General features: G+C 54.8%; 52 protein-coding genes (1 of these 52 running past the window's edge). 41 read left to right on the forward strand and 11 right to left on the reverse strand.

What is annotated here, in order from left to right:
• Positions 1–734, reverse strand: a 734-nt coding sequence (locus Q8R39_01325) for a zinc-ribbon domain-containing protein (GenBank protein MDP3735049.1), incomplete at its 3' end; no start/stop codon positions are given.
• Between the two features lie 1,968 nt (positions 735–2,702).
• Between Q8R39_01325 and Q8R39_01330 the strand changes: the two genes are divergently transcribed.
• The 10 genes from Q8R39_01330 to Q8R39_01375 all read left to right on the forward strand — a co-directional run bounded on the left by Q8R39_01330 (position 2,703) and on the right by Q8R39_01375 (position 12,067).
• Positions 2,703–5,882: a methyltransferase domain-containing protein gene (locus Q8R39_01330; GenBank protein MDP3735050.1), complete on the forward strand. Its 3,180-nt coding sequence runs from the start codon at positions 2,703–2,705 to the stop codon at positions 5,880–5,882.
• An 87-nt stretch (positions 5,883–5,969) separates the two neighbouring features.
• Positions 5,970–6,380 carry a hypothetical protein gene (locus Q8R39_01335; protein ID MDP3735051.1) on the forward strand — a complete coding sequence of 137 codons (411 nt, stop codon included), beginning with the start codon at positions 5,970–5,972 and terminating at the stop codon, positions 6,378–6,380.
• A gap of 85 nt (positions 6,381–6,465) precedes the next feature.
• Positions 6,466–6,669, forward strand: coding sequence for an AtpZ/AtpI family protein (locus Q8R39_01340; GenBank protein MDP3735052.1), 204 nt, complete (start codon positions 6,466–6,468; stop codon positions 6,667–6,669).
• A 48-nt stretch (positions 6,670–6,717) separates the two neighbouring features.
• Positions 6,718–7,476, forward strand: a complete 759-nt coding sequence (locus Q8R39_01345; GenBank protein MDP3735053.1) for a FoF1 ATP synthase subunit a — start codon at positions 6,718–6,720, stop codon at positions 7,474–7,476.
• Between the two features lie 57 nt (positions 7,477–7,533).
• Entirely contained in the window at positions 7,534–7,779 is a 246-nt protein-coding gene (atpE, locus tag Q8R39_01350) for an ATP synthase F0 subunit C (protein MDP3735054.1), read from the forward strand.
• A gap of 222 nt (positions 7,780–8,001) precedes the next feature.
• Complete coding sequence (locus Q8R39_01355; protein ID MDP3735055.1) at positions 8,002–8,523, forward strand: ATP synthase F0 subunit B; 522 nt, start codon at positions 8,002–8,004, stop codon at positions 8,521–8,523.
• 179 nt (positions 8,524–8,702) lie between these two features.
• Complete coding sequence (locus tag Q8R39_01360; GenBank protein ID MDP3735056.1) at positions 8,703–9,107, forward strand: F0F1 ATP synthase subunit delta; 405 nt, start codon at positions 8,703–8,705, stop codon at positions 9,105–9,107.
• Positions 9,108–9,113: 6 nt separating this feature from the next.
• A complete protein-coding gene (locus tag Q8R39_01365; protein MDP3735057.1) occupies positions 9,114–9,683 on the forward strand; it encodes a Maf family protein in 570 nt (189 codons plus the stop codon).
• A gap of 89 nt (positions 9,684–9,772) precedes the next feature.
• On the forward strand, positions 9,773–11,296 hold the full coding sequence (atpA, locus tag Q8R39_01370; protein ID MDP3735058.1) for a F0F1 ATP synthase subunit alpha: 1,524 nt from the start codon (positions 9,773–9,775) through the stop codon (positions 11,294–11,296).
• Between the two features lie 117 nt (positions 11,297–11,413).
• Positions 11,414–12,067, forward strand: coding sequence for an alpha/beta fold hydrolase (locus tag Q8R39_01375; protein MDP3735059.1), 654 nt, complete (start codon positions 11,414–11,416; stop codon positions 12,065–12,067).
• A 42-nt stretch (positions 12,068–12,109) separates the two neighbouring features.
• Here Q8R39_01375 and Q8R39_01380 read toward each other — a convergent pair whose 3' ends face one another.
• The 3 genes from Q8R39_01380 to Q8R39_01390 all read right to left on the reverse strand — a co-directional run bounded on the left by Q8R39_01380 (position 12,110) and on the right by Q8R39_01390 (position 13,741).
• The gene (locus Q8R39_01380; protein MDP3735060.1) at positions 12,110–12,358 is read right to left on the reverse strand and encodes a hypothetical protein; all 249 of its coding nucleotides are present in this window, start codon (positions 12,356–12,358) and stop codon (positions 12,110–12,112) included.
• Between the two features lie 14 nt (positions 12,359–12,372).
• Positions 12,373–12,990, reverse strand: a complete 618-nt coding sequence (locus tag Q8R39_01385) for an amidohydrolase family protein (protein ID MDP3735061.1) — start codon at positions 12,988–12,990, stop codon at positions 12,373–12,375.
• A 415-nt stretch (positions 12,991–13,405) separates the two neighbouring features.
• Positions 13,406–13,741: a hypothetical protein gene (locus Q8R39_01390; protein MDP3735062.1), complete on the reverse strand. Its 336-nt coding sequence runs from the start codon at positions 13,739–13,741 to the stop codon at positions 13,406–13,408.
• Positions 13,742–14,006: 265 nt separating this feature from the next.
• Between Q8R39_01390 and Q8R39_01395 the strand changes: the two genes are divergently transcribed.
• The gene (locus Q8R39_01395; protein MDP3735063.1) at positions 14,007–16,307 is read left to right on the forward strand and encodes an ATP cone domain-containing protein; all 2,301 of its coding nucleotides are present in this window, start codon (positions 14,007–14,009) and stop codon (positions 16,305–16,307) included.
• A gap of 73 nt (positions 16,308–16,380) precedes the next feature.
• Here Q8R39_01395 and Q8R39_01400 read toward each other — a convergent pair whose 3' ends face one another.
• Positions 16,381–18,384 (reverse strand): RNB domain-containing ribonuclease, encoded by a 2,004-nt coding sequence (locus Q8R39_01400; GenBank protein ID MDP3735064.1) that lies wholly within the window; start codon positions 18,382–18,384, stop codon positions 16,381–16,383.
• Here Q8R39_01400 and Q8R39_01405 point away from each other — a divergent pair.
• From Q8R39_01405 to dnaJ, 15 genes are all read left to right on the forward strand, one after another.
• Complete coding sequence (locus Q8R39_01405; GenBank protein ID MDP3735065.1) at positions 18,298–19,536, forward strand: hypothetical protein; 1,239 nt, start codon at positions 18,298–18,300, stop codon at positions 19,534–19,536. The genes Q8R39_01400 and Q8R39_01405 overlap by 87 nt on opposite strands.
• Positions 19,537–19,705: 169 nt before the next feature.
• Positions 19,706–21,031, forward strand: a complete 1,326-nt coding sequence (locus Q8R39_01410) for a hypothetical protein (protein MDP3735066.1) — start codon at positions 19,706–19,708, stop codon at positions 21,029–21,031.
• Positions 21,032–21,223: 192 nt separating this feature from the next.
• A complete protein-coding gene (infA, locus tag Q8R39_01415; protein ID MDP3735067.1) occupies positions 21,224–21,442 on the forward strand; it encodes a translation initiation factor IF-1 in 219 nt (72 codons plus the stop codon).
• An 85-nt stretch (positions 21,443–21,527) separates the two neighbouring features.
• The gene (gene rpmJ, locus Q8R39_01420) at positions 21,528–21,641 is read left to right on the forward strand and encodes a 50S ribosomal protein L36 (protein ID MDP3735068.1); all 114 of its coding nucleotides are present in this window, start codon (positions 21,528–21,530) and stop codon (positions 21,639–21,641) included.
• Between the two features lie 152 nt (positions 21,642–21,793).
• Positions 21,794–22,174, forward strand: a complete 381-nt coding sequence (gene rpsM, locus Q8R39_01425; protein ID MDP3735069.1) for a 30S ribosomal protein S13 — start codon at positions 21,794–21,796, stop codon at positions 22,172–22,174.
• Positions 22,175–22,330: 156 nt separating this feature from the next.
• On the forward strand, positions 22,331–22,765 hold the full coding sequence (rpsK, locus tag Q8R39_01430) for a 30S ribosomal protein S11 (protein MDP3735070.1): 435 nt from the start codon (positions 22,331–22,333) through the stop codon (positions 22,763–22,765).
• Positions 22,766–22,925: 160 nt separating this feature from the next.
• The gene (rpsD, locus tag Q8R39_01435; GenBank protein ID MDP3735071.1) at positions 22,926–23,561 is read left to right on the forward strand and encodes a 30S ribosomal protein S4; all 636 of its coding nucleotides are present in this window, start codon (positions 22,926–22,928) and stop codon (positions 23,559–23,561) included.
• A 206-nt stretch (positions 23,562–23,767) separates the two neighbouring features.
• Positions 23,768–24,778, forward strand: coding sequence for a DNA-directed RNA polymerase subunit alpha (locus Q8R39_01440; GenBank protein ID MDP3735072.1), 1,011 nt, complete (start codon positions 23,768–23,770; stop codon positions 24,776–24,778).
• Between the two features lie 3 nt (positions 24,779–24,781).
• Positions 24,782–25,339 carry a hypothetical protein gene (locus Q8R39_01445; GenBank protein ID MDP3735073.1) on the forward strand — a complete coding sequence of 186 codons (558 nt, stop codon included), beginning with the start codon at positions 24,782–24,784 and terminating at the stop codon, positions 25,337–25,339.
• A gap of 63 nt (positions 25,340–25,402) precedes the next feature.
• Positions 25,403–25,756 (forward strand): 50S ribosomal protein L17, encoded by a 354-nt coding sequence (rplQ, locus tag Q8R39_01450; protein ID MDP3735074.1) that lies wholly within the window; start codon positions 25,403–25,405, stop codon positions 25,754–25,756.
• Entirely contained in the window at positions 25,753–26,124 is a 372-nt protein-coding gene (locus Q8R39_01455) for an uL13 family ribosomal protein (GenBank protein MDP3735075.1), read from the forward strand. The genes rplQ and Q8R39_01455 overlap by 4 nt, the downstream gene beginning before the upstream one ends.
• A 182-nt stretch (positions 26,125–26,306) precedes the next feature.
• Positions 26,307–26,729: a 30S ribosomal protein S9 gene (gene rpsI, locus Q8R39_01460; GenBank protein MDP3735076.1), complete on the forward strand. Its 423-nt coding sequence runs from the start codon at positions 26,307–26,309 to the stop codon at positions 26,727–26,729.
• A 183-nt stretch (positions 26,730–26,912) separates the two neighbouring features.
• Positions 26,913–27,485, forward strand: a complete 573-nt coding sequence (locus Q8R39_01465) for a nucleotide exchange factor GrpE (GenBank protein ID MDP3735077.1) — start codon at positions 26,913–26,915, stop codon at positions 27,483–27,485.
• A gap of 193 nt (positions 27,486–27,678) precedes the next feature.
• Positions 27,679–29,586: a molecular chaperone DnaK gene (gene dnaK, locus Q8R39_01470; protein ID MDP3735078.1), complete on the forward strand. Its 1,908-nt coding sequence runs from the start codon at positions 27,679–27,681 to the stop codon at positions 29,584–29,586.
• Positions 29,587–29,728: 142 nt separating this feature from the next.
• Positions 29,729–30,814 (forward strand): molecular chaperone DnaJ, encoded by a 1,086-nt coding sequence (gene dnaJ, locus Q8R39_01475; GenBank protein ID MDP3735079.1) that lies wholly within the window; start codon positions 29,729–29,731, stop codon positions 30,812–30,814.
• Positions 30,815–30,931: 117 nt separating this feature from the next.
• On the opposite strand, the gene Q8R39_01480 is transcribed toward dnaJ, so the two are convergent.
• Positions 30,932–32,104, reverse strand: coding sequence for a hypothetical protein (locus Q8R39_01480; protein MDP3735080.1), 1,173 nt, complete (start codon positions 32,102–32,104; stop codon positions 30,932–30,934).
• A 166-nt stretch (positions 32,105–32,270) separates the two neighbouring features.
• On the opposite strand from Q8R39_01480, the gene Q8R39_01485 reads away from it, so the two are divergent.
• A complete protein-coding gene (locus tag Q8R39_01485; GenBank protein ID MDP3735081.1) occupies positions 32,271–33,569 on the forward strand; it encodes a ThiF family adenylyltransferase in 1,299 nt (432 codons plus the stop codon).
• A 3-nt stretch (positions 33,570–33,572) separates the two neighbouring features.
• Here the strand turns inward: Q8R39_01485 and Q8R39_01490 are convergent, their stop codons facing one another.
• Positions 33,573–34,715, reverse strand: a complete 1,143-nt coding sequence (locus tag Q8R39_01490) for a hypothetical protein (GenBank protein MDP3735082.1) — start codon at positions 34,713–34,715, stop codon at positions 33,573–33,575.
• Positions 34,716–34,984: 269 nt separating this feature from the next.
• On the opposite strand from Q8R39_01490, the gene Q8R39_01495 reads away from it, so the two are divergent.
• The 4 genes from Q8R39_01495 to fusA all read left to right on the forward strand — a co-directional run bounded on the left by Q8R39_01495 (position 34,985) and on the right by fusA (position 40,503).
• The gene (locus tag Q8R39_01495) at positions 34,985–36,613 is read left to right on the forward strand and encodes an ATP-binding protein (protein ID MDP3735083.1); all 1,629 of its coding nucleotides are present in this window, start codon (positions 34,985–34,987) and stop codon (positions 36,611–36,613) included.
• 122 nt (positions 36,614–36,735) lie between these two features.
• Entirely contained in the window at positions 36,736–37,731 is a 996-nt protein-coding gene (gene trpS / locus Q8R39_01500; protein MDP3735084.1) for a tryptophan--tRNA ligase, read from the forward strand.
• A gap of 221 nt (positions 37,732–37,952) precedes the next feature.
• On the forward strand, positions 37,953–38,270 hold the full coding sequence (locus tag Q8R39_01505; protein MDP3735085.1) for a hypothetical protein: 318 nt from the start codon (positions 37,953–37,955) through the stop codon (positions 38,268–38,270).
• A gap of 97 nt (positions 38,271–38,367) precedes the next feature.
• Positions 38,368–40,503 carry an elongation factor G gene (gene fusA / locus Q8R39_01510; protein MDP3735086.1) on the forward strand — a complete coding sequence of 712 codons (2,136 nt, stop codon included), beginning with the start codon at positions 38,368–38,370 and terminating at the stop codon, positions 40,501–40,503.
• 1,506 nt (positions 40,504–42,009) lie between these two features.
• Here fusA and Q8R39_01515 read toward each other — a convergent pair.
• From Q8R39_01515 to Q8R39_01525, 3 genes are all read right to left on the reverse strand, one after another.
• Positions 42,010–43,122, reverse strand: a complete 1,113-nt coding sequence (locus Q8R39_01515; GenBank protein ID MDP3735087.1) for a HAMP domain-containing sensor histidine kinase — start codon at positions 43,120–43,122, stop codon at positions 42,010–42,012.
• Between the two features lie 281 nt (positions 43,123–43,403).
• Entirely contained in the window at positions 43,404–44,606 is a 1,203-nt protein-coding gene (locus tag Q8R39_01520; GenBank protein ID MDP3735088.1) for an FIST N-terminal domain-containing protein, read from the reverse strand.
• 211 nt (positions 44,607–44,817) lie between these two features.
• Entirely contained in the window at positions 44,818–45,288 is a 471-nt protein-coding gene (locus Q8R39_01525) for a response regulator (protein ID MDP3735089.1), read from the reverse strand.
• A 278-nt stretch (positions 45,289–45,566) separates the two neighbouring features.
• Between Q8R39_01525 and tuf the strand changes: the two genes are divergently transcribed.
• From tuf to Q8R39_01565, 8 genes are all read left to right on the forward strand, one after another.
• Positions 45,567–46,757, forward strand: coding sequence for an elongation factor Tu (tuf, locus tag Q8R39_01530; protein MDP3735090.1), 1,191 nt, complete (start codon positions 45,567–45,569; stop codon positions 46,755–46,757).
• A 208-nt stretch (positions 46,758–46,965) separates the two neighbouring features.
• Positions 46,966–47,334, forward strand: coding sequence for a 30S ribosomal protein S10 (rpsJ, locus tag Q8R39_01535; protein ID MDP3735091.1), 369 nt, complete (start codon positions 46,966–46,968; stop codon positions 47,332–47,334).
• Between the two features lie 123 nt (positions 47,335–47,457).
• Positions 47,458–48,075, forward strand: a complete 618-nt coding sequence (gene rplC / locus Q8R39_01540; protein ID MDP3735092.1) for a 50S ribosomal protein L3 — start codon at positions 47,458–47,460, stop codon at positions 48,073–48,075.
• Positions 48,076–48,825: 750 nt separating this feature from the next.
• Positions 48,826–49,491 (forward strand): 50S ribosomal protein L4, encoded by a 666-nt coding sequence (rplD, locus tag Q8R39_01545; GenBank protein ID MDP3735093.1) that lies wholly within the window; start codon positions 48,826–48,828, stop codon positions 49,489–49,491.
• 144 nt (positions 49,492–49,635) lie between these two features.
• On the forward strand, positions 49,636–50,043 hold the full coding sequence (locus tag Q8R39_01550) for a 50S ribosomal protein L23 (GenBank protein ID MDP3735094.1): 408 nt from the start codon (positions 49,636–49,638) through the stop codon (positions 50,041–50,043).
• 130 nt (positions 50,044–50,173) lie between these two features.
• A complete protein-coding gene (rplB, locus tag Q8R39_01555) occupies positions 50,174–51,019 on the forward strand; it encodes a 50S ribosomal protein L2 (GenBank protein ID MDP3735095.1) in 846 nt (281 codons plus the stop codon).
• An 87-nt stretch (positions 51,020–51,106) separates the two neighbouring features.
• A complete protein-coding gene (locus tag Q8R39_01560; protein MDP3735096.1) occupies positions 51,107–51,550 on the forward strand; it encodes an NUDIX domain-containing protein in 444 nt (147 codons plus the stop codon).
• 727 nt (positions 51,551–52,277) lie between these two features.
• Positions 52,278–54,644, forward strand: a complete 2,367-nt coding sequence (locus tag Q8R39_01565) for a peptidoglycan-binding domain-containing protein (protein ID MDP3735097.1) — start codon at positions 52,278–52,280, stop codon at positions 54,642–54,644.
• A 306-nt stretch (positions 54,645–54,950) separates the two neighbouring features.
• Here Q8R39_01565 and Q8R39_01570 read toward each other — a convergent pair whose 3' ends face one another.
• On the reverse strand, positions 54,951–56,444 hold the full coding sequence (locus Q8R39_01570; GenBank protein ID MDP3735098.1) for a hypothetical protein: 1,494 nt from the start codon (positions 56,442–56,444) through the stop codon (positions 54,951–54,953).
• A gap of 311 nt (positions 56,445–56,755) precedes the next feature.
• On the opposite strand from Q8R39_01570, the gene Q8R39_01575 reads away from it, so the two are divergent.
• Positions 56,756–57,232, forward strand: coding sequence for a hypothetical protein (locus Q8R39_01575; protein MDP3735099.1), 477 nt, complete (start codon positions 56,756–56,758; stop codon positions 57,230–57,232).
• A gap of 54 nt (positions 57,233–57,286) precedes the next feature.
• Positions 57,287–57,671 carry the beginning of a hypothetical protein gene (locus tag Q8R39_01580; protein MDP3735100.1) on the forward strand. It continues 1,199 nt past the right edge of the window, so 385 of the gene's 1,584 nt are visible here — the first part of the coding sequence; its start codon is at positions 57,287–57,289; its stop codon lies beyond the right edge, outside the window.

Below are 57,671 nucleotides of genomic sequence, written 5' to 3' on the forward strand. Positions count from 1 at the left end.
CATTTCTTGCAGACCCACTTTAGTTTTTTATTGGTCCCCGCGACCACCTGATCGGCTGGTAGCTCGTTATCATCAGCGTACTCGGCAACCAGATGCGGATGGGTATGCGCAAGAGAGTTCGATTTGTCGGGCTTGATAACGCGGTTGGCGCAGACGGGGCAACCACGACCTCGAACTCGATCAGCTCCTGTCGCTTCCCACCGGTGTCCGCACGACCGGCAGACCCATTTGAGTTTTGTTTTTGTTCCTGTTATCACCTCGTCGGCGGGCAACTCATTATCGTCAGTATACTCAGCGGCAAGGTCGGGTCGAACAAACGCCAAAGAGTTTGATTTGTCAGGTTTGACCGCTAGATTCGCACAAGCGCGACATCCAGTAGCCCCCACCGCTCTGCTTGCCCCTGTCGTTTCCCACGGATACCCGCATTTCTTACACACCCACTTGAGCATTTTGTTCGTTCCAGCAACTACTTGGTTCGCCAGCAGCTCATTATTCTCCGCATACTCCGCCAGCAGATGTGGAAAGTCAGCGATCGTCTTGCGGAGGCCGAGGAAGAGATCCAATTCGAGTATCGTCGTGCAGGTTCCGACTACATGTTCGACAAACGCGTCATAGTGTTTGAGACCGTCGTCGTTCTCCTTTTGCTCTATGAATTTCTGCCAAAGCAGAGTGAGATGCGGTGCGATTTGCTCGGGTTTGAGAGAGGGCTGTTGACCAATAATAATCGTCGGCATGTGATGCCCCTTTCTTTTGTTATGAGAAGACCGATTTCTGCTTAGCTTGTATCATAAAATATCCGATTCCGCAAAGGGAAAGGCGACGTTAGAGCGTCGCCTTTGGTTAGGGTGCGATTGCCTTGTTTTTCCTGCGGGCCCCCTGGGTCTTTTTTTGTCCACATTTAGGACAACCAGTACCAAGCGTTGTTCGATTTCTAACCCTCGTTTGCCACTCATGGCGACACTCACGACATACCCACCACAAACGTCCCATACTCCTTGCGTAAACTTGATCGGGCTTTAGAGGATTTTTATCCGCATATTCTTGAAGTAAGTGAGGAAAGAGGACAGCAAGGTTGTTATCGTGCGTGACTACTTTGTTGGCACATGCAGGGCAACCGTTCCCCAGTACCCTATTACTTCCCGTCGACTGCCATTCGTGCATACATATGCGGCATTGCCACCATATCTTTTTTCCTGTCCCCGCCAATACCTCTGTCGCAGGCTTTATATTCCGTTCTGAATACTCCTCTACCAGCGCGGGGTGGGTAACCGCAAGGTTTCGACTTTTAGTTGGTACTCTGCCCGCACATGCCGGGCAGCCCGTTCCATGAGACGTGCGGCTCACTATTGTTGTGCGCCATTCATGTTGGCAGACACGGCAATGCCAGAGAACCAGTTTCCTAGATCCAGCCACCACAGCACGTGGAGACAGTGAATTGTCTTTTGAATACTCGGCAGCTATTTCTGGATGCGTACAAGCTAAGTTATTACTCGGCGTAATAACCATGTTTGCACATGCCGGGCATCCTGTTTTTTGCGTAATTCGCGTATACGCATCGGTCTGCCATTCATGCCCGCACGATCGACATATCCACCAAACCTTTTTACTTCCCACCGGTAGTACTTTATCGGCTGGAAGAAGATTCTTAGTAGAATATTCGAGGGCAAGATCAGGATGCGCTGCAGCTAAATTGTTCGTATCCGTCAAAATATGGTGCGAACATGCGGGACAGCCACGCCCTTCGATACGTGACTTCACAGACGTCTGCCATTCGTGACCGCATTTTTTACATAGCCACCATCTTTTTTTATGACCGCCAGGGATGACGGCGTTTGCCGGTGCCGCGTTTTTTTCAGAATATTCGCTGGCCAAAACAGGATACACGGCTGCTAGGTTTTTTTTCGCAGTCGGAACTTTGCCATTGCATGCAGGACACCCCCTTTTTAGTATCGATCGATTGGAGCATTTTGCCCGCCATTCATGTTGACACTGTTTACACACCCACCAGGCGTACTTACTACTTCCCCGCGTAAAAGCGGTCATCGGGATATCGTTACGAGACGAATACTCCTCTATGAGCATTGGATTGGTTTCAGCGATATTATTTTTTGGCGTTGCAACTAAGCCCCGGCATGCCGGACACCCGGTTCCATTTATACGATGGCTCCCGTCTGCCTGCCATTCGTGGCCACACTTTAGACATTTCCACCAAAGTTTTTTTCTCGTGCCTGCTCCTACCTGCTCGGCTGATAGTGTATTCTTCTCCGAATACTCCGCCAGCAAGTGAGGGAAATCCGAGATCGTCTTACGGAGGCCGAGGAAGAGCTCGAGCTCAAGCATGGTCGTGCAGGTTGTGACTACATGCTCTAGAAACGCGTCGTAGTGTTGACAACCGTCAGCGTTCTCCTTTTGTTCGAGGAATTTCTGCCAAAGCAGAGTGAGATGTGGCGCGATCTGTTCTGGGTTGAGGAAAGACACGAGGGACCTCCTTTCCACGGACGTTGATTTTGCATTATATCGTCTACACTGTATACGAATTTCAAAAACCTATGATTTTCTGCTTAGGAATATACGGTATTTTGTTAGATCTGTCAAAGTTGACAATGTATAATAAAAGATGCATCATATGGCAGTTTCCATAGTTATGGACTGGTCCTTGTCAGAACAATAGTGAGTACCTTGTCTCAAGAGGAGGGGTTAGTATGCCGGAGCGAGACTATCTCTTGGAAGTGTTGGCGCTCGCGGGCAGAGAGGCAAAAACGAAGCTGGTTCAAGAGCTGCAACAACCGGGTATTATGCGCGCGCCGCTTACCGATGCGGAAGTTGCCTACATCATGCGCCGCCATCCTCGTATTGACTACGACCACTACACGAGGATCCTCTCGACGAACGAGGCCGCGATAGAGGCCCAGCGGCTTTTTGCGGGCCGCCCGGGATACCTTGCCCGCGCCCTGGTGCAAATTCTTCCCGAATACTTTTATGATGAAGGGTTTGCGCTGAAAGTCATACGGGGACTGAAAGTAGATCTCGGGTACGTAGCCATACCGCCGCTTGCGGGAGGTGGCCGGTCTTTCGCAACCCGTCTTAAGGCGCTGCCAGAAGCCGTGCAGCAGGATCTCTTCGGGCTCTATCGAGAAGCGCGCCTCGAAGATTATATCTATCTCATGAGCCGAGATCCCGGTATGGGGTTTGCCGATCTCAAGGAGGAGACAGAAAAGACGGATGACGAGTTCGAGGGTCTCATCCTTGAGAATCTCGAGAAGTATTGCACATATCTGTTTGCCATGACCTTCCCGGGATTCGTTTCAACCCTTGAGGGGAATATGTTTCCCGCATTTCATGTGCGGTGGTGGATAGACGATGCGGCGGATAAGCCGCGCGTACTCAACATCGGCGAGACCGGCACCTTTAAGACTTCGTTTGAGGTGATTGCGATGCAGCAGTATGGCTGTGAGCGGGTGCTGGTGCTTACTCCGCCGCATGCGCGCGGCATCTGGCGAAACGAAGCGCAACGGTATTTCACACGAAAGAATCCCGGGCGTATGGCCTTGATCGAAAGCGAAGCCGATACCAAGGACGCGCTCCGGGCGAGAGCGCAGTTTACCATCATCGGCAGTTCGACAATCGTACGAAATGGCGTGGTGGATGATCTCCTTACGGCCGACCCGTCTTTTGACGGTTTGATCGTTGATGAGTGTCATTACTACAACAACATCGGACAGGCAAAACGGGCTGAGGCATTTTATCGCCTTGCCACGAGCCTGCCCCTCAAGCGACTGATCGCCGCATCGGCAACGCCGTGGGTTAATGACCCGACCGAAATGGCTGTCATGGCGTCAGTATTGATGCCCGAGGTGATTCCGACGCCTGATTCATTCAGGCAATGGGGGCTGCGCGAGGAGCGGTTCTTGCGGGAACTCTTTGCGAGGCATATCATGGGCGTTAACCTGCGAGACGTGGTGGATATTCCCGAGATTACGCCGCATCCATGGGAAGATTTGTTTGGCGCGGAATTTATCGAACCGAGCGCATCGCATTTGGAGGTCTATAACCATGTGAAGGAGACGGAGGAGATTGACCTGCATCCATTCCATAAGCGTGTCCAACTCGTTCACGCTTCAACGCATCCGCACAAGCTGAAGGGTGACTACACCTGGCCGTCTCACCTTGCGGGCGCCTTTGGAGACTGGCGTCTCTCGACAAAGCTCGTGTGGCTCAAAGAGCACATTGATGAGGCGCTCGAGCGCGGTGAAAAGATAGTGGTCGGGAGCGGTCTCCATGTCCTCTACATGACACAGCCAGCCGACAGTGTGGGCAGTATGGGCGGAACAAAAAATGTCGAGGACGAGGACGCACTTGATTCGATTCCTAGCGATTCCTCTCTCGAGGAGAGTGAGGAAGCGCTGTGGATTGGAGGATTTCTCGAAGAGCAGTACGGTAGAGATCGCGTCATGATTCTTGACGGTCGGACGTCTACACGGACTGGCTCTGACGGATTGACTGAACGGCAGCGTTTGGCGGCGCGATGGAGCGTGGATCCGAAAGTCCGGATTCAGCTTATCTCCATGCGCGCCTTTCCTGATTCAGTACGGCTTGTCGTTCGACGCGAGTCCGGCGCAACCGGCCTCTTCATTACCGCCATCGCCTTTGGTTGGATTCCATGGCGGCAATTTCTCGGTCGCTACTTCCGTCCGGGACAGGAGGTGCCCATACGATACAAAGTACCTATTCTGCTCGAGACCGAAGATGTGAACAGGCTCACCCTGGTGCGGTCCAAAAACGCATCGTGGGAGCGATTTCAAGCTCGCGTGGGATTCACTGCGGAGGAATTTGAGCGGTTACGGGATGCGACTGATCTCAAACAATATACCGAAGAGGCGCGGCCTGCGATCGAGCAGGTAACGTACATCGGAGGTATGATGCGCGGCAGGGGCGAGACAGCGGCTATGCAGCTGCTTGAAGAAGGGTATGGCAGCGGCACGCGCGCTGAAGTCTTTGCCCGTGCTCTCCTTGAGAGTCAGGATTACTCTGCGTCAGGACATATCGCACGCTGCATGTGTCAGGTATCGGAGTGTTTTGAAAAGCAGGGCTTGGTGCACGCCGAGGGCATTCTTGACGCCGGATGCGGCCCGCTCACGTACGAGCGGTACTCCAAACACAGTGTCTACAGCGTAGACATGAATCCGGCAATAATCGAACTGGGGCGCCAGCACTCACCTCTCCGAGGCGTGCATGCGCAATGCCGTTTCCTCTCGCAATTACCGGAGGATTGGACGAGCAGGTTTGAGCTTGTGCTCTGTTCTCTGGTTCTTCACTGGAGCGGAGACGACCGAAATGCGATACTCGGTGAGCTCGTGCGCGTTACCAATACGGTTGGGCGCATCTGGCTCGCATTCGCAGAAAGCAATTTTACCCCTGAGCTGTTTGGGGCATGGGTTGAAGCGTTTAGGTCGATCGGCTACGGCATAATCGAGGATCTCACCGGGCTCGTTCGCTCGCGGGATGGAGGAGGAGCAAAGGACCAGTTCAAATTTTGGTCTCTGTGCTTTTCGCCGAACGGCATACACTTTGATGGCATTGCTCCGAGCACGCTTCGTTTCCGGTTTGAGACAACGAAGAGGAAATGGGTGCGCGGCTCTGATCAGGCCATCGTTCCTGATTCTCGTACACCCTCGTTTGTGCGCCATGAAGTCTTCGACGTGGAAAGGCGGCCGAAAGAAATCAAACCACTCACTGAGGCAGCAGAGGAGGCAACACAATCAGAGATACATCGTATCATGCGTGCGACAAACCACGAGGGGTGGCGTTTCCACAAAGCGCCGCACAACATACCGTGGCGGTCACTCCAAGAGGCGTTTCGCCGTGGTCTGATTAAGGTATAGAACGTGTTACCGTGGCAGCATGAGCGTTGTCGGTCTGGCAACCGTGCTGCCTGCCAAAAACCAGGTTTACTCGAGAAGGAGTACGCGGTGGCTGTTAAAAAACGACTGGTCTCTATTTGGGCACATAACCCGGACGAGGTTGCCGCGCTTCTTGTGAAAAAGCGCTTCTCGGTGAACAATGTCAAGAACATCGAGATTGTTGAGACGCAGGGTTTCTCGCGTGAGAGTGGTATGCGAGAGCCGTATGCGCCCATGCTCACGATGGAGCCCGGAGACGTGTATTGCGTTCCGTACATCGGGATTCCCCTGCTTGTTATTGCAACCCTAGACAATGGCGAAAAAGGCGGACGCGTTCTCATTAGGAGCATTGTTGTCGATGGCACCGTGGTTAAAGGACCAAAAAAGATTGCCGAGAAACTTTGCCTCAAGGTAAGACAGACAGGCCAGACTCGTTGGCAAAACCAGAGTACATTCACCATCAGCTTTTTTGCTGATTGATGTTCAGGAGCTTTTTACACGGCTATTCTTCGGAATAGCCGTTTTGCATTTGCGCGCGGGACGAATTATAGTGGGGCTCTAAGATATGCAGAGCAGGAAGGATGTTATGGCGTTCGCGTGGGGGCTCGGCTACCGACTCGCGCTCCCCATCGTTTTTTTTGCGCTCGGCGGTCGTCTCGTCGACAAGAAGTTCGATACCGCCCCGATTTTTTTATTGATCGGCATTTTTTCCGCGATGGCGCTATCATTTTTTCTCATCTGGCGGCTCGTCAAACAGATTGAGACCTGATGGTTTTCATTAGAAATCAGAAATTAGAAATCGGAAATTGCGTACGTTATGCCCCACATCTCCCTCGCGCCGGAAGTGCTCACCTACATCGGGTCATTTCCTGTCACCAATACACTGCTTGTCGCCCTCGGTATCACCTTGCTTCTCTCGCTTTTTGCCGTTATACTGCGACAGAGACTCACGCCTGGGCCGGGCGGGGCACTCCAGAATGCCGTTGAGTTTCTTTTTGAGCACATACTATCATTTCTCGATACGATCACCGAGGACCGGCACCATTCACGGGCATTTTTACCTCTGGTCGTGACGATCTTTTTTTTCGTTCTCGTATCGAACCTTGTTGAAATCGTTCCAGGACTTGGCACCGTCGGCCTCATCGAGCATCATGAGGGAGAGACGCTGATTGTGCCTTTTCTGCGTTCGTCGTCTGCTGATCTCAACGTGACGGTTGCAGTTGCGCTTGCCTCAGTCATCGGCGTACAGGTGCTCGGTGTTGCATTCTTGGGATTCTTCGCCTACAGCAAAAAGTTTTTCTACCCCCCGTGGAGACAACCATACGTCGTCGGAACATTCATCGGGGCACTTGAGGGTGTGGCGGAGCTCGCAAAGATTGTCTCGTTTTCATTCCGTCTTTTTGGTAACATATTCGCGGGCGAGGTGCTGCTTACGGTCGTGCTGTTCTTGATGCCGTACGGAGCGCCGCTCCCGTTTCTCGTGCTCGAGGTCTTTGTCGGCCTCGTGCAGGCCGTGGTGTTTTCGATGCTTACGTTAGTGTTTCTAAAGGTCGCTACCGCAGAAAGCGGACATTAATTTTACAAAAATTCGAAGTACGAAGAACGAAATTCGAATTCGGATGTAACTTTTTTTATGGAAGGAGGCATTTTATCCAATATTGAGGCGGTGAAGTCCATCGCGACCGCTGCTACTATCGCGGTCGGGAGCATGGTTCCCGCGCTTGCCATCGCGTGGATCGGCGGCCGGGGGCTTGATGCGATCGGGCGCAACCCCGAGGCGGCGAGCAAAGTGCAGACTGCGATGATCCTCTCGATTGCGTTCGCCGAGGCGATCGCGATCTACGCGCTCGTCATCGCGCTCATTATTAAGTTTGTATAACATCCACGAGGTGTTCGCTTTGTTTGGCTGCCTTGGTGTTTCTGTGCGTCCGTCCGTCTAGTCACGGAGTACGAATTTCAAAATTCCAAAAAACAAGCTCCAAACAAATCTCAATATTCTAAATCCAATTTCCAAACACGACGTGCGTGTTTGATATTTGATGCATTGGAATTTGAAATTTGTTTGGAAATTGTTGGTTGGAGCTTGGAAATTGCGCTGCTTATGGAACTTTTCGGTAAACTCGGCATAGACGTGCGGCTGCTTATAGCGCAGCTCATTAACTTCGCGGTGCTGTTGTTCGTGCTCAAGAAATTTCTGTACCGGCCGGTGCTCGATGTCCTCGAGCGTCGCCGGAGACAGGTCTTGGAGAATGAAGAAAAAGAACACCTGCTGGCGACGAGACTCGTCGAAGTCGATGCGCTTTGTGAAGAAAAATTGACGGAGGCCGAGCGGCGCGGGAGCGACCTGGTTCGGAGCGCGGCAGAGGAGGCGGCGCGGCTCCGGACGCAGCTTCTCGAAGAAAGTCGCGTCGATGCTCTACGGCTTCGGGCGGCGGCGGAAAAGGCACTTGCTCGCGAGCGCGAGGAGGCACTTGCATCGGTCGCGCGGGAAGGGGAGGCGTTGGTTCGGAGCGGCGTCGAGCGCGTGCTCTCATCGATCGCCGACCGGCGCACGACGGAGCTCTATCTTGAGAAGGCGGAGAAGGAACTGGCGAGCATTCAAATGACGAATGCATCAAAGTAACCGAGACATATTAGAGAGTAAAGCATGAAGCGAAGAGTACAAAACAACACAGTAACATTCCAAGCTCCAAACAAATTCCAATGATTCAAATTCCAATTTTCAAACACGTACGTTTGTGATTTGGAACTTGAGATTTGTTTGGAAATTGTTTTTTGGAATTTGGAAATTCGTTCTTTTCTATGAGTTCTCGTTTTAACCTTAAACACTATGTGCACCTGCTCGAAGAGAGGGTTCGCGAAGCCGGGGAGAGTCGCGAGGCGATCAGCAGTGCAGTCGGTAGTTTTTTCGCACTGATGCGCGCGAACAACGACGAGCGCCTGATACGCTCCGTCGTTCGCCGTTTCGAGGAGCGTTATTGTGCCCGCGAGGATATCGGGATTGCAGTCGCGTGGTTTGCGAGCGAGACGGAAGGCGCGGCCCTTGCGCCGCGGCTCTCTGAGGCGCTCGCGGTAACTCACAGTGGGGGAGCGCTCGTTCGGCAGAGGAGCGACCCCGCGCTTATCAGCGGCGTCAAAATGCTCTACGACGGAAATTATCTCATCGAGGCATCCTTCCGGCGCGATGTGGAGAATCTTTTTTCATGACGATGTATGAAAATAATACTGGGGTCTCAATCACAGGGCAGAAAGAGGATGCTCGAGGAGATGGGCATCAGTTTTGAAGTGATGGCTGCAAATATAGATGAAAAAGCAATTAGATGTGAGGACCCGAAGGCATTAGTCTTGGCCATCGCACGCGCCAAGACAGACGCTTTGAAGTCCAAAATTTCTGAACCGGCGATTTTAATCACGTCGGACCAGGTTGTGGTGTGGCAAGGAAAGATTAGAGAAAAACCAGAGAGCGAAAAAGAAGCGAGAGAATTTCTAGAGGGATACAATGTTCATCCTGCGGAGACAGTGGGAGCTGTTGTGGTAACTAACCTTGAGACAGGCAAACAAGCGGCAGGGGTTGATACCGCCACCGTACACTTTAGTCCTTTTTCGGAAGATGAAATTGATTGCTTGGTGGCAGACGAGCAGATATTCAATCAAGCTGGAGGATTTACGATCGATGGCGAAGGGTGGGTTAGTCATATCAGAAAAATAGAAGGAACGCGGGATAGTGTTATAGGGTTGCCGAAAGATTTGACTGCACGACTCATTCGTGAAGTGACAGAATAAGATTATTTTATTAAACACTCGGTGTTTAATAAGGCGGTAGCACGCCGCTAACCTAGCGCCTAATACCTAACCCCTAGAACCTAAAACCTATGGCAAAATCACAAACACTAGAACATATCCGCGATGCCCTTGCGGCATTCAAGGGCGGGGCTACGGTCGAGGAAGTCGGCCGCGTCACAGAGGTGGGCGACGGGGTTGCTCGGCTCTCTGGCCTCAAAAATGTGATGGTCTCCGAGATGATTGAATTTCTCGATGATGAGGGGCGGGCAGTGGCCGACGGCGTCGCGCTTAATGTCGAGGAATTTTCCGTGGGCGCGATTGTGCTGGGCAGTAGCACCGCGATCCGCGAGGGCTCCCTTGCGCGGCGGAAAGAAACACTACTCTCGGTCGGCGCATCAGAGGAGATGGTTGGCCGGGTGGTGAGCCCCCTCGGCGAGCCGATTGATGGCGCAGGGGCTTTGCCGAGTGGGGCAGTCCGACAGCCGCTTGAGCGCGTCGCCCCTGGGGTGATTACGCGTCAGGCGGTCAATACCCCTCTTCAGACCGGCATTAAGGCGATTGATGCGATGATCCCGATCGGTCGCGGGCAGCGCGAGCTCATTATCGGTGATCGCGGCACCGGCAAGACCGCACTTGCGATAGATGCGATCATCAATCAGAAAGATCAGGGCGTCATTTGTATTTACGTCGCGATCGGGCAGAAGGAGTCGAAAGTGGCGAAGACGGTTGCCAAACTCCGCGACGCGGGCGCTCTCGCGCACACGATCGTCGTCGTTGCGGCGGCCGGAGGCGGCGCGGCGCTCCAGTTCATCGCGCCCTATGCCGGTGCTGCGATCGGCGAGTATTTTATGGCAAAAGGGAAAGACGTGCTCGTCGTCTACGACGACCTCTCGAAGCACGCGTGGGCGTACCGTGAAATCGCGCTCCTCCTGCGCCGGCCGCCCGGGAGAGAAGCATACCCGGGCGATATCTTTTACCTCCACTCGCGCCTGCTCGAGCGCGCGGCGCGGCTTGCGAAAGAGTACGGCGGCGGGTCGCTGACGGCCCTCCCCATAATCGAGACGCAACAAGGGGACGTATCCGCCTATATCCCGACGAACGTGATCTCGATCACGGACGGGCAGATTTATCTTGAGAGTGATCTCTTTTACCGCGGCGTGCGGCCCGCGGTGAACGTCGGCCTCTCGGTCTCGCGCGTTGGTGGTGCAGCCCAAATTAAGGCTATGAAGAAAGTGGCCGGGCGGCTTCGGCTCGACCTTGCACAGTTCCGCGAGCTTGAGGCGTTCGCGCAGTTCGCCTCAGACCTCGACGAAAAGACCCGCGCGCAGATTGAGCGGGGGAGGCGTCTCGTCGAGGTTTTGAAGCAGCGCCAGTTTGAGCCGATGCCGGTTGAGAACCAGGTGGCGATCCTCTACGCGGCAGTCAATGGCCATCTCGACGACGTTGCGGTGGAGGATGTCGGCGAGTTCGAGCGCGGCTTTCACGCACACCTCGGCCGCGGCGGCGGCACCGTCCTCGCGCGTCTCAAGGCCGAGAAAGACATCACGCCCGAAGTTGAAACCGGGCTCAAGGAGGCGATTGAGGCATTTAAGAAAGTGGAAAGTAGAAAGTAGAGAGCGGAGATTCCATGGAAAATTTATCAGCGAAAGTGGTTTTTTTGGAAAAAGCATTTTGTGTTGCAAAAAGGTCAAGATGAGAATGGAAACGCGCTGCAACAGAGCGTGTTTGGTATGGAACATGTAACCCTCAAAACCACAGATGGCGTCGTGATAGCGGGCTTCTACCAAGCCGGAACATCGAGGAGAGGCGCGCTGCTCCTCCATATGATGCCCGCGACGAAAGAGTCGTGGGATACTTTTGCGGCTGCGCTCCATGAGCGCGGCTACCATACGCTTGCGGTTGATCTCCGCGGTCATGGAGAGTCCGACGGTGGACCGGACGGGTATCAAAAATTTGACGACGCGCGGCATCGGAGTTCGACCTACGATGTTGAGGCAGGTGTGCTGTTTCTCGTCGATCACGGCATCGCTCCGGAAGGGCTCGTTGTCATTGGCGCTTCAATCGGCGCTAATCTCGCGATCGAATACCTCGCGGCGCACTCCGAGGTGCGACAGGCTGTGGCGCTCTCTGCGGGACTCAACTATCATGGCGTCAGTGCCGAGCACGCGATCGAGATGCTTCGGGCACCGCAGCGCGTCTTTCTCGTGAGCGCCGAGGACGATCGGGTCCTCGGCAACGCGGAGATGAACCGCCGTCTCGCGGAGCTCGTCCCTGAGGCAATCGAGAAAAAGCTTCTTATCTATACTCGCGCCGGCCACGGTACCGACATGTTTGGCAAAGAGGAGCCGGATCTCGCCGCTGAAATTTTAGCGTGGCTGCGATAGTTGCAAGCAATCGTTTTTTATTGCGCGCCGGGCGGTAAGTGCTCAAAGGGCGTCATTGCGAGCGCTTGGCCGAAGCGGCGAGCGAAGCGTGGCGGGAAGCAACCAAGACATACCGGCCACAAACCCTGGATTGCGGAGCCTGTCCAGAGCATAGCGTGGGATCACTCCGCTCCGCTGCGTTCCTCGCAATGACTGCTCTGTTGCGTGTGTTATTGCAACGCCCTTAAAAAAACTAGAACGCCCGGCATCCATCGTGTTGATGCCGGGCGTGTCGTTGTACACTGCGTTCATTTTTGAAATGTACTTCAGGTGAGTTTCAGAAGCCTCTGCGCATTTCCGCCGAGAATTTTTTCCTTGTCGCTATCCGGGAGCCCGGACTCCTCGACGATCATTTTCTGAACGATTGGGCTATTGGCAGGAAAATCGGACCCGAAGACGACCTTCTCCGATCCGATGGCTCGTACGACACCTGCCAACCGGTTGGGTCCTGAACAGTATGACGTTTCGAGGTAGACGTTGTCGCATCGCGATGCAACAAACGGAGATGCTGCCTCGGTCATGTGGCCAATAACGATGATCACATCGGGGTAGCGTTTGGCGGATAATTCCACAAACAGCGGATCTCCAAAGGCACCCCACCCGGTATGCCAGAGGATGGGCAATGCAGAGGCACGGGCAATCTCGAAGATTGGTGCCATGCAGGTAGGTTCGGGGTAGTATCCATCAAACACGGGATGCACCTTGATTCCGTAGACGCTGCGCTCGATGAGGGTTTCAGCAAGCGCCTGTTCTGATATGCCACGGGGATCATGCGAGGTGAGCATATGCGGATTAAGCCACACGAAAGGAAATGTACGAGCGTGCGGTTGTGCCGTGATCGTTTCGTTTGCAGATACAAGATCCGCCGGATATACCTGTGGCATGGGGAGGAGGACGGAAGCGTCAATACCAGCTCTTTCTTGGACGGCTACAATTTCCTCCAAGGTGATTTCTTTGGTTTGCCGGAAAGGCAATCCTTTGCGGGATGTGCCGAAGTGACAATGAAAATCGATTATCACGCGCCGCTCCTTTGGTTGGTTGTTGCAGGTCTTGCGAGAGAATAGCGTGCAGCGATGTCGTTGTCAATGAACGCCTTTGATTTCATAAAGGAAGTTTTATTTGCGACGAATTTCTATTAAACCTCTTGCATAACGCATGCGGAATGCCAAGGATGTTGGCTATTGAAGCGGGGAAATACCACGTTATGCAAGAAGTCTATTACATACAAACGACCGCCCTGGAAATCAATCCGGGGCGGTCAGTGCCAGCTGGTTATATTCTTGTCAGCTAGTACACGGCCTACACATGCTTCACAAAGAGCGTCGTTGTATCTACGCGAACGAAAGCGTGCCTCACGTTCGCTTGAACGCGGAAGACGGAACCTGTGCCGTATGGCAACGTGTCGTCTTCAAGGAAGAACAAACCACTGCCCTCGAGCACCATAACCACTACGGGGTAGCGGTGCGCCCCAGGGGTGTAGGAGCGTCCGACGGGTAACCCAGCTAAGACATTGGCTCCATATTCTTGGGTACTGCCCAAATCAAGTATCGGCACATTGCCTTCGGGGTCAGAGATGGCGATGGAGAAGCGAATTCTCTCCATGCCGGGTACTTGTTCGGTCAACGGTATTGGCATATGATCCTGCATGGATCTTTCCTCATTGTTTTGTCGCAATAAAGCGAACACATTGAAACGAGATAACCCCCCCCGAATCCGTAGAGACTATAAACAAAAAGTAAGGTAGTGTCAATAATTTTATTACTCACTCGTTGACAGCGGTTTTGTTTTTGTTTGGAGTGATAAAATTTTTTGGAATTTTTGTTTATCCACAGGTAGGAAGTTCGCCGCGAGCGTATACTCATAGTAGGATTATTATTTTTCGCTTCATTTTCTCATTTTTATGGTGAAAGTTGCAGAAAAACCGGTGCAGGCGGCAAAAACCGCCGCAAAAATGGTCGATTTTGTCCACAAAGTGCAGAAGCGCGACGGCTCGATCGTGCCGTTCGACCTCATCCATATAACGAGCGCTATACATCGAGCGATGCTTGCGACCGGCGAGGGCTCCGAGCGCGAGGCGGAGCTTGTCGCAAACAAGGTTTATGCCGACCTCGTACGCATCGCGCGGCGCTACACGACCTTCATCCCCACGGTTGAGGGCATTCAGGACAGCGTTGAAAAAGAGCTGATCCTCAATGACTACATCCGCACGGCAAAGGCCTATATCCTGTACCGGCAGGAGCGCTCGCGCATCAGGGCCGCGAGCGGGGCGGTGCCGGAGCGCGTGCGCGAGCTTGTCACAGAGAGCAAGAAATACTTCCGCAATCCGCTTGCCGAATTCGTCTACTACCGCACCTACGCGCGCTGGATAGACGAGGAAGGCCGCCGCGAGACGTGGGTTGAAACGGTGGACCGCTATATGGCGTTCATGAAGGAGAGCCTCGGCATGAAGCTAAAGCAGATCGAGTACGACGAGGTGCGCGAGGCGATTATGAGGCAAGAAGCCATGCCCTCGATGCGGCTTTTGCAGTTTGCGGGGAAAGCGGTCCGCGTGACGAACGTCGCGGCCTATAACTGTTCTTTCATCGCGCCTTCAAAACTACAGGATTTTGCTGAGATCATGTACGTCTCGATGTGCGGCACCGGCGTCGGGTTTTCAGTCGAGAGCAAGAATATACAAAAATTGCCGCAAATCAAGCCGCAGAGCGGCAAGAAACATCCGACCTATATCATCCACGACAGCAAGGAGGGGTGGGCGGATGCGCTTACATTCGGGATGAAAGCGTGGTTTTCCGGCGAGGACGTTGTCTTCGACTATTCGCACCTGCGGCCTGCTGGCGCGCGCCTCAAGACCATGGGCGGGAAGTCATCCGGCCCGCAGCCCCTGCGTGAGCTCCTTGACTTCGCGCGGCAGAAGATCCTCCGCAAACAGGGCCGGCGGCTCTCGAACCTCGATGCCCATGACGTCATCTGCAAGATCGGTACCTGTGTCGTCGCAGGTGGGGTGCGCCGGAGCGCGATGATCTCACTCTCGGATTTTGATGACGAGGAGATGCGCGACGCCAAGAAAGGGCAATTTTACCTTACGGAGCCGCAGCGCTCGGTCGCGAACAATTCCGCGGTCTACGAGCGTCGGCCCACGACCGAGGAATTTCTCGACGAGTGGGTCGCGCTCCTGAAGAGCAACTCAGGCGAGCGCGGCATCTTCAACCGCGGAGGACTTCTCAAAACTCTCCCCGAGCGGCGGGTTAAGTTACTGAAGGGCGTGCCTGATAATATGGGCACAAATCCGTGCGGAGAAATATTATTACAAAACAAAATGTTCTGTAACTTATCTGAAGTCGTGTGCAGGCCGTCTGACACGGAAGAGACGCTGCTCCGGAAAGTCAGAATTGCCGCGTTGCTCGGCACCTATCAGGCGACGCTCACGAACCTACCGTATATCTCGAAAGAATGGCAACGGCACTGCGAGCAAGAGCGGTTGCTCGGGGTTTCCCTCACGGGCCAATGGGACTCTCCGGTCGTGCGGAACGCCGAGACCCTCCGCAAGCTTCGCAGAGAGGCTGTGCGCGTCAATCAGCAGTATGCAAAGCGCTTCGGCACGAGCGCCTCGAGCTGTGTCACCTGCGTGAAGCCCTCCGGCACGCTCTCGCAGACCGTGGACGCCTCCTCCGGGATGCATCCGAGGTTCGCGCCCTACTATATCCGCCGCGTGAGGATCTCGGCGACCGACTCGCTCTTCCGCATGCTTCGTGATCAGGGCGTGCCCTACCACCCTGAGGTGGGGCAGGGCAAGGACGATGCGACGACATATGTGATTGAATTTCCGGTGAAAGCCCCGAACGGTGCGGTTTTTAAGGATGATCTTACCGCGCTCGAACAGCTCGAGCACTGGAAGCTCGTCAAGGTGAACTATACGGAACATAACCCCTCCTGCACAATCTATATCGGCGAGGATGAATGGGTTGCCGTGGCAAACTGGCTTTACGAAAACTGGGACATCATTGGCGGCCTCTCGTTTCTCCCGCGACAGAATCATGTCTACCAGCTCGCTCCCTACGAGGAGATAACGAAGGAGACATTTGAGGAGCTCGCGCGCCGGTGGGAGAACGTGGACTTCGCTAAAATCGTCACCTATGAAAAGCAAGACGAGACCGAGCAGCAAAAAGAGCTCGCCTGCGCCGGCGGGGTGTGTGAGATTTGAGGGAAAAAATCATGCAACAGGAAAGCCCAGCACCTCACAAGGCTGCTGGGCTTTTGATGATTTGAGCCGCTCTTTATTTTTCCGCTCTTTCTGCTTCGAAAATGAGCCTCGTGAGAAGCGTGTTTGCGGCGCGTGAGCGCGCCTCGGCGTCCTCTGCAGCATAGGCGACCCCGACGACGCCGATTTTTCGATGCGGCGCGCTTGTTCGCGCGATGCACCTCGAAGGTCGGCTACCTTCCGTACACTGCGAGACGCTGTAGCGCGGCGCACGCAGACCGCACGCCGAACAGTATCTCCCGAGGTTCTCCTCCGCCGCGCTATCGGGAAGTTTCGAGACTATGCCGAGGAGCGAGAAGACGGCCTCGTCCATCGCGAGCTCCTTGTCGGGGAGCCATTCGCTCACCGCTGCGAAGTTCTCACCCGGAAGCTCAATCCGCGCAACACCCATAAATCTGCCCTGGGCGTCCTCCTTTGTTTCAATAATGGGAAGCGGCCAGCGAAGTTCCACATGCGCACGCTCAAAGACCGAGCGCACAGAACGGGAACGTTCGGCGAGTGATCGGAGCACATCGCGTTTTGCGGAGCGCCAGAGTATGCCCCCACAGCGCGCGAAAATGAGTACACAATATGCCATTTCGCTGTCGTTCCCCGAGCGAGTGCGGAGGTACAGGTTCCATTTAAGGATATCGTCGAGCCACGGTTCTTCTCGAGCCCTGAAACGCAGCTCACGTATAAAGACCGCTCTGCTCCGGCGTGCGGTTTTATAGTCGGCTCTGTAGTACTCTTTTTGATACTGCTCGATGTTCAACTCACGTTTGATCACATTAATGTGGGACGCGATCGACGTGAGGACGCGGTTGGTACGGACGTGCTGCTCGCCACGCAATTCGGCCTGAATTGCCTGGTGTACCAGAAGGTCCGGATATCGGTGGAGCGGGGAGCTCCAGTGGGTGTGCAGCATATTGAGGGCGCCATGGCCCTCAGGTAGGGGCCCATAGTAGGCCTTGTGGTAGAGCATTCGTACGCGCATATGAAGACTCTTGAACTCGGGGGGTGGCATGTCTCCGGCATACGCGCGATCGATATCCCTGAGAAGCCGCTCGCGTTGCTTTTCCCTAATCTTCGTGGTGTGATTCCGATAGAGTATCGGAACGCCCCGCTCGAGGCACCAGAGCGCAAGCGCATTGCTCGCGAGCAAAATGAACTCCTCAACGATTCGATTTGAAGATAGGGCGCGCGTGTGTAGAAGCCACTTCGTGTATGCCTTCTCGGTGGAGTCTTCACAACCGTCATCTAATCTGTCGAGAATGAGTGCGCCGCTGCTGCGGCGGCGAGAACGGAGTCGTTCCGTCAGGTCTCTCATGAGGCGTAACTCGTGAGCAAGGGGATGGATGCACCCCGCGCCTATACGATCGGCGTCTTCGAATGAAAGGTTACCGACGTTTTTGAGAAGCGATGGTACCACACGAGTCTCTTTGATGTCGAGGGCGTGTCCAAGCGTCACGATGACCGTAATCGCCCGCTGTTCTCGTCTGCCGAGTATCGCACTTCTGATCACTCCCTCGGGTAGCATAAGTTCGGTACCGGCGCCCTTATAGTGCGTAAAGCCCCTCTGGTACGCCCGCTGGTCAATCCCGGAAAATGGTACCACAAGCGCGGCAACGTCAGCGATGCTCACGGAGACCCGGTAGACGCCGTCGGTCTCTTCTGCCCATATCGCGTCGTCACGCATTGTTGTACCTCTCTGGTCGATGCAAACTCCTTGTACCGCTTCTCTTTCTGTTGGACTCTCTTGCTCTTGTAACGTATATATTCCTCGCACATGGATACCCCTTTCTTGATTGGGTTTTCTATAATCACAAAGGTCGGCCCCTAAACAATGTCTGAACAGTGTACTGAGCTCTGATTTCAGAGTACCACAAAAAAAGTTTTTGAGGAAGGCCCTCGGAGCATTGGAATTCCACAGGCTACTTTGTATACTAAAAGCACGATGCCGTTTTTTAGCGCCACTCACAGAGCCGCGAAGCACCGGCAGGTGCCCGTTGCGCTTTTTGATATCGGAAGCGGGAGCGTGCACAGCGCGCTTGCGTACTTGAGCCGCGGGGAAAATGCCGAGGCGCGGCTCGTCTATGGCGCAGGCGAAGACTTTATGTTCCATGAACACGTGCAGGCTGCACGCCTCGACCGAGCGATGTTAGCGGCGCTTGAAAAAGTTGCCGCCGAGCTCTCACGGGCAGCGCACGAGCGGGGTGAGAGCATTCGGCACGCAATGCTCACGTTTTCCGCACCATGGTATATTGCGGAGACAAAAATTTTATATTACAAACATGATACGCCGATCGAGATCACGGCTGCGACCATTGACGCCTTGATCGAGGAGGCGTGGCGGCGCTTCGGCACGACTCCCTCGACAATCCCACACGCTCGCGGCGAGCGGGAAGCAGGAGATGAAAGCACTCTGATCGAGCAATCTATCGCCCGCGTTGCACTCAATGGCTACCCCACCCGCTCACCGGTTGGGAAGGTCGCGTGCACGCTCGAGATTGCGCTCTACTTAAGCAGGATATCCCGGAGCACCCTTGAGGCAATAGATGCCGTCCTTGCCCGCACGATGCCGGGCGCCTCTGCAGTGCCCCACTCTGAAGCACTCGTGCTCTCTTCGGTGCTCCGCGGCCTCTTTCCGGCGCACGAAGATTTTTTGCTCTGCCACGTCGGCGCAGAGATGACCGAACTTGCCCTGGTGATCGAGGGGGTGCTACTTGAGACCGTATCATTCCCCTACGGATCGCATACACTCGTGCGGGAGCTCTCAAGCGCCACGAAGAGCGTCCCTGCGGCGACACTCTCGCTGCTCTCGCTCGACCCAAAAGATATGGATGAGAAAACGACACGTCGTACAAGCGAGGCTATCCGCACGCTCGGCGAGCGCTGGTTCGCCGAGCTTTCTCGCTCGCTCGCTTCCTTGACAGACACGCACGGCCTCATGCCAACCTGGTGTATGGTGCTTGCTGAAAATATGGCAATGACGGAGCGATTTCGGCAGTTTATTCTCGGTGAGGGATCTGCGTCAGCGTTTCTTGGTGGGGGTATACTGCACCCCACGATGATCCCGGAACAGGCACTTGCGACCAAGCTCACCTGCGAGGTAAGCGCCGCGCCCTGCATGCGCGACATATCCCTTGCCTGTGAGGCAATTTTTGCGCAATCCACGCTGTTATCCACAAGGTAGCGTTGTTAAGGTATGTATGCTATAGTCCACTTACCTTAATAACGTCGAATATGCTTAACGTTTAATTTTCAAGTCTCAATTTCCAATTTTCAATCAATTTTCAATTACTCAATTTTCAAACACGACGTCGTTCGTTATTGAAAATTAGAAATTGAAAATTGCACACGCTATGCCTCCTAATCCCGTAAACGACGTCACTCCGCCGCGGCGATCTATTCGATCGCTGGTGTTGCCGCACTCAGCAGGGGATCAGAGCGAACCCGCCGCAGGTCGTGGTTCAGGAGCCGCAGATAACGGAAGCATTGGAGGTAGAGGCCGCGGCACGCGCTACGGTAAGCGGCTGTGGGCCGTGGCTATATTCTCCATAGCGCTTCTCTACGTTGTTTTCTCGGTCTTTTTCGCCGGGGCGCAGGTGATTATTGAAACGCGTGAATATACCGGCTCGGTAGATGGCACATTCGCCGCATCTGCCGAGGGTATGACGGCGCCGCTTACCTACCGGCTGGTCTCAATAGAAAAAGAAGCGACTCGCGGACTGCCAGCGACCGGCGAGGAGTTTGTTGAGCGCAAATCGTCGGGAACCATAGTTATCTATAATAACTATGACGAGAAGCCGCAGCGCCTGATCAAGAATACCCGTTTTGAGACGCCGGACGGCTTGATCTACCGGATTGCAAAGTCTCTAGACGTTCCGGGGAGGAGAAAGGCGGATAATTCACTCGCCAACCGTTTTGATATGGGCAGCATCGAGGCGGTTGTCTTTGCGGATGCCGTAGGCGAGCGGTACAACATCCCCCAAGGCACGCGATTCACAATCCCGGGCCTTAAGGGCGACCCGCGCTTCGGAGGGTTCTATGCGGAGACGAAGACTCCTATTGAGGGTGGCTTTGCTGGTGTGGTGAAGACTGTATCAAGCGCGGCAGAGGATGAGGCGCGCCGCTCTCTCAAAGCCGAACTCGAAAGCGCCCTCAAGGCAGAGATTACGGGGAGTATTCCGGAGCGCGCGCTTTGGTATGAGGACGGCGCGATTATCCGCTCGCTCTCGCTCGCCAACCGCTGGGAAGGCGACAAAGTGATCGTCGGCGAGAAGGCGGGAATCCATGCCATGGTGTTCGATCAGGTTGCTTTCTCAAAGCATCTTGCGCGCGCAACTGTTGCCGGTTTCGATGAGGGCGACGTGGTGATAGAGAATTTTGACGAGCTCGCCGTTACCTTTCTCGAGAAAGAGGCGTTTGATCCCGCGGTAAAGGGCGAGGTGCGTTTCTCGGTTCGCGGCACCCCGCATTTCAGGTGGGTGTTCGATGAGGCGCGCCTGCGCGCCGACCTTGCCGGAAAATCAAAACGAGCGATTAACACGATCCTTGCGGGTTACCCGGCGATAGCCAAGGCTGAAGTTATTCTCCGTCCCTTCTGGGACAGCACGTTCCCAAAAAAGCCGGAGAGTATCGTGCTCATCTTGAAAGGACAGAATTCTGAAGGAGCGCCAGCTCAATAGGTAGACAGGCGGCCACACCCGTGCTTCTTTCTCGCGCGGAACGTGGGGTAGATGGTTGCATGCGGTGCATAATGTTGCTATAGTTTATCCGGCTCGCTTTCACTGTTGCAACCGCATCGTCACTGAAAGGTTATTGAGTCAACATTCTCTCTAATAAAGAGCAGATTTTCAAAAGTGAAAGTGGGGTTGGACATGCAGCGATCAGATTCGAGACATGAGGAAAAATTCGGCGTCGTCGAGGAGGCGCTGCCGGACGCAATTTTTCGCGTCTCGCTTGAGGGGGGCGGGGAATTGAAAGCTTACCTCGCGGGGAAAATGCGCTTGCACCACATACGGGTGCTTGTTGGCGACCGCGTCATTGTTCGAATTGATCCGTATGGAGGGAAAGGAAGGATAATCAAACGGCTATAATACCAAGTATATCAATCGCCAAAAAATTGGAATTTGGAAATTTGGTGTCTGGTGATTGTATTTTGGTTATTTGAGAACCAAAGCTATGCGTGTTCGCTCAACCATTAAAAAGCGCTGCCGCACGTGCCAGATGATACGACGAAAAGGTCGTATGTATATCGTGTGTACCAATCCGCGGCACAAACAGAGGCAAGGATAGGGTCTTTTTATTTAATTTTCAATGCTCAATTTTCAATCAATTTTCAATGACCCAATTTTCAAACACGACGTCGTACCGGCGCCGTCATTAAGTCATTGAAACATTGAAAATTTATTGGAAATTGCAAAATTGAAAATTGAAAATTTCGTTCTATGCGTTTATTCGGCATTACCATTCCAGAGAAGAAGCGGCTCGATATCGGCCTCACGGCGATCTATGGGGTCGGACGTCCGCGCGCCGGAGCGGTTCTCCGGGAGGCAAAGGTAAACCCGGCGAAGCGACCGGCTGAGGTTAGTGCGGAAGACGAGGCGCGCATTCGGGCAGCACTCGAGAGCATCAAGCTCGAGGGCGAGCTGCGGCGGGATATAAGCGCAAACATCAAGCGCCTCCGCGAGAGCAAATCGTACCGCGGCGTGCGCCATGTGCGGCACCTGCCGGCACGAGGTCAGCGCACGAAAACAAATTCACGCACCGTCCGCGGTAATGTGCGTAAGACCATGGGATCGGGGAGAAAAAAGGTGGAGAAGAAGTAGATCGCTTCATTGTTTAATTTTCAATTATCAATTATCAATTTTCAATCAATTTCCAATGAACCAATTTTCAAACACGACGTCGCCGCCACTCAGTCATTCATTGAAACATTGAAAATTTAATGAAAATTGAAAATTGTAAATTGAAAATTTCGTGCTATGGGCAAAAAACGCATCATCAAAAAAAGCGGCGGGGGTTATGACAGCGGACTTAAATCCCGTGCGCTCTCTCGTGTGGCAAAACGACAGATCGAAAAGGGAGTGCTGCATATCCAGTCCACCTACAATAATACGCTCCTCACGCTCGCCGAGGCATCGGGTGCGGTGCTCTGCGCCTCGTCGAGCGGCGCGCTCGGCTTCAAGGGCGCGCGCAAAGGGACGCCCTATGCGGCGGCAAAGGTCGGTGAGCTTATCGGCGAGAAAGCGGTGCAGATGGGAATGCGAGATGCAGACATTATAGTGAAGGGCGTTGGTGCAGGCCGAGAGTCGTCCGTCCGCGGCTTCATTTCGCGCGGGATCAGCATTAGCAGTCTTCGGGATGCAACGCCCGTACCTTTCAACGGCCCGCGGCCGCCGAAGCCGAGAAGGGTGTAGCACGAAATTTCCAATTTTCAATTTTACAATTTCCAATCAATTTTCAATGTGTCAATGATGCAATGACGGACGACGTCGTGTTTGAAAATTGGGTCATTGCAAAATTGATTGAAAATTGAAAATTGAGACTTGAAAATTAAGTATACGAGACATCTACTTCATGAAACTCGGACCAAAGTATAAAATTTGTAAGCGTTTAGGTCCCGACGTCTTTGAGAAATGCCAGACGCCGCGGTTTGCGCTGGTCGCGAGCCGCGCTCCGAAGACGAAGCGAGGTGGAAAGCGAGGCGGGAGGCCGTCTCGAACGGATTACGGCAAACACATGCTTGAAAAGCAGCGTGTGCGGTTTACTTATGGCCTCTCGGAGCGGCAGTTTGCGCGCTATGTCAAAGAGTCGGCGCGACCGGCCGGCGCGAAGCCTGCAGAGGCGCTCTACCGGCGGATTGAGTCGCGTCTCGACAATATCGTGTACCGTCTGTCTCTTGCGCGCACGAGAGCACAGGCGCGCCAGCTCGTCTCGCACGGCCTCATTACGGTGAACGACCGGAAAATGAGCAGCCCGTCGTATGCGGTGCGAGTCGGCGAGCGGATAGGGGTCAAGCAGAGCAAGCGCGATCTCGGTGTCTTTGCTTCCCGCGGCCGAGGTGCTGAAGGAGAAGGCATTGTGATGCCCCCGGCGTGGCTCACGTTCGACGGCGCGAAAATGGAAGGAGTTGTGAGCGCCTTGCCTGCCGCGGAGAATGCCGGAGCGCAGTCGCTTGATTTGCAGGCGGTGATTGAGTTTTATAGCAGATGATGAAATTTTCAAGGCTCAATTTTTAATTTTCAATCAATTTTCAATGAACTAATTTTCAAACACGATGTCGTCCGTCGTTGAGTCATTGAAACATTGAAAATTTATTGAAAATTGCAAAATTGAAAATTCTCAAGTCACCATGGTAATTTGACACCTCAAATTTTAAGTGTATAATTTATTTTGTTTACTAACCTACTTTTATTTTTATGCCAGACTACACTATTGCGCTGCCGTCAAAACCACGGGTCGTCTTTGAAGAGGGAATGAGCGGCATGTATGAGATAGACGGCCTTTATCCAGGCTATGGACATACGCTTGGCAATTCGCTTCGGCGTATTATCCTCTCGTCGCTCCCCGGGGCGGCCATAACGCACATCAAGATCGAAGGGGTACCGCACGAATTTTCGACGATCGAGGGCGTCAAGGAGGACGTCGTCGCACTCACCCTAAATCTCAAACGCCTCCGGCTCTCGCTCGCCGGAGACGAGCCGCAGACGATGACCCTGAAGGTGAAAGGGCCGCGAGAAGTCATGGGTGCCGATATTGTGGCACCCGGGCAGGTTACCATATTGAATCCCGAGCTCCACATCGCAGAGGTGACGGCAAAGACGACGCTTGAGATGGAGCTCACCGTGGAGCGGGGGCTCGGGTATGTGCCAAAGGAGGTGCTTGAGAAAGAGCGCGTCGAGATCGGGACACTGACGCCGGATGCGATTTTTACTCCGATCCGCCGCGTCAACTACGAGGTGGAAAATATGCGCGTCGGCGATCGCACCGACTTCAATCGGCTGCGGGTCTTTGTTGAAACGGACGGGACGCTCACGCCGCGCGAAGCGCTCGAGCAGTCGATTGAGATCATGATCCACCAACTCAAGGCAGTGATCGGCTTTGAGGAGAAGGAGGAAGATGAGACAGAGAGCGCAGATGAGACGATGCGTGGCGAACCCGCTCTTCCGCGCGGCGAGTCCGAGAACCCTGAGAAGCGGAGCGTCGCGGCGCACGAGGAGCTCGATAAAGAATTTTTGAAAACTCGTATCGAAACGCTTGACGGCCTCTCTGCCCGCACAGCGCACGCGCTCTCTGAGGCGAACATTCGAACCGTCGGCGGACTCGTACGCAAGAAGGCGGAAGACCTGCTTGCACTCGAGGGGATCGGGGAGAAAGCGATTGAGGAGATTAGAGACGTGCTTGCGAAAAACGGAGTAACGTTGAAGTGATATATGCAGGAAAGAATTCCTTTGGAAAAAGTTGGGGATGGATCCGAAATATCGAGACAGGAACCTCTCGGGATACTTTCTATTGGTAGTAATTGGACGGAATCTAGCGGCAGGCCGCTCGAAGAAGGAGAATCTCAGTTCTTTCACTCTACGTATGCATATAATATAAGTCCGGAACAATATCGGGACATTCTCGAAAAAGAAGAGTTTGTACTAGATCGACGGATGTTTGTTGACCCTATCCCACAAACCGGCTACGGACAGGTTCCCAATGTGGAGATGCGTACGTATAAAGAAAATCCGGACGAGCTTATACTTTTTCGTTTTATTACAAAAGATGAAGAGCCGTTTCTTAAGATACAGGCCGAAGGACTTGATCTTAAGGATATAGGGAAAAAAGAAGGGCTGGTTGGAGGACCAGAAAAACGATTCGACCCTAATTATTTAGGGTATGCACTAAAATTAAGAAAAGTAGGCGAGGAACAATTGGGTGGTTACAAATTTCCTCATAGAGTTGTCACGTTTGAAGTTGTAGAGCGAATGCCTATTATTCCTGAATAATTTTTAGCTTTTAGCGCTAGGTTTTTAGTGCTACTGTGTTAGTCCTCTAAAAGCTAATAGTCTATGCGTCACCACAACAGAATCAAAAAATTCGGCCGCGTCGCGCGGCAGCGGAGAGCACTGATCTCCTCGCTCGCCTCATCCCTCATTCGTCATGAGAAGATCACGACGACCGAGGCGAAAGCAAAGGAGCTTCGGCCATTTATTGAGCGCCTCATCACCGTTGCGCGGCAGGGCACACTCGCCGCGAGGCGAACGACCCTTGCGCGACTTGGCGGAGAGAGTGTCGCTGCGCGTCGGCTCATGAGCTCTGTTGCCTCGCGCTATCTCTCTCGACCCGGGGGCTACACGCGCATCACAAAACTGCGTGCGCGCACCAGCGACAGGGCACCGCAGGCGCGCATTGAATTTGTATGACAGCCACTGATCAGACACTCTATACAATCGACGCCCGAGCACAGCGTCTCGGGCGGGTTGCCGCCGATGCGGCGCGCGTCCTTATGGGCAAACACACGCCCCACTACGAGCGCAATCGGATAAACGGGCAGCGCGTACGCATCGAGCACGCGGCAGCACTCCAGATTGACGAGCGAAAAAAGAAGCATACAATATATTCGCGCCACTCGGGCTATCCGGGCTCGCTCAAGCGCGTAACGCTCGCCGCGATCGAGACGAAGCGCGGTCGAGAGCGTGCATACAGCGAGGCGCTCCGTCGGGCAGTCTACGGCATGCTGCCGAAGAACAAGCTGAGGCCGAGGATGATGAAACGGCTTGAAATCATATAGAGAAAATGATGTAGAGACACGCAGCAAGCAGAACGTCCTCAGCATCAAAACCTAAATGCCGATAAAATTTTCAATTATCAATTTTCAATTTTCAATCAATTTTCAATTTCTCAATTTTTCAAACACAACGCCGACGTCGTCCATTGAAAATTGTAAAATTGAAAATTGAAAATTTAAACTGTATGCCTTCCTCAACCACCCCCAAACCCAAGAAATCCGACCGCTACATCGAGGCAGTTGGCCGCCGCAAGACGGCGATTGCGCGCGTGCGGATCTCACCTGCTTCAAAAACGAACGTCTTGATCAACGACCGCTCGATCGAATCGTACTTTCCAGTGGCCACCCTTGCGCAGAGTGTCCTCTCGCCGCTTGCGCTCGCGCCGTCGGCGCATTTTAGCGTAAGCGTCCATGTTGTCGGCGGGGGCATTCGCGGCCAGGCAGAGGCGGTGCGCCACGGTATCGCGCGCGCGCTCACGCTCTCGAGCGCTGATCTCCGGACCCCTCTGAAGCGCGCTGGATTTCTCACGCGTGATCCTCGTGCCAAGGAGCGGCGCAAATTCGGGCTCAAAAAAGCGCGCAAGGCACCGCAATGGAGTAAACGATAGTTTACTCCATTGCGGGCGAAGGGGGTCGGGGAAACTGTAGTTTAGTTCCCTCTAAATTTTCAATTATCAATTTTCAATCAATTTTGCAATGAATCAATTTTCAAACACGACGTCGTCCGTCACTCAGTCATTGAAACGTTGAAAATTCATTGAAAATTGCAAAATTGAAAATTAGACAATCCTATGTCCGATACAGATCCAGAAAATGCACGAGACGAAACAATAGATATCATATCGGAAGAGGAAGAGCAGAATTCCTCCGTCCTGATCCAAAAGCTCCGTGGTAAGTTGAAGCTCTGCGAGGCCGAGCGGCACGAGTACCTCACTGGCTGGCAGCGGGCGAAAGCGGACTTGGTGAATGCACGAAAGGATGAAGAGCGCGAGCGCGCCACGTTTGTGCGTTTTGCTGCAGAGCGGCTGGTTCGCGACCTCCTGCCGGTGCTCGAGAGCTTTGAGATGGCGTTCTCAAATCCAGGATGGGAGCAGGCACCACTTGAGTGGCGGCAAGGCATCGAGCACATCCACGCGCAGCTCGTCGCAGTACTTGAGCGCAGCGGCCTTGGGCAAGTACGTCCAGAGATCGGAGAAAAATTTGACCCTACGCAACACGAATCGGCGGGCGAGACTCCAGTCGAGAGCGCGGAGCAAGATCACGAGATCGTCTCCGTTGTTCGACGCGGCTACCGACTGTATGATAAGCTGATACAGCCCGCGAGAGTCATGGTTGGCATATCAGGCGATACGCATGAACATTAAAAGCAGAACGGAACACGCCTCCGAGTCATCTAATTTCCAATTTTCAATTTTGCAATTTTCAATCAATTTTCAATTATCCAATTTTCAAACACGACGCCGACGACGTCCGTCATTGAGTCATTGAAACATTGAAAATTCATTGGAAATTGAAAATTGTAAATTGAAAATTAAGAAATAATTTTAAAACTAAACTATGAGTAAAATAATCGGCATTGATCTCGGCACGACATTCTCGGCGGTTGCGGTCGTCGAGGGCGGTGAGCCGCGGATTATTGAGAACGCAGAGGGCGCGCGCACGACGCCTTCGATTGCCGCGCTCTCGAAGACTGGCGAGCGACTCGTCGGGCTCATTGCTAAGCGTCAGGCAGTAACGAACCCGAAAAATACGATCTACGGCATCAAGCGCTTTATCGGCCACCGCTTCGACGAGCAGGAAGTACAGAAAGACAAAGGCTCGGTGCCCTTCGAGGTACGACGCTCCGAGAGCGGCGGTGTTGAGGTGAAGCAGGGGGAGAAGTGGTACCGGCCGGAGGAAGTGTCCGCGATGATCCTCCAGAAGTTGAAGGCCGACGCCGAGGCCAAGCTCGGCGGCCCGATCACCGAGGCTATAATCACGGTGCCCGCATACTTCAACGACTCTCAGCGCAAAGCGACGCAGGATGCGGGGCGGATCGCGGGGCTCGATGTCAAGCGCATCATCAACGAGCCGACCGCGGCCGCGCTCGCCTATGGCTTCAATAAGAAAAAGGAAGAGAAGATTGTCGTGTTCGACTTCGGCGGCGGCACGTTCGACGTCTCGGTGCTCGAGGTCGGCGACGACGTGGTTGAGGTGAAGTCAACGGATGGCGACGCGCACATGGGCGGCAAGGATATCGACCAGAAGATAATCCACTGGATTGCGGACGAGTACCGCAAACAGAGCGGCATTGATGTCCGCGCCGATCCTCTGGCGCTCCAGCGACTCGACGAAGCGGCGGAGAAAGTAAAGCACGAGCTCTCCTCGACGACCCAGAGCGAGATCAATATCCCGTTTATCACTTCGGATAGCTCGGGCCCCAAACACCTTCTTATGAATATGACGCGCGCTACGCTCGAGGAGCTTGCACGGGAGTACATTGACCGCTCGATCGAGATTGCGAAGCGCGCGATGGATGCCTCGCCGTTTAAGATCAATGAAATTGACGAGGTGATTCTCGTCGGGGGACAGACGCGCATGCCCGCAATCGAGGAAGCAGTGAAAAAGTTTTTCGGCAAAGAGCCAAACAAATCGATCAATCCTGACGAAGTCGTTGCGCTCGGCGCAGCGATCCAGGGCGGGATTCTCCGCGGCGAGGTGAAAGACGTGCTCCTCCTTGATGTGATTCCGCTCTCACTCGGTATTGAAACTATGGGAAACATCGCGACAAAATTGATCGAGCGCAACACGACCATTCCGACCTCCCGGACACAGGTGTTTTCGACCGCTGCTGATAACCAGACCAGCGTCGAAATCCACGTCGTGCAGGGCGAGCGGGCCATGGCCGCGGACAACAAATCGCTCGGCCGCTTCATTCTCGACGGGCTCCCTCCGGCTCCCCGCGGCATGCCCCAGGTTGAGGTAACATTCGACGTTGACGCAAACGGCATCCTCAACGTGACCGCGCGCGACAAGGCGAGTGGAAAGGCGCAATCAATCCGCATCGAGGCTCGCTCAGGGCTCACCGAGGCCGATATCGAGCGGATGAGAAAAGACGCAGAGAGCCATGGCGAGGATGATCGACGCAAGCGGGAGGAGGCAGAGGCGCGCAACAGCGCCGAGCAGCTGATTTACACCGCGGAGAAGGCGCTCCGCGACGCGGGGGACAAGGTTGACAGCGCGGTGAAAACCGCAGTCGAGGAGAAACTCGCGGCGCTGAAAAAAGCGCGCGATGAAAACAACATCGATGGCATGAAATCCGCAACCGCAGCGCTCTCGCAAGAAATTTCAAAAATCGGCGAGCAAATGTATAAAGCGCAACAAGAGCAGCAGAAGGGAAGTGAGAGCGACAAGAAGGACGATGGGGGAGGGGTGAGGGATGCGGAGTTTAAGGAGAAGGGAGACGATACGAGCGACAAGCAGTAAGCAGCATGCGGCAAGCACACGGTTCCCAGCTTTTAGCTGTTAGCTTATAGCTTTTAGCACGGACGGCGGAGCCTCTCAAAAGCTAACAGCGTTATAAGTTTTCCAGCCCTTTGGGCGCAAAGGGCTATGGCTAAAAGCTCGTATGAAAGATTACTATACAATCCTTGGAGTTCCGCGGGGTTCGTCCAAAGACGACATCAAAAAGGCGTTTCGGAAGCTCGCGCATAAGTATCACCCGGACAAGACGGGCGGGGACGCGACGAGGTTCAAAGAGGCGAGCGAGGCGTATGCAGTGCTCTCCGACGACAAGAAACGCGGCGAGTATGACGTCTACGGCCGCGTGTTCTCCGAAGGAGGGCCGAGCGGCCCGCAGGGCGCGCCGAGCGGTTTTGACTTTAACGACTTTGCGCGTGCCTTTAGCGGCTTCAAGGAGTTTGAGGACATTGACCTCGGCGACCTCTTCGGCGATATTTTTGGTTTCTCTGGCGGCGCGCGCCGAGGAGCGCCGCGCGGCCGCGACATCTCGATAGACGTCGAGATCTCATTTGCGGACTCGGTTTTCGGCGTCGAGCGCAAGCTGCTCCTCACGAAAACGTCGAGCTGCAGTGAATGCTCTGGCTCCGGCGCCAAGCGAGGGAGCGAAACCATCTCCTGCAGCGCCTGCAACGGCAAGGGAAAGATACATGAGACGCGCCGATCATTCTTCGGTACGTTCACGTCGGTGAGCAGCTGCAGCGCCTGCCACGGCAGCGGGACAATGCCAAAAGATAAATGCAGCGCCTGCAGAGGGGCGGGCGTACGCCGCGCGCAGGAGGAGATCGCGATTACCATCCCGCCGGGGATCGAGAGCGGCGAGATGATCCGACTCACCGGCGCAGGGGAGGCAGTGCCGGGAGGCGTCGCGGGCGACCTCTATGTGAAAATTCATGTACAAAAGCATCCGCGCTTCCGCAAAGAAGGCGCGAACCTTGAAACGGACCTCAGCGTGAAGCTCACCGACGCGCTCCTCGGTGCGAGCTATACACTCCCGACACTCGAGGGCGACATCGAAGTCACGATTCCCGAAGGCATTACGCACGGGGAGATTCTCCGCGTGCGCGGCAAGGGCATTCCTCTTGACCGCTCTCGCCGCGGCGACCTCCTCATCACGATCAAGATCCAATTCCCCACGCGTCTTTCAAAAAAATCCCGCGCAGCGCTTGAGGAGTTGCGTAGAGAGGGCATCTAAGCAAAAAAGAAGACCCCACAGCGCAAAGTGCGAAAACCCCCGTATTCAAGTATGCTCGCTTGAATACGGGGTTTGCTCTGTCCCAGCTCCACCTACATAGGCTTGATCTCGATAACGTTAGAGGCTACATGCTACAAAGAACTGTTCAATCGATGTAGACCAACGGGCTGTATGCATGCAGTAAAATTGCGGACCGTCAGGAACATGTTTGTCAACGATCGTGCGTAACTCGGCGCCCGTAATAGATGCCGCGGCGAGTTGCCCCTCGGCGGTGAGCAGTTTTCCTAGATGCCGTAGAGTGCCGTAGGTAGACCCGCGATCTCGACGGAAATCCTCGATGGAACAGCCCGTATGCGCACGAAGCGTCTCCGGCGTGATCGAGCTCGACTCAAGGAGATTAGCTAGGCAGTCGAGGAGGCCCGGCACATGCAAAAAGAATGATGGGAAGCGGTACGCTGCCGCTCCCCGATTGATGCGTATCAGCGTTCCTCGATCGCCGAACAGAGCACTCGACGGTTCAAAGCGTGGTAATCGCTCGCCCTCCGTCGTGCAGAGCGTGAGCGTTGTTTCAATGAATTCCGGCCGTAAGATACCAGTCAGAAATTTAAACTTCCGTTTTTGTCCGCGGAAGAACACCTTGTGGAAGAGCGCGAAGCAGTGCGCCATGCAGCGATGTTTATACGGAAGCCGCGTATTCGTTTCGACAGCGCAGAAAGGGGGGATGCCGCAGAGCCGCGACATGGTGACAATGGTCCGCATGAATTCTGGATCGCCGTGGTACAGCTCGTCGCGAAACAATGAAGCGAGCTCGCCACTCACATGGCACACTTCGGTAAAGTCTGATGTCCCATACGGCTCCCCACGCCCCGGAATAAACCGCATACTCACCCATTCCTCTATCAAAGGCGGACTGTGTTCAATACCGTGCCCCGCGGGTTCCATCGCATGCGGCTCGCGAATTTCACCGTAGAGCGGGTACTCGACATTGAGCAGGTACACGAGGCTTTTGGTATCGAACTCGTCGAGCGGCGGGCAATCGCCGTAGCGATTATACGAGCTGCGGCAGGCGAGTGTCAGACGGAGTGCGGATTCGTTGGTCCAGCATGGATCGTAGAGTGGCTTCGCCACATATATGGTTAACGTCGTGTGCCCGAACCGCTCGCATGCACACGGCGTCAGTGATTCTCTACATTCACGGCCAAGAGCGATGACTTGTTCCAGTGGGGGCTGCGGTACTATGGAAACGTATAGCTCACTCTGCTGCGGCAAAAGGTAGGGAACTGTGCGCATGTGGTGTCCTTTCTTTTGATTATGGGTAGCATACAAGAACGGCCCGTGGCCATCTTTTTTGGAACTCGTGTCTGGTCTGAGATACAGTCTAGAGTGCCGAGATTCATTTGTCAAAAATATGCACTGGCACCTTTCGCTTTCGTGAGTTTATGGCTATCATATGGTAATGTCCTCGGAGCGTCATGGACAGCACAAGGGGCGACTTATGGGCAAGCCCGTGCTGATCGGTGCTGCCCGAGCGCACCGAAGCGGCAGCGTCCGCTATCTTAAAAACGGCACCGCATGTATCAAAATTCCTGACATAAGCGAGATACGCATTCCACGTGCGCGGCAATTTGATCTCACCGAGGCTACGATCTTCGGGCTTAACGAACGTTTGACTTCTACTGCCGCTTCACCAATTGTTGGTGCTCGGGGCAGGATGCAGAAAACGCTTCGCGACGTGTTCAACGCCGAGTGGCAGAGGTATGCGAGAGCCTTGGAGCGCGCCGAGGACGCCGGTTCTTTTAACTACGGCATCTATGCTCTGTATCGAGGCGAACAGACCCTTGTGCGTTACGCGTCGCCCAAGTGGCACCGGATCGTTGCTATCGCCAGCAGCTCCACGCTGCTCACCGATCCTCGGCGAGAACTCAGCTGGCAGGAGGTACAGTCGTGTTTCGCGAAGACAACGATCGCGGTTGCAGGCGGGAGCGTCGGTGGTAATGTGCTCCACTGTGCGGTGATGGACATGCGTCCGGCCGCGGTTAAAATCGCGGACAAAAGCGTGTATAAAATGGAAAATATTAATCGCGTACGGCTTCGCTACGATGAACTTGTTTCGTCAAATGAACACCGCTCCTCTCTTGCCGAGACGCTCCTGCGCAACAAGGCAGAAGTATTGGCGACGCAACTCTACGCGATAGATCCGTTTTTGAGAGCGTATGTGTATGCAGAGGGCATTACGCACGAGACACTTGGGCCGTTTCTCGACGGTACCGGCCGAGAACCCGCAGTGGATATCATCGTCGAGGAAGTAGATGACCCTCGTACCAAAATCTTACTCCGCGAAGCCGCGCGCGAGCGGCGCTTGCCGCTCATCATGGTCTCTGACTTTGGGTCCGCGGTGCAACTCGATGTCTCGCGATATGACCTCAACCCATCGGCACCGCTCGCGTACGGTACGGAAGATGCGCTCCTTCGTACGCGCACTGATGCATTGTATGAACGAGTCGGTGACCGCGACGCTTTTTTTGATTTTGTCGATGCGCTCGCCGGCACCGACTATCGCACTGGTGAGCTCGCGGCGATTCTTCGAGGCTCGTGCGAAATCCCTACTTCCACCATCATACCGCAACTCGGCTCAACCGCCGCGATGGCAGGCGCCATCGCGGCGGAAACCATAGCGCGTGTACGCCTAGGACATCGCTATCCATCGCGCGTCGTTATGAATAAGCACACATGTGCCGTGAAGCGATATGAGTGACCGTCACGGAGATGGCTCGTGTGTGAGGACAAGTTCCTCAAGCGGCACCCGCGGCGCTCTCGGACGCAGTGCATGCGCCGGGTTGCGCAGGTAACCGGCACGAAACAACGCCGCAATGGGACGAAGCGTGCCAAGAGTGAGTGCAAACATTTTATTGACGAGGGCGACTTCGACAAGCGCGGCATGAACCGCAACCGCAATGTCGGCGCTCGTGAGCTCGAGGAGGATGCGCTCGAGCATGCGGCCGGCAGCAAGCCAGTGGGCGACGTCGTTTTTTTTAATCGTGAGGATACCTATGAGCGGGGAGCTTTCAATCCCTGCTTTACCACCGAGCGCAAACCGGAGCATATCGTCTGGCCTGAGCGCGCCCTCTCCGACAAGGCCGTCGTGGATACGTATCGCCTGCGTATCACTGAGGCCGAACCCTATTCCCGGCATGCCACGTCCTGCGTCGGTGTCGTTGTGGAGTAGCCAGTGACCGAGCTCGCGGCTAAAGCGTGGTGAGTTGAGGACGAAATTGTCAGCTTGCGCTTGAAATTCTGCAATCGCGCGCCGTCTGACGCCATCGGTGATGAGATGAATCTTCACGCCACTCTCGTGCATCGCGAGAATTTTTTTCATGAGCGCGTGCGGCATGTGTTTTTCTGGCAGAAATTCAGCCCGCGTCATTTTGCGTGTAAAAAGGGCTCGCATGAGAGCGTGTGCGCCTCGAGCATCCCGAAGCCCTGCATGCGCCGGCTCGTCAAATAATATTTCGGCAAGGGGCACGTACCTCTGTTCACTCCGGGCAAGAGCGGGTTTGACCTCGGATAGAGCGGCGTTGCGTAGTCGTGCCGCTCGCGTGAGACCGTAGTAGCTCGCCGCAATGAGAGCGTTCTCCACTGCCGCACCGATGCTGATAACCGACTGTCTGCCCGTCGGGTCAGATGCGGGAAGCACAAACCTGCGGTCGAGAAAAAACTGCAAGGCTGGATTTCGTTCTCTAGTTCTAAGAACGAATGCCCATGGTTGCGTGTTGTGTGTGCTCGGGGCACGCGAGGCGCAGCAGGCAAGATATCGCAGACGCCGCTCCGGCGTAAGCGCTCCAAATGCCTCGTATGAGAGCATCGTCTCGCACACTACCTTTTCCTGTACACGCTCACGCATAGGGGGCGACGCATTGAAGCCAGTATAGTACACTATCGGTATGCAATATTATACTATAATCACAAGCGAGCGGAAAGCGAAAAGAGGTCTTTTCATTTTCCGCCAGCGCCGTGATTATATTCAAGCGAGCGAGCGACATGCGAGAGAGTATGCCCTCTCGCATGTCCGAGCGAGCGCAGAATATATGGCACGTATGCCATATATACCCAAAAACATTCGCAAACCTGCTGCTTTTGGGTATATAACCAGAGCGTAACACCACGAAATGTATGGAGTCACTTTCTACTGAGCTTCTTCTTGGCGCGCTCGCATTTAGCACCGCTGGCCTTCTCGGACTTGTTGTATTTTTGCGGGACAGAAAGAGCGCGACCCACCAACTATTCTTCGTGCTTGCCGTTTTGATCGAAGCGTATATCGTCGTTAACTTTGTCTCGCTGCACCCGCCACGCACCACACCGGAGAGCCAGCTCTTCTGGATCCGGATGGTCATGTTCGTCGTGTCATATATCGGACCGACGCTCCTTTTGCTCGTCACGACGTTCCCCGCGAAGCGAATTCGTCTCTCGTGGCGCTTGCTCGTGCCAGTGGGTATGCTCATGGTCGCTTCCGCCGCCGCCTCTCTTTTGCCGTTCGTGTTTTCGTCAATCCACTATCCGGAAGGTGAGCCGATCCCCATTCCCGGCCCCGGCATATTTGTCTTTGCGGCAGACTTCGTCGGCCTTTTTATTCTCAGCTTTGTCGTTCTATTGGTTCGTTATCGCCGTGCAGTGGGACCAGAACGCTCCATGCTCAACTACCTCTTCTGGGGTGTAGTAGTGTCGTTCTCGCTCATGGCGATTTTCGCGTTTCTATTCGTTGTCGTCATCAAAACATCAGCGTTCGTCTTCCTCGGCCCTATTTTCCCGGTGATCCTTATGGCATCGATCGCTTATGCGATCGTTCGGCATAGGATGTTTAACATTCGTCTTATTGCTACTGAAGCGCTTGTCGTCTCCATCCTCATCTTTCTCTTCGTGCGTTTATTTACTCGCCTCTCTACAACAGACATCGTCATCGACGCTACTATCTTTGTTCTCTCTGCGGTGTTCGGGGTGCTTGTGATCCGTGGCGTCCACAGAGAAGCAGCGGCACGCGAGCGGATACAAAAACTTGCTGACGATCTCAGAGCGGCGAACGTTCGCCTCCAAGAGCTCGACCAGCTCAAATCCGAGTTTCTCTCACTTGCCTCGCACCAGATTAGGACGCCGATCTCAGTGATCAAAGGCTATGCATCCCTTCTTCTTGAAGGATCGATCGGGCCACTCACTGAGCAGGTGCACGAGGCGGTGGATCGTATTTTTCGTTCAGGCAACGCGCTCGCGCTCATTGTAGACGACTTTTTGAACATATCACGCATCGAACAGGGGCAGCTGAAGTATGATTTCGTCGAGATTGATCTTTCAGCCCTTCTGTCCCGCCTCGTCGAGGAGCAACGTTCGGTGTCTGAGAAGATAGGACTCACACTCGACCTCCACATGCAAACGGGGGAACCCGTCACCATACAGGGGGACGAAGGAAAAATTCGTCAGGTTGTCGCGAACCTCATCGACAATGCGATTAAGTACACGCCGCATGGGGGCATCACTGTGACGCTCGGAGGGCATGCTGAGGAGGGGTGCGTACACCTCTCGGTTTCTGACACCGGCATCGGCATAGCAAAAGAGACGATCCCAACGCTGTTCACCAAATTCGGCCGTGCAAAGAATGCGAGCGCACATAATGTCTCCGGCACTGGCCTCGGCCTCTACCTTGCAAGACAAATTGTCCAGGCGCACGGCGGTAAAATTTGGGCCGAGTCCGAAGGGGAAGGGAAAGGCACAACCTTACATCTCGAGCTCCGCAAGCGGCTCCTATCGTAGAAGTTGGACGTTGGACGGTCGCTTTGCGACGCCCTCGAAAAACATCTGGTATCAAAGCGTGGGGCCTGATATCCCACGTTTTGCTTTCGCGCTTCGTCTGCTTTTTTGCTATGCTGTAGCTCATGACAGCGGACGGGCAAAAAACGCTCCTCTCCGGCGTGAAGCCGACGGGAAGGCCGCACATTGGCAACTACTTTGGCGCGATGAGGCAGTTCGTCGAGCTCTCGCGGCAGCACGGCGGCGGATTTTTCATGATCGCCGATTATCATGCGCTCACTACTCTCTACGACCCGCGCTCTCTTGCCGAGAACACGATCGGCGTTGCACTCGACTACCTCGCGATCGGGCTTGATCCGGAGCGCGCCGTGATTTTTAAACAGTCGGACGTGCAAGCGCATACCGAGCTTGCATGGATCTTTGATTGCATTACGACGATGCCCTACCTCATGCGCGCGCACGCGTTCAAGGATGCCGAGGCGAAAAATAAAGAGATCAGCGTCGGCACGTTCAATTACCCGATGCTCATGGCCGCGGACATCCTGCTCTACAGCCCCGACATCGTGCCGGTCGGGGACGACCAGAAACAGCATCTCGAGATTGCGCGCGACACGGCAGCAAAATTCAACGGCATTTTTGGCGAGACCTTCAAGCTGCCAGAGCCGCACATACTCGAGCATGTCGGCACCGTCCCCGGGCTCGACGGCCGCAAGATGAGCAAGAGCTACAAAAACACCATCCCGCTCTTTGCAGAAGATGAAGAAATTGCGCAGCTTGTAATGAATATCGTGACGGATTCCCGAGCCAAAGGCGAGCCACTTGATCCGCACACTGATACTGTTTTTGCGCTCCACTCTCTTTTTGCGAACGAAACGGAACTCGCTCGGCTTGCCGAGAGATATCGAAGCGGCAGCATCGGCTACAGAGAATCAAAGGAGCTCCTCGTCGAGCGCCTGAAGACATTTGCCGCACCCCTGCGCGAAAAACGCAGAAACATGGCGAGCGATAGAGCGCGTGTACTCGATGTGCTCGAGGAAGGCGCAAGAAAAGCTCTGGCGAGGGCGGGCGCGACAATGGCAGACGTGCGCCGAAAAATCGGCGTATGCTCATACCCGGGGTAGTCCCCTGAATCGGAACGAGTAATCACTCACACCCGTCATTGCGAGCGGAGCGAAGTAATCCAGTTGTTGAGCCGTAATTCTGGATTGCCTCGTCGCTCCACTCCGTTCCGCTTCTCGCAATGACGGCTGTGTTGTGCAGCTTTGTGATAGGTGTGAGTGATTACCGGAACGAATGTTGACGACCGTATGTCGTGCGTTGTATAGTAGTAGAGTATACGCCCATGTCTACGTTAACGATTACTTTACCTCAGAGGAAGATGCGACAAGTGGAGCAACGCGCTCGCGCGGCGGGTTTTCGCGCTCCTGGCACATGGGCGCGCAGTATCATCGAAACCGAAGTGGCGCGCGATGAAGATGACGAGGAGATCACTGAAGATACTATTTTACGGTGGTCGAGGGAGGCAAAGGTGCTGAAACGAGCAGGCAAACTTCCCATTTTGCGTTCATTGGCCGACCTCCGTTCTACTCGACGTGGTTTTTCGGGGCGACCAAATACTGCGAAGCGGTCAGGCCGCTCGCTCACCGTGGGCGCGCGATAAGAACCGTGCATAGAGGCGGGCATTGTCTCTCGTCTCTTTTTTGCGTCGTCTGTTTTCGTCTCTAAAAGCTAAAAGCTATCAGCTAACAGCTTGTACTATGCGTGATTACCCAATCGAAAAAGTTCGCAATATCGGTATCATCGCCCACATTGACGCGGGCAAGACGACGACGACCGAGCGCATCCTCTTCTTTACCGGCGTCTCGCACAAGATCGGCGAGGTGCATGACGGCAACACGGTGATGGACTGGATGGAGCAGGAGCGCGAGCGCGGCATCACCATCACGAGCGCCGCGACGACCTGCTTTTGGTCTCATTCCGAGGACCCGGATAGTGAAGAAAAACGGCATCGCATCAATATCATAGACACGCCGGGGCACGTAGACTTCACCGTCGAGGTGGAGCGCTCGCTCCGGGTGCTTGACGGCGCGGTCGTGGTCTTTGACGCGAAGATGGGCGTCGAGCCGCAGAGCGAGACCGTCTGGCGGCAGGCGGACAAATATAAAGTGCCGCGGCTCTGTTTCGGAAACAAAATCAATGCGCTCGGCGGCGACTTTCGGATGACGCTCGCGAGTATCCGCGAGCGGCTCTCGCCGAATGCGTTCTTGATTGTGCTCCCGATCGGCGAGCACGATATGCACCGCGGGATCATCGATCTCGTGGAGCAGAGAGCGTGGATGTACGCGGACGATACGCATTTGGTGTTGCAGGAAGAGCCGATACCGGAGGAGATGAAAGAGCTGGTGCGCGAATACCGCGAGCAGATGCTTGAGAAAATAGTCGAGGTAGACGAGCAGCTGCTTGCGCGCTACCTCGAGGACGGGGAGCTCTCAGTGGACGAAGTGAAATCGCTGATCCGCCGCGGCACGCTCTCCGGCGAATTTTTCCCGGTGCTGTTTGCGGACGGCCGGAGCGCATCAGTGACGAAGCTCCTCGACGCCGTCATCGCGTATCTTCCCTCGCCCGCAGACGTGCCGCCAGCACGGGGTACGGATCCGAAGACGCTCGCTGAAGTCGAGCGGCCGCCCTTGGACAGCGCGCCGTTTGCAGCGCTCGCCTTCAAGCTCCAGTCTGACCCCTTCGTGGGGCAGCTCACGTTCTTCCGCGTCTACTCTGGTACTCTCGAGAGCGGCTCGTACGTCTACAATAGTACGCGTGACGTCAAAGAGCGTGTCGGGCGCATTGTGCGGCTCCACGCAAACCAGCGCGAGGAGGTGAAGGAAGTGTTTGCGGGCACGATCGCTGCGATGGTGGGGCTGAAGGACACGAAGACCGGCGACACGCTCTGCGATCCCCTGCATCCCGTCATTCTTGAAAAAATTACCTTCCCCGAGCCGGTGATTTCGATGCGTATCGAGCCGAAGACGAAGCACGATCAGGAGAAGATGGGCCTTGCGCTCCGCAAGCTCGGCGACGAGGACCCGACGTTTCGGATTTCGACCGACGAAGAGACGCTCGAGACCATTATCTCCGGCATGGGGGAGCTCCACCTTGAGATAATCGTGGATCGGATGCGCCGTGAGTTCAGTGTGGAGGCAACGACGGGGAAGCCCCAGGTCGCCTACAAGGAGACCATTACCGGCGAGTCCGAGGCCGAGGCCAAGTACATCCGCCAGACCGGAGGCCACGGCCAGTACGGGCATGTGAAGCTCCGCTTGAGACCCATCGCGGAGCCGGAAGAAGGCAAAAAGCAGCCAAAAAACATCCATCGTGAGGAGGGATACGAATTTATCAACTCGATTAAGGGCGCGATTATTCCGAACGAGTTTATCCCCGCGGTGCGCAAAGGTGTGCGCGAGGCGATGGATCGGGGGATTCTTGCGGGCTTTCCGGTGGTGAATATCTCCTGCGAGCTCTACGACGGCTCGTATCATGAGGTGGACTCGTCCGAAATCGCGTTCAAGATCGCGGGCTCGCAGGCATTCCAGGAGGCGGCAAAGCGTGCGCGACCGGTCTTGCTTGAGCCAATCATGCGCGTCGAGGTGGTAACGCCGGAGAAATTCCTCGGCGACATCACGGGCAACCTCTCCTCAAAGCGCGGGCAGATCAATGCCATGGAGGAGCGCGGGACTATGCGCGTCGTCAAAGCCCAGGCGCCGCTCGCCGAGCTCTTCGGCTATGTGACGACGCTCCGCTCGCTCACCCAAGGCCAGGCGAGTCCCAATATTGAGTTCGACCACTACGCGATCGTGCCGCCGAACGTGGCGCAGACGATCATTGACGCGAGGAAATAAGCATGCTAGTCTGCAAGAGGTGCCCGTACGATCGGTATTCTGTACCCGCTTATTGGAATATTTACAATCGTCTGGCTGATTTTGTTTACTGCCTCTCTCTATCCGAGATAGATTCTCACCTCAAGGAAGGAGGAAGACGTGAAGAAGTTATGGAAAATAATTCGCGGCACCGAAGATCCGGTAAGTTTTGGTATCGAAATGAGTGGGATCGTTCCTTCTTTGCTTATCGGAGTAGTTCTCGTTATCTTTGCACGGGGTGAGTGGAAGTGGATTGGAGCGTTTTCTCTACTCGTTGCCCTTGCTTTCTTTGTGTCACCCCGCGTCTGGATAAAGTGACCACACTCATCGTCCCGCTTAGTAAGCATTGCGCTGAACGGCGGGGCGTTTTTTTTGTATATACGTACAGATACGAAACTACTTTGAGAAGTTGGACTTCTCAAAGTAGTTTCGTCGGTGTTTTTATGTGCGTGGTTTTTGAGATATGGGTTAAAAAACAGCGCGGCCAAAAAAGAACGCCCCACGCATGATATACATGGGGCGTTTTTTTTTGTGAAATTGGATCTCCTATTGATCTTCTGAAGGCCGTGGCCTCTGCTGGATGATTTTTTTGTGTGCGGGGCATATCTGATGCGAATTCACGCTATGCCCAAAGCGATGTTAAGGCGGCGATGAGCACGAGCGATGGCAAGACGTGCTCTCCGTTCTTTTTGGCGACATCTGTGACAAACAGGTTCGTTTTCAATGCGCATACTGACCAGTTCGACTTTTTTGCATCTGTAACACCGCTCATGAACGGAAGAGTCATAGTAGCGAGCGTTGCTATAGCAGTTTTCGCAAATTGGCTCCCTGTCTTCGGTGCGTACTTTGACTGATTTCACCCGCCCGCACACGGAACATTTTTCGTGTGTAGCAGGATCTTTCTTCCGACACTCCTGGCAACGCAACTTTCCGGATTTACGATTTAGCTGGACTCTTTTTTCTTCTCCGCATACACTGCATATTCCCTGCATCGCCACCTCCTCGTTTATGAACAGGGTGAGATAATCGAAATTCTATTTCTTTCTTACCACAGGTGTCTTACAGGAGTCAACCGCGCCTCCCGTAATTTTTTCCCTATTCCTAATTTTTGGAGTTCAGATTTCCTAAACTCTGTCCGACATCCGATGTCGGAGTCGGACAGGAGATCCTATCATTCCCTCCCCGTGGCCTTTTGGCGTGGAGTGCACACGGGTACCTTTCTCTGGCGTATACCGAATGCATCAAGGCGATGGATTTAGTATAGTATACGTATGGAAACAAACGACGTCATACAGAAACTCGAGGCTCACGAAAAAAAGCTTGACGCGATATTTCGGTCTACGGAAAAAACGCGCAGGTATATATTCTGGACTATGATTGGCAGCATCGTTGTATTCGTACTGCCCCTCATCGGTCTCTTATTCGTGGTGCCTTATTTTTTGAGCGTGTATTCCTCAATGTATCAGGGATTGGGGCTCTGATACATTCCTATCGTGGAGAAGATGCAGGATTCGTCTGGCGGAGCGGGATCGTGAATCGTATGGTAGTGCCTTCGTTTTCAGCGCTGGTGAAATCCATCTTACCGCCGTGGTTTTCGACGATATTTTTCGCCATGTAGAGGCCGAGGCCGGTGCCGGCGGTAGCATAGAGTTTAGCATTTCTGGCGCGGAAGAATTGATCGAAGACCTGGCGCTGTTGCTCCTTCGGGATGCCAATGCCGGTGTCTGCGACGCTGACCTCGATGTCTCGCGCCTTCTTTCGTACGGTGAGCGCGACCGCACCTCCTTCAGGCGTATATTTGATCGCGTTGTTGATAAGGTTGTCAATAACGATGCCGACTTTTTCTGCGTCGATCGAAATTGAGGGCAGCACGGAGGGCAGAGAGATTGAGAAAGCGACTCGCTTACGCTTGGCAACAGGACGCGTTGCGTTAACGACCTTTTCAATAATCGGCAGGAAATCCTGTTCCACCGGCACGAAGCCAAAGCGTCCTTCCTCGATGCGCGCAGTGTCGAGGAGGTCGCTAATGAGCTCTGTCGCAGTGACTGTCACCCCGAGGCTCTCATTGAGTATTTTGAGCTGTTCCTCACTGAGCGGCCCGAGTTCGCCGTCAACAAGCGACTGGAGCGACCAACGCACGCCTGTGAGAGGTGTCCGGAGCTGGTGCGCCGCGACTGAGACGAATTCTGATTTGACGAGATCAAGGCCTTCGAGGCGCGTGTTCGCGCTCGAGAGCTCGATATCACGGCGCACGAGCACCTTGCCGACCTCGCTGAATTCACCCGCGACGCGGGAATACTCATCGTTCGCCCGGGAGGACTCTCGGTCTTTGCGCACGAGAAGCCGTGCGCTATCGGTGTTCTCGTGAAGCCATACTTCGAGCTCTTGGTTGTGTTTGCTGAGCGTGCGCACGGCGCTGAACGCTGCCGTCGCCGCCCCCGCTGCAGTGAGGGCGGTGAGAGCGCCCCAGAGCACGCGGTTAAGCAGGCCTGCCGTTAAAATCGCGGCCGCAGTCACGAGCGGCGAGAGAAGGAGCGCGAGGGTAAGGCGGAGGCGGGGGGAGAGAGTAAAGATATTGCCGGCATGTTTGGGAAAGTGCATGGGAGTAAAATGCAAAGTTCAAAGCGCAAAACGCAAAACAACAACGCAAAATAACACAGTAAAATTCGAATTTCCAACCAACAAGCTCCAAATCAAATAAATTCCAAGCTCCAACCAACAAGCTCCAAACAAATTTCAAATTCCAATGCATCAAATCTCAAACACGCACGTCGTGTTTGGAAATTGGATTTTGAATATTGGGATTTGTTTGGAAATTGTTTTTTGGAAATTGGAGATTCGTTTTGCTTTTTGCACTGTTGTTTTTCGCTTTACACTTTGCGTTACTTCGTCCCAATCCCCACAATCGTAATCGTCCCATTATGGAACAGCGTCGGCTCGGGTGCAGTGCCGCCGCCGATCGCGTGTATCGCGGGCGCGTACTCGCCGTAGCTTGCAATGCCGAGAAGCGGCGTATCACGCCCCACGATATCAAGAATAGCGTTGGTTTCGTCTTTGATCATAGCACCGAGGAGTTTTTTGCGTGAGATGCTCTCAAAGACGAGGAGGAGTTTCAGCGAGACGTGTGAGCGCTTCAAGCGCTCCATCAGGCCCTCGGTCGCGGTGCATGCAGCAGTCAGCGCTTTTTCTTTGCTCCCGATCATGAGACGAACCCGAGCGCCCTCGGGTATTGCCGCGGCGAGAGTGAGCGAACCGTCTTCTTCTGCCCTGAGGGGATTTCGGATGAGGTACTCATCGCTCACGCCAGTGCGGACGCCAAGTGGGTAGCCGAGTGCCGAATGTGCGAGTGGCTCGGCGCGAAGTTTTGATAGATCTTCCCCGAAATAGTCTTCGTAGATAGACGCAGCTCTCCTTCCCTCGAGTTCAAAAACGCGCGTACCTTCTGCGCGCGTTACTCTCTGCGGTATGCCGACCGGTATCCAGCCGCCTTCGACGCCGATGCCGAGCACGCATTCGCCTGAGATCGCACAACCGACAAGAGCGTCGTCTCCAACGAGAGCGTCCCGGTACTGGAACGTCCGCTCGAACGTGAGCTCATCACTTGCCGCCACTCCGGCAGCCGGTATATTCGCACCGAGCACACTCTGCAAGCCCCCGAGCACCTCGGCAGCGCCGCCTCGGAGCATATTAGCGAAGAGGAGGAGTCCGACGAGCTCCCCGGTGGCGAGTTCCCTGATTTCTTGCCCTACGAGGGCGCCTGCGGCGCGGGCGCCGTTTTTCATGAGCCCCATACCGGAGGCGAATGTGACTGAGTCGCTCTCGAGCGCGACGACCGCTACCGTCTGGTCAACGGGGCCTTCATTCGTGAGGATCCCCGTGGCTGAACAGCCGACAAGGGGAGCGTTGCCGCTTGCGTCCCGCACGCCGCGGACGAGCGCCTCCTGGTCGTAGAGTGTAGAAGCGAATACCAAAAGCTGCGTCGGCCGCTCAACCCCCGCCCTCTCAAGGGCGCTCTGAGCTGCCGCAAAACCCGCTTGGTGCGCGTCGTGTTCTTTGGCGGTGCCGACTCCGACGATGAGAGACATGGGGGATGATGGCGCAACCGCTCACGCCTTAAAATTTTGCGCTCGAGCTTCGGCGTTTAGAAATAACAGTCGCCTCATTGACGAAAAACGCATAACTCGCCTGCGGGCTCAAACAGATGCGTTTTTCTATTCGGCTCCTTTATTTCCAAAACGCCTCTCGCTATGCGCAAAATTTTAAGGCGTGAGCGGTTCCGGCGTGAGAGTGGTTTGACTACGTAATTCCGAGCAACTGCTCTATCTTCGCCACGATCTCGTTCGGCGATGTGTTCGCTTTGACAGCGTAGTCCGCAGCCCCGATCTGCCTTGCTTTCTCAAGGTCGTCTCGTTGACCGAGATTGGAGAGAATAAGCACGGGGATATGTTTCATCTTTTCATTCGCCTTGATCTCGCGCAGGAGCACGAAGCCGTCCTCGCCGGGAAGGATGAGATCAAGGCAAACGAGATTGATCGGCTTTTCGGCAAGGAGTGCGCGACCCTCTTCGACCGTCTCCGCCCGAAAGACGGTAAATTTCTGATCGTGGAGCTTTCGCTCAAGCATGCCGCCGAGAAACGGGTCGTCTTCAACAACGAGGAGCACAGCGCGAGTCTCCTCAGGTGAGATTTCTCGTGGAGCATCGCCTGATCCTGCCACACTGTCCGCACCGGGACCGGTGGCGCTCTCTTGAATGCTGTCATCATTCATAGAAGTATTGAGAGTATAACAAAGAGAGCGCACGGCGCACAAGGACACCCCTGTGTATAACGTGCGCTTGACAGGGGATGCAGGCCGCGTTACATTGTGATATAAGGTCAAAATGTTACATGTCAAATGTCATGAACTCGGATTTCGAGCCCCGAATATTCGGATTTGGATAAGTCTTTTTTATCAGTTAATTTTTTACGCCGAGATCGCTTCGCACTGTCGTCCGCGCTCATCGAGGCGTCGGTAATTTCCGAAGCGATTCTCGCGTACCACATAGTATGGCAGACTTTGAGAGAACAAAGCCGCACGTCAACGTCGGCACCATCGGGCACGTTGACCACGGCAAGACGACCCTGACCGCTGCGATGCTTCACGTCTTGAACCTCGCCGGCCAGAAGGTCAAGATGCGCAAAGTTGACGAGATCGACTCTGCACCGGAGGAGCGCGCGCGCGGCATTACGATCGCGCTCTCGCACAATGAGTACGAGACCGCGGAGCGCCACTATGCGCACGTCGACGCGCCGGGCCACCAGGACTACATTAAGAACATGATCACCGGCGCCGCGCAGATGGACGGGGCGATCATCGTGGTCGCGGCCACCGACGGCGTCATGCCGCAGACCCGCGAACACATTCTCCTGGCGCGCCAGGTCGGCGTACCGCGCATTGTCGTCTTCCTCAATAAGGTGGACATGGTGGACGACCCTGACCTCATTGATCTCGTCGAGGAGGAGGTGCGCGAGCTCCTGAGTAAGTACGACTACGATGGCGCAAGCGTGCCGGTTGTGCGCGGCTCGGCACTGAAGGCCCTTGACGCAAAGTCAGCGGACGATGAGTGGGCGAAAAAGATTCTCGAGCTCACGAAGGCGCTCGATACGTTCATCCCAATCCCTGAGCGCGACACGGACAAGCCGTTTCTGATGCCGGTCGAGGACATTTTCTCGATCGAAGGCCGAGGGACGGTCGCAACCGGTCGCATTGAGCGCGGGAAGGTCAAAGTCGGCGAGGAGGTGGAGATTATCGGCCTTCAGAATACTGCGAAAACCGTGGTGACCGGCATCGAGATGTTTAATAAGTCGCTCCAAGAGGGCATTGCTGGCGACAACGCGGGCATACTCCTGCGTGGTACGAAGAAAGAGGACATTCACCGCGGCCAGGTGCTCGCTAAGCCCGGCTCGGTAACGCCGCACACGGAGTTTGACGCGGAGATCTATGTGCTCTCGAAAGACGAAGGTGGGCGTCATACGCCGTTCTTCAGTGGTTACAAGCCGCAGTTCTACATCCGCACGACGGATGTGACCGGCGACGTCACTCTGCCCGAGGGCACCGAGATGGTGATGCCGGGGGATACCGTGAGCGCGAAGGTGAAGCTCATCGCCCCGGTCGCGCTCGAGGAAAAGCAGCGGTTCGCAATCCGCGAAGGAGGGAAGACCGTCGGAGCCGGAGCCGTAACTAAAATTATAGCGTAGCAATGGTAACCACCCACCAATAGTTCTGATTCGATTGGTCAAATTTTCAATTTTACAATTTCCAATCAATTTTCAATGTGTCAATGACTCAATGACGGGCGAAGTCGTGTTTGAAAATTGGGTCATTGAAAATTCACTGAAAATTGAAAATTGTAAATTGAAAATTTCGAATGGGAGAGGTGGGTGGGCTTTTGCTTGATTTTTTGCCATGGTTACTAAATCAACGGCTCCGCGTAAGCGCGCCGCGGCAGCGCGCAAAAAGGAGGAGGTTTCGCACAAGCTCCGCATTCGCATCCGCGCCTACGAGCACAAGATTCTTGACTCGTCCGTAAAGCAGGTCATGGACACCGCGCTTCGCTACGATGCGCGGGTCGAGGGTCCGACGCCGCTTCCGGTTGAGATCAAAAAGTACACAGTCAACCGCTCATCGTTCGTGCACAAGAACGCGCGCGAGCAGTTCGAGATGCGCACGCACAAGCGCCTCATTGACATCCTCGACCCGGCGCCGAAGTTGATCGAAGCGCTTACGAATCTCACGTTGCCGTCGGGAGTGAATGTGGACGTGAAGATGATGTAAAGGTTTGAGCTTTTAGCTTATAGCTGTTAGCTTTTAGGGGTTGTCGCGGCGTGCGCGAAGCACGCAATCGTTAGTCTGTCGTGCCTCTAAAAGCTATAAGCTAACAGCTAAGAGCTTTTTTGTATGAAATTCATTCTTGCCACCAAACAGCACATGACCCAGCTCTTCGACGAGGACGGGCGTGCATACCCGGCGACTCTACTTACCGCTGGGCCGGTTACCGTGACGCAGACGAAGAGCAAAGAGCGCGATGGCTACCGTGCGGTGCAGGTGGGTTTCGGGGCTCAGAAAGCGCAGCGGCTCTCGGCGCAGCAGCGCGGGCACCTCAAGGGGCTCGGAGCGTTTCGGACGCTCCGCGAATTTCGCTTAGCCGAGAGTGAGGCCGCGCTTGAGCGCGGCGCGATGCTCGACGTCTCGCAGTTTGCTCCGGGAGAGCGCGTGCGGGTCTCCGCTACATCGAAAGGCAAGGGCTTTCAGGGAGTGGTGAAGCGCCACGGATTCAAGGGCGGGCCGAGGAGCCACGGCCAGAAGCACTCGGAGCGCGAGCCGGGCTCGATCGGCGGCGGGGGGCGAGCCGGCGGCCGCGTCGTAAAAGGGATGCGCATGGCGGGCCGCATGGGCGGCGATCGCGTCACGGTGCGCGGTCTTCGGGTGCTCGCGGTGGACCCCGAAGCGCACGAGCTTCTCCTCCGCGGCGCGGTCCCCGGGAGGCGCGGAACGCTTGTTGAGGTGAGGGGATAGAGGACTCTGCATGGATTTTTTCAAAATAAGGAGAGAAAATATACCGCCGAGCACTATAGCATAATTGCTACATGGCTCGAGCGGATAGCGGTATTGCTTCTTGCTTCGCTTGTAGTCCAAAAAATTGTTTCCGGCAGCTCGTTTGTTGACACGAGCGTGGCAGGTGGGGTTTTATTGTCAGGGGTTGTGTACTACGCGGCGCTTTTATTTTTACAGAACTCGTAGTATAGTACTCGTATGGTCTCGCAACTTCTCATTTATATTGGGGGGGCGCTCATTGCGGTGATGTTTATTATTTTGGCGTATCCAATGGAGGGAAAACATGGGCATGGACGCAGTTGATAAGTGTATACGAGAATGATATAAAGATTCATCCCCCGCCCGGAGGCGGGGGATCGTGTGAGGGGTGTGAGTAAGAGGCGTTGATGTCAGTTTGCCGCTTTTTTGGAAATCGAGCTTATCTCTGTCCAATAAAAATGACCATCACCCCTGGTGTAACGGCAAGTGGCGTAAGCATTATATGCTGAAGAAAACACCTCGTGGGCAGTCGTACACAGTACCGTCTTTCAGTGTGATAGATGTTGGCTCCTTTCAGTCGGCGGTACATCCGACAACAAGTAACGCGAGCAATGCCGTAGCGATACAAAACACTCTTTTCATCGGTTTCCCTTCCATGTGATGCGAGTTATGTAGGCCAGTCTGGCTAGACCGACGTTTCGGGTTTCTACACGGAGAATTATACAAAAATTTATGCATGTCAAGTCTTATAGCCAAACAGGTGCAGAAGCGGGGACCATTGATCTTCCCGATGCCGTTTTTGCTCTGCCGTGGAACGCGGACCTCGTGCACCAGGTCGTGGTCGGCATGCAGGCGAATGCGCGCACGAATGTCGCGCACACCAAGGGTCGTGGCGAGGTGCGCGGCGGCGGGAAAAAACCCTGGAAGCAGAAGGGCACCGGCCGCGCGCGGCATGGCTCGATCCGCTCACCGCTCTGGAGGGGCGGTGGGGTGACGTTTGGTCCGACGAACGAGAAATCATACACACAGAAGATCAACCAGAAGATGCGCGTGAAAGCGCTGTTCACCGCGCTCTCGCAGAAGCTACGCGACGGCGAGATGCTTTTTGTGGACTCGCTCACGTTTCCCGCTCCGAAGACCGCCGACGCGAAGCGCACCGTGACGGCGCTTGCAGGTATTGAAGGGTTCGGGCGGCTCGCGACGAAGACCCGCAACACCGCCCTCCTTGCGCTCGCCCGTCGCGACGAGGCGGTCGAAAAAAGTTTCCGCAACTTCGGCAACATCAGTACGGTTGAAGCCCGCAACTTGAATCCGGTAGAGGCGTTGAAATATAAATATATAATCTTTACCGAACCGAGTGAGGTGTGTAAGATACTTGCCGAGCGACAGCGGCAGTAAGAGAATAATTTCCAATTTTCAATTTTGCAATTTTCAATCAATTTTCAATTATCTAATTTTCAAACACGAACGTCGCCGTGATTGAGTCATTGAAACATTGAAAATTTATTGAAAATTGAGCATTGAAAATTGAAAATTTCACCTATGGCTTTCTTCCGCAAAAAAATACAGACATCCGAGATACCCGCGACCGCAGCGGCGCGTGACGATGCGCCACAGCACGCCCCCGGTGTTTCGGAGCACAAGCGCGCTAGTGCGCCTCGGCTCGCCTCACGTCGGTCTCTCTCCGACGTCCTCATCCGCCCCCGCATTACCGAAAAAGGCACGATTGTCTCCGCGCACCGAGCGTACGCCTTCAACGTCGCGCCGTGGGCGAACAAGTACGAGATTGCCGCGGCGGTCCGCGCGACGTATAAGGTGACGCCAGAGAAGGTCACGGTTGCTCGCATTCCCGCAAAGGCGCGTTTCGTGCGTGGCAAATGGGGTACGAAAGTCGGAGGGAAGAAAGCGTATATTTTCCTCAAACAGGGAGAGAAGATAGAGTTTGTCTAATTTTACATTTGACATTTGACGTTCGATCCTTGCAGGGACATCCGTCGTGGTCAAATGTTAATTGTCAAAGGTCAAATGTTGGTATTGGTTGAACTTCGGCATTAATTTTTGATTTTTGCATTAAGCATCTATGAAAAGTTATCGTCCCACCACCCCATCCCGCCGCGCCATGTCGGTCGTGTCATATAAAAATACGCTGACCACCGCGCGGCCGCTGAAGCCGCTCGTCCGCGGCGGCAAGCGCCACGTTGGCCGAAATAAGGATGGCCGCATCACCGTGCGCCACAAAGGCGGCGGCCATAAGCGGCGTTTTCGCGCGGTGGATTTTAGCTACGATAAGCATGACATCCCGGCGCGGATCGAGCACCTTGAATACGACCCGAACCGCTCCGGCTTCATTGCGCGCCTCCTCTATGCGGACGGCGAGCGGCGCTATATCCTCGCGCCGCAGCGCGCAGCAGTGGGGGATAGCGTGCTTATCTCCGAGAGCGCGTCGGTTGTGACAGGAAACAGACTGCCGCTCGGAAAAATTCCTGTCGGCGCGTTTGTCCACGCGATCGAGCTCAAGCCCGGGGGCGGCGCGCGCCTCGCGCGGTCTGCCGGAAACTACGCGGAAGTGGTTGCGCAGGAGGGCGGCTACACGCACCTCAAGATGCCTTCGACTGAAATACGAAAGGTGCTCGGGGGCGCATGGGCTTCAATTGGTGAAGTCTCGAATTCCGAGCACCGTCAGAGAGTGTTCGGCAAGGCGGGCCGTTCGCGATGGCTCGGGATTAGGCCCACCGTGCGCGGCAGTGCGATGAACCCAGTTGACCATCCGCACGGCGGCGGCGAGGGCCGCTCCGGCCGCGGCCGACGCCGTGCGGTCTCCGCGTGGGGAAAGCCCACCGGCAAGGGCCACAAGACCCGCCGTGCGAAGAAATACTCAAACGCCCACATCATCTCGCGTCGTCGTGTTGGCAAGAAACGTGGATGACGTGTTTAGAAAGTGGAAGGTGGAAAGTGGAGAGTAGACAGCGGCAACCAAAAACGAAAACCCACTTTCTACTCTCCCGTATGTTGTATGGAACATCAAACAATCGCGGTGAAGGCGATGTGTCTTTTTGAACACGAAGGTAAGGTGCTGCTCTGCCGCGGCTACGATAAAGTCAAGGACGAGCACTTTTACCGGGTACCGGGCGGGCACGTTGAGTTTGGGGAGCGGGCGGAGGAGGCGGTACGACGCGAGATTATAGAGGAGCTCGACTCGGAGATAGAGGATCTTGTGTTCGAGCGCGTTGTTGAAAACATTTTTGAATACCAAGGGGCGCCCGGACACGAAATCGTTTTCATGTATACCGGCCGCCTCGCGAACTCCGTGCTCCACACAAAAGATGTGATTTCCTACGCCGAACATGACGGCTCTCAACACGAGGCAGTGTGGATTCCTGCGGCGGACATCCTCTCTGGCGCTGCACGCACCTATCCGACGTGCGATTATCGTTCCCCTTTGACGCAAGGAATTTAATAAAAAGTGTTGGAAAAATATCGCGCGATTACGCTTTTTTTGTTGAGGCATATCTTTGTCTGATCGAACCAGGACGCGCACCACTCGGAAGTTTTGTTTTCTACCCCTTGTTTTTTGGTCCACTTTTTTGCAATAGCAATGCGACCGCTTTGTTATTGCAAATTCTTTAGACAGTAGACACGGTACCCCTATGCTGTACGTGAGACCCGCCCTGACAGAGTGTCGGGGCGGGTTCGGTGCAGGACACCTCCTTCCTGCTAAACCGCGTGGTGTCCGCGAGAGCGAAGACTGCGACAGAATAACTGATTTACGATAATTTACAATCGTGAATTATTGTAAATCGTATCTATGTGTCACGGCGGGTACATACACGGCAGTACTTGTGTAGGGTAAAGCACGCGTCGTCACGTCGTTGCGTCACGTCGTCACTATTGACGTTCTTTATTTTTTGATTGCTGGTGGGACCGAGGGCGTTCGCTCTCATCGTGTCCTTTATGTAGATACGCTAAAGGACATTGCGGTGTGTCCGATAGAAATCAATCAAAAAAGACGTAAAATTGTATGCACGCAAACCTGACATAAAATAGGCTCGAATGTCCTTTAGAACATGCCTTTCCACCAAACAAAAAATGTTTTCTAACGATGAAAAACGCGGGTTTCTTCATTGACAGCGGTGTCTGGCTCATTAGAGTGTGGTTACTTTCGGATTGCGTCCGCTCCGTAACCTATGACACAGGTAATGACCCAGTACCATCCGATTCTTCGCGCAGCATTACTTGCAGCTAGCGTGGCAGTCCTCGTGTTCGCCATGGGCTTTGCGCTGATACCGCTTGCGGCATCAGCGAATAACGGTGGCATCGTATTTCCGTCCTGCCCAATTCAGGCTGCAGAAAATCGCATCGTTGTCGCGCTCGATCCCAGTCAATTTCTCTATGGCGCGGGAAGCGAGAGTGGGCCGTTTTTGGTCAATATCCCGTCCGGTACCTACGACATTACGCTCGCGTCATTCGATAACCATTCGCAGAAAGGGGGACAGGGGCAGGAATCAGAGCGCTGGCAGCTCAAGCTCCTCGATTCCTCCGGAGTCCTTCTCGGCGTGACTGCGTTGATAAACGACCTCGCTGATGCTGACGATGTTCTTGTCGAGAAAGTGAATGAGGGGTTTATGATTTCGGCGGACGTTGCGAAACTGCGTCCGTTCCATCCAGACGAAGGGAATAGCATCCGCCCGCTCTGCGCCGCGTTTGATCTTGTTTCGGCCGGGACAGGGACTGATACTGGTGGCGGGACAGCCACGAATACTGCTACGACTACCACGACTATTGTTGTTACGAGTACCTCGAGCAGCACCGAGAGCAGCGCAAGCGCTGTTAATAATACTAGCACCGCTGGCGGCAGCAGCTCTGCGAGCTGTGGGGGCTGTGGGGGTATCGGCGGTGGCGGCGTCACGGTTACGCCACTCGTGGTGAGCGAAGAGCAGGCACAGTGGATAGGGAATGTTATCGTCGTTACGTGGAAGACAAATATACCGGCGACGAGCCGTGTTTATTATGGTACACAGAGCGTCGAGCCGCTGCTCCTCGACGAGCACCTGGGCTACGCGACGGGAACCATGCTCGCGACGACAACCGTGACCGAGCACACCGTGGAGATTTTAGAAGCAGACCCAACCAAGACATACTATCTCCGTCCCGCCTCACAGGAGACGCCGGAGCAGAATTTTCGTATCACTGGTAAAGAATTGAGCCTTTTGCCCCCTGTGTCTACTGGGCCCACCGTGGCTCCGGTTGGTGCAGGTAGCGCGACAGGGGTCGAGGCCGCCACTCTGACGAGAGTGCTTATTGAGCGGAGTGGAGCGTCACGCACCTGTAGCGCGTATCTCACGAGCTTCATACGCCCGGGCGCGACGAACAACTACGCGGATGTGGCCAAGCTCCAACTTTTCCTCTGGCAGTATGAGGGATTTAGCGACCTCAGGATTACCGGCGTCTACGATGAGTCTACCCGCCGAGCGGTTGAGACATTTCAGATACGGTATGCAGCTGACGTACTCATTCCTTGGGGTCTGACCTCGCCGACGGGGCATGTCTATCTCACGACGCAAAAAAAGATTAACGAACTCTATTGCAGCCGCGCACTGGGCATCAAAGCTACCTTTGGACTCTCGACGGCAGCAGATGAGGAAATACAGGCCTACCGAGCTGCCCTTCAGGCGGAGCGCAGACGGCAGGGCTCGCCAACGTGGGAGCCTGCGGAGCCGCGCGTCGGGCGTGGAGAGACGCAGGGAGCTATCGGAATTTCTCGTGAACCCGCACCGGAGGAGACGAACCAAGATAAGGTCACGCAAGTTGCCCCAGCCAGAGAGAGCCGTGTGCCGCTCGTCGTGGAAGATGGCGAGGACTCTCAGGATGGCGAGACGACGAGCCCACGACCGAGTCCTTTTGACGGCGCGGCGCTCATCGTCGAGGAAATCGGTGACAAATTCGCGACCGCGACGCGAAACGGCCTTATCGGTGCCCTCTTTGCCGGATTTTCTGGCCCGTCGGCACCGACGTTTCTTGGCATCCTCTCACTTGTCCTTTTGGTTGTCGGCGCCCTGATGCTGGCTCGTTCACTCCGATCCGGCGGGCCGAACGATCCTAATCGAAAGAACACACCGCCTCCGCCCCCGCCCTTCAGTGGTTCTGGCGGTGGTCTGTCCCAGCCGCGCACTTCTTCCTCGTCCTTTGGGGAGGAACGTGGCAAGGCAACGATGCCACCGCCCCCGGTTCAAGTGCGCACCTCCGGCTCGCCGATCACTTCAGGTAGCCCATCCGCTTCGGTGTTCGAGATGCCGCCAGCAAGCGGCGTTCGGGATACCGCTCGCGTCCCTGGCTGGGGGGCCGGCCCGCAGCCTGTCGCCTCACTGCTTCGTGGGAGTGTCGGCGAGACCCTGCGCTCGCCCGTCGTCGGCCCAATTGCTTCTTCAGTGGACAAGACGGATAAGACGGCGCACACTGAAACCGTCCCGTTCCTTTCGCCTCAACCAGTTGCACGCGCCATCTCGTCAACATCTGCTTCGGCGCCGAGCAGCCGCCCACAGCCGCCGCGGTAGCATGCACGGAAACTCCGGAGGCTCTTCACGCGGGTTTATCCATACGAAAAAAGACGACGCCACTCGGGAATGCCGAGTGGCGTTTGAGCTGTCTTTCACATTTCTCACGCTGTATGACTTCCACACGGAAGTCGCGGAGAACTGTTAACACATTACCCGTAATGATCCGGACACCCGGATCGGGATGCGTTTGAGCGATTGGGGCCCAGGCTTGCGCCTGTAGAACTTACAGCGCGAAGGAGACCTGCGGATAACTTGTTCAGCACTCAGTGTTCAACACGTGTTTGGCGCGTTGCGCGGTCTGTCCTAGTCGTCCACAGCGGTTGCGACGAGCGCTCCGTTCGCTGTTGCGTCTACGGGCGAGGACTTTTTTGTACCATTTGTGCCGCGACTTGTGCCACGACGGATGTCAGTGCACTCCGTGCACTCATTGAGATGCTCGAGGATGCGCTCCGTCGTCGCTTTCTTCATCCTGCCGCAGGGCATGGTGGAAATGAACTGCTTCTTGCCACTGATCAAACCGGGGGCTTTCGAAAATGCAGCGGTGTGGCCCCAGACTGCACGGAGGGCTCTGTGGTCCTCAGGAATGTCGACGAGGACGGAGACACAAGAGCGTTGGTTGTTCTCCTCTTGGAGAGCGCTGATTAACTCTCGGCTTTCATCGCGGGCGGCTTTGACCGCAGCCTCGAGTCCATCTTCAGCCTCGTTGAGCTCACCTACCAGCTCGGCTACTCTCTGCACAAACTCCTCTCTTTCCGCTGATAGTCTCGCCGCAACCCTGCTGCGGCGTCGTGCGTACCATAAACATAAAATAGTACCAACGAGCACAAACACAGCCAGCACGATCACCAACTCATGCTCGACTCGTGTCTGTTTCACTCGCGTCGCATCAAGGGTACTTTGGAGCTCCTCTTGCTCAGCAATAGCCTTCTTAATCGCGTCCTCTATCTCTTTTTTCAGCCCATCGATTTCTCCTTGTAATGTCGTGATATTCTTTGCCTGGGAGACGACTTGGTCTGCACGCTGAGTAGCCAGGTCCACGTAAGCATCATGGGCTGCCATAAGCGCCTCAAGATGCTCCGCGTAAGAAGCCTGGTTTATGCCGATGGCCTCTTTGAGATTGATGATGCTTGCCTCCGATTCAGCTAACGCCCGGCGCGTCTCCTCGAGCTCGTCCCGGCGGGCACTGTGGTCTCGGCCCATGTTTTGGAGCTCTGTCTTGAGATCAGCAGCCTTTTGCTCAGCAGTGGTACGTGCCATGTATTCCGTGCTGAGCTCCGTTGTGAGTTCAAGCACCTTGGCGAGTGTTGCGGGTGTGTCGGCGAGCGTGCCTCCACCATCGAGAACCGTAGGCAGGTTGATCGTGTAGTCCGCGCAGATCGTATTGAGATCAGTGATCTGTGGATTTTTCCTCCGCAGTGCAGAGAAATACTGCGCCCCGGTCATTGCTCCGCTGTAGTCTTGCTTAAAACCAGACACGGTGTCACCGCGAGTAATGGTGCGCGGTTTCCAGATGTTGGGAACGCCGGCGATCACTTCTGTACGCATCTCATCCGTGAGCGGTGGGGCATTGCGCGCGCCACCACAGGACACGCGATTGGCGGTACTGTCGCCGTTCTCGATGCGTGCGGGGTTCGCTTGTACGAGCGTTCTTGAGATTACGCTTGGTTGAGGCACCCTAGTCTCAAACACCCGCGTGGCCACCTCCTCATCAAGAAATGCCACTGTCTGCGTTTGCGCCGCGATATGCGGCACTGCCACCATGAGAGTGAATCCGAGGACCGCCATCACCGCTAGCATACTTTTCGCACTTTCCATCGTCTCCCCTCCTCGTTTTGTTGGGAACGCATGTCGCGTTCGTTGTTTTCGCCCCGTTTCGATTAAATCAAGGAACAACCCGGGGCTTCTTCGACCCGTCCATGCCCGGTCTATGCACGATATTTCCGAGGTGCACCTTACATCCTTCTAGACCGTATGTCAAGTGACAAGACTGCAGTAATTATGGTATCCATATTTTGGTTCCGGTGTCACAGTGAAATGATTGTTGCGCCGGTTGTTCATTGAGAGTTTGGTTGTATACGTAACTCGGACACTTCACAGGGAGACAGATTATGCAAATTCGTCACACGATCGTTGTACTCTCGCTCTACGGCGCTCTCGGTGCTCTTGCTATCTCGAGCGCCTCTGCCGGCGAGCAGGGGCCATTCGGTGCCTTCAAAAGCCGTATCCGGCCTGATGCAAGCGAGCATGTGGTGCGGCAAGGGTATCTCGTGCTTGAGGAAAAAAATCGCCGAGGCGGTTTTGGTCCTGCGGAGGTCAATGTCCAGCAAAACCACTGGGGAGCCAATAATACGTGGAACGACAATCGCGGTTCCGCGATGAGTTCGAGCACTGTGGTGGGCAACCTCGACAGTATGAGCGTGAGTGGCACCGGGGACGGCTTCATACTCGAAGTTGTTGATGGAGCAACGACCCAGGGGAATAAGGATGTCCAGCAGGAAAGCGGCGTGACGACATCAGTTGGCGGTGATGCGTCTGGCACGCAGAGTCAGCAGCGGGCAGGCGCGCACGACAAGAAATGGAAATGACGGCTTTGGGAAGGAGACGACGTGAATAGAACTCCGTGCCTCTTAGGGGTTTGGATGTTACTTTTCTTCGCGGGCTGCTCGGCCGTCGCACCGTTTTCGGAGGAGCTCGCGAAAGTGCAGGGCCCGCCGGTGCGGCCTTTGGTCGCAGGTAATGAGGTACCACAGGCAACCGCAGAGAATCCGACGCCAGCAAACGATTGGAAGCCGCGCGATTCGATAGTGGCGGGGCTTCTCTGTCTCAGTAAAAAGTTTGAAGGGCTTTACGCGAGTGGTGTGCCCCAATCAATTTTTACTGTGGGTGACATTGCCGACAACACACATACGGTCAAATACACAGAGGAGGGAACGGGTAAATTTCTTGCGAGCTCTCTCAACCGTGTCGTCGCAGACGCCGTGAAGTTTGCAGGCGTTGCATACCGTAACTGGCTCGACCTCTCGC

This window comes from bacterium (assembly GCA_030697645.1).
GTDB lineage: Bacteria > Patescibacteriota > Minisyncoccia > Phycocordibacterales > VMGT01 > JAUYPI01.

Coding starts and splice junctions, on each gene's coding strand:
- infA (MDP3735067.1), top strand. CDS start 21,224: ATGCAGCGATCAGATTCGAGACATGAGGAAAAATTCGGCGTCGTCGAG.
- rpsJ (MDP3735091.1), top strand. CDS start 46,966: ATGGTTACTAAATCAACGGCTCCGCGTAAGCGCGCCGCGGCAGCGCGC.
- rpsM (MDP3735069.1), top strand. CDS start 21,794: ATGCGTTTATTCGGCATTACCATTCCAGAGAAGAAGCGGCTCGATATC.
- dnaK (MDP3735078.1), top strand. CDS start 27,679: ATGAGTAAAATAATCGGCATTGATCTCGGCACGACATTCTCGGCGGTT.
- atpE (MDP3735054.1), top strand. CDS start 7,534: ATGGAAGGAGGCATTTTATCCAATATTGAGGCGGTGAAGTCCATCGCG.
- Q8R39_01375 (MDP3735059.1), top strand. CDS start 11,414: ATGGAACATGTAACCCTCAAAACCACAGATGGCGTCGTGATAGCGGGC.
- tuf (MDP3735090.1), top strand. CDS start 45,567: ATGGCAGACTTTGAGAGAACAAAGCCGCACGTCAACGTCGGCACCATC.
- Q8R39_01440 (MDP3735072.1), top strand. CDS start 23,768: ATGCCAGACTACACTATTGCGCTGCCGTCAAAACCACGGGTCGTCTTT.
- rplC (MDP3735092.1), top strand. CDS start 47,458: ATGAAATTCATTCTTGCCACCAAACAGCACATGACCCAGCTCTTCGAC.
- dnaJ (MDP3735079.1), top strand. CDS start 29,729: ATGAAAGATTACTATACAATCCTTGGAGTTCCGCGGGGTTCGTCCAAA.
- rplD (MDP3735093.1), top strand. CDS start 48,826: ATGCATGTCAAGTCTTATAGCCAAACAGGTGCAGAAGCGGGGACCATT.
- Q8R39_01410 (MDP3735066.1), top strand. CDS start 19,706: ATGCCTCCTAATCCCGTAAACGACGTCACTCCGCCGCGGCGATCTATT.
- Q8R39_01480 (MDP3735080.1), bottom strand. CDS start 32,104: ATGCGCACAGTTCCCTACCTTTTGCCGCAGCAGAGTGAGCTATACGTT.
- rpsI (MDP3735076.1), top strand. CDS start 26,307: ATGCCTTCCTCAACCACCCCCAAACCCAAGAAATCCGACCGCTACATC.
- Q8R39_01505 (MDP3735085.1), top strand. CDS start 37,953: ATGTCTACGTTAACGATTACTTTACCTCAGAGGAAGATGCGACAAGTG.
- rpsK (MDP3735070.1), top strand. CDS start 22,331: ATGGGCAAAAAACGCATCATCAAAAAAAGCGGCGGGGGTTATGACAGC.
- Q8R39_01445 (MDP3735073.1), top strand. CDS start 24,782: ATGCAGGAAAGAATTCCTTTGGAAAAAGTTGGGGATGGATCCGAAATA.
- Q8R39_01490 (MDP3735082.1), bottom strand. CDS start 34,715: ATGCGTGAGCGTGTACAGGAAAAGGTAGTGTGCGAGACGATGCTCTCA.
- Q8R39_01365 (MDP3735057.1), top strand. CDS start 9,114: ATGAAAATAATACTGGGGTCTCAATCACAGGGCAGAAAGAGGATGCTC.
- Q8R39_01380 (MDP3735060.1), bottom strand. CDS start 12,358: ATGAACGCAGTGTACAACGACACGCCCGGCATCAACACGATGGATGCC.
- Q8R39_01515 (MDP3735087.1), bottom strand. CDS start 43,122: ATGCACTTTCCCAAACATGCCGGCAATATCTTTACTCTCTCCCCCCGC.
- Q8R39_01550 (MDP3735094.1), top strand. CDS start 49,636: ATGGCTTTCTTCCGCAAAAAAATACAGACATCCGAGATACCCGCGACC.
- Q8R39_01405 (MDP3735065.1), top strand. CDS start 18,298: ATGCCGTTTTTTAGCGCCACTCACAGAGCCGCGAAGCACCGGCAGGTG.
- Q8R39_01340 (MDP3735052.1), top strand. CDS start 6,466: ATGCAGAGCAGGAAGGATGTTATGGCGTTCGCGTGGGGGCTCGGCTAC.
- Q8R39_01395 (MDP3735063.1), top strand. CDS start 14,007: ATGGTGAAAGTTGCAGAAAAACCGGTGCAGGCGGCAAAAACCGCCGCA.
- Q8R39_01570 (MDP3735098.1), bottom strand. CDS start 56,444: ATGCTAGCGGTGATGGCGGTCCTCGGATTCACTCTCATGGTGGCAGTG.
- Q8R39_01485 (MDP3735081.1), top strand. CDS start 32,271: ATGTCCTCGGAGCGTCATGGACAGCACAAGGGGCGACTTATGGGCAAG.
- Q8R39_01525 (MDP3735089.1), bottom strand. CDS start 45,288: ATGAATGATGACAGCATTCAAGAGAGCGCCACCGGTCCCGGTGCGGAC.
- atpA (MDP3735058.1), top strand. CDS start 9,773: ATGGCAAAATCACAAACACTAGAACATATCCGCGATGCCCTTGCGGCA.
- Q8R39_01560 (MDP3735096.1), top strand. CDS start 51,107: ATGGAACATCAAACAATCGCGGTGAAGGCGATGTGTCTTTTTGAACAC.
- Q8R39_01520 (MDP3735088.1), bottom strand. CDS start 44,606: ATGTCTCTCATCGTCGGAGTCGGCACCGCCAAAGAACACGACGCGCAC.
- rplQ (MDP3735074.1), top strand. CDS start 25,403: ATGCGTCACCACAACAGAATCAAAAAATTCGGCCGCGTCGCGCGGCAG.
- Q8R39_01455 (MDP3735075.1), top strand. CDS start 25,753: ATGACAGCCACTGATCAGACACTCTATACAATCGACGCCCGAGCACAG.
- Q8R39_01565 (MDP3735097.1), top strand. CDS start 52,278: ATGACACAGGTAATGACCCAGTACCATCCGATTCTTCGCGCAGCATTA.
- rplB (MDP3735095.1), top strand. CDS start 50,174: ATGAAAAGTTATCGTCCCACCACCCCATCCCGCCGCGCCATGTCGGTC.
- Q8R39_01390 (MDP3735062.1), bottom strand. CDS start 13,741: ATGCCAATACCGTTGACCGAACAAGTACCCGGCATGGAGAGAATTCGC.
- Q8R39_01330 (MDP3735050.1), top strand. CDS start 2,703: ATGCCGGAGCGAGACTATCTCTTGGAAGTGTTGGCGCTCGCGGGCAGA.
- rpsD (MDP3735071.1), top strand. CDS start 22,926: ATGAAACTCGGACCAAAGTATAAAATTTGTAAGCGTTTAGGTCCCGAC.
- Q8R39_01495 (MDP3735083.1), top strand. CDS start 34,985: ATGGAGTCACTTTCTACTGAGCTTCTTCTTGGCGCGCTCGCATTTAGC.
- fusA (MDP3735086.1), top strand. CDS start 38,368: ATGCGTGATTACCCAATCGAAAAAGTTCGCAATATCGGTATCATCGCC.
- Q8R39_01360 (MDP3735056.1), top strand. CDS start 8,703: ATGAGTTCTCGTTTTAACCTTAAACACTATGTGCACCTGCTCGAAGAG.
- trpS (MDP3735084.1), top strand. CDS start 36,736: ATGACAGCGGACGGGCAAAAAACGCTCCTCTCCGGCGTGAAGCCGACG.
- rpmJ (MDP3735068.1), top strand. CDS start 21,528: ATGCGTGTTCGCTCAACCATTAAAAAGCGCTGCCGCACGTGCCAGATG.
- Q8R39_01345 (MDP3735053.1), top strand. CDS start 6,718: ATGCCCCACATCTCCCTCGCGCCGGAAGTGCTCACCTACATCGGGTCA.
- Q8R39_01575 (MDP3735099.1), top strand. CDS start 56,756: ATGCAAATTCGTCACACGATCGTTGTACTCTCGCTCTACGGCGCTCTC.
- Q8R39_01385 (MDP3735061.1), bottom strand. CDS start 12,990: ATGCCACAGGTATATCCGGCGGATCTTGTATCTGCAAACGAAACGATC.
- Q8R39_01465 (MDP3735077.1), top strand. CDS start 26,913: ATGTCCGATACAGATCCAGAAAATGCACGAGACGAAACAATAGATATC.
- Q8R39_01355 (MDP3735055.1), top strand. CDS start 8,002: ATGGAACTTTTCGGTAAACTCGGCATAGACGTGCGGCTGCTTATAGCG.